At 72.3% G+C, this 57,671-nt stretch carries 49 protein-coding genes (1 of these 49 only partly in view); 16 read left to right on the top strand and 33 right to left on the bottom strand.

What is annotated here, in order from left to right:
* Positions 1-607, bottom strand: the 5' portion of a protein-coding gene (locus ACLQ3B_RS32855) for a LacI family DNA-binding transcriptional regulator (RefSeq protein WP_425784553.1). The gene continues 383 nt to the left of window position 1, outside the view; only the first 607 of its 990 coding nucleotides appear in the window; it begins with the start codon at positions 605-607; the stop codon falls past the left edge of the window.
* 145 nt (positions 608-752) lie between these two features.
* Between ACLQ3B_RS32855 and ACLQ3B_RS32850 the strand changes: the two genes are divergently transcribed.
* Positions 753-2,861, top strand: a complete 2,109-nt coding sequence (locus tag ACLQ3B_RS32850; protein ID WP_425784552.1) for a glycogen debranching N-terminal domain-containing protein — start codon at positions 753-755, stop codon at positions 2,859-2,861.
* Positions 2,862-3,106: 245 nt separating this feature from the next.
* Here ACLQ3B_RS32850 and ACLQ3B_RS32845 read toward each other — a convergent pair whose 3' ends face one another.
* The 9 genes from ACLQ3B_RS32845 to truB form a co-directional block, all read right to left on the bottom strand.
* On the bottom strand, positions 3,107-3,577 hold the full coding sequence (locus tag ACLQ3B_RS32845; RefSeq protein WP_425784551.1) for a GNAT family N-acetyltransferase: 471 nt from the start codon (positions 3,575-3,577) through the stop codon (positions 3,107-3,109).
* A gap of 54 nt (positions 3,578-3,631) precedes the next feature.
* Entirely contained in the window at positions 3,632-4,399 is a 768-nt protein-coding gene (gene dapB / locus ACLQ3B_RS32840) for a 4-hydroxy-tetrahydrodipicolinate reductase (protein ID WP_425784550.1), read from the bottom strand.
* Between the two features lie 109 nt (positions 4,400-4,508).
* Positions 4,509-9,032 (bottom strand): caspase, EACC1-associated type, encoded by a 4,524-nt coding sequence (locus tag ACLQ3B_RS32835; RefSeq protein ID WP_425784549.1) that lies wholly within the window; start codon positions 9,030-9,032, stop codon positions 4,509-4,511.
* Positions 9,025-9,471, bottom strand: a complete 447-nt coding sequence (locus tag ACLQ3B_RS32830) for an effector-associated constant component EACC1 (protein WP_425784548.1) — start codon at positions 9,469-9,471, stop codon at positions 9,025-9,027. Before ACLQ3B_RS32830 ends, ACLQ3B_RS32835 begins: the two co-directional genes overlap by 8 nt.
* A 94-nt stretch (positions 9,472-9,565) precedes the next feature.
* Positions 9,566-10,963 (bottom strand): M16 family metallopeptidase, encoded by a 1,398-nt coding sequence (locus ACLQ3B_RS32825; protein ID WP_425784547.1) that lies wholly within the window; start codon positions 10,961-10,963, stop codon positions 9,566-9,568.
* Positions 10,964-11,010: 47 nt separating this feature from the next.
* Complete coding sequence (locus ACLQ3B_RS32820; protein ID WP_425784546.1) at positions 11,011-13,401, bottom strand: polyribonucleotide nucleotidyltransferase; 2,391 nt, start codon at positions 13,399-13,401, stop codon at positions 11,011-11,013.
* 226 nt (positions 13,402-13,627) lie between these two features.
* Complete coding sequence (gene rpsO / locus ACLQ3B_RS32815; RefSeq protein ID WP_030337594.1) at positions 13,628-13,897, bottom strand: 30S ribosomal protein S15; 270 nt, start codon at positions 13,895-13,897, stop codon at positions 13,628-13,630.
* Positions 13,898-14,096: 199 nt separating this feature from the next.
* On the bottom strand, positions 14,097-15,026 hold the full coding sequence (locus tag ACLQ3B_RS32810; RefSeq protein ID WP_425784545.1) for a bifunctional riboflavin kinase/FAD synthetase: 930 nt from the start codon (positions 15,024-15,026) through the stop codon (positions 14,097-14,099).
* Positions 15,027-15,118: 92 nt separating this feature from the next.
* Positions 15,119-16,003 carry a tRNA pseudouridine(55) synthase TruB gene (gene truB / locus ACLQ3B_RS32805; protein ID WP_425784544.1) on the bottom strand — a complete coding sequence of 295 codons (885 nt, stop codon included), beginning with the start codon at positions 16,001-16,003 and terminating at the stop codon, positions 15,119-15,121.
* A 203-nt stretch (positions 16,004-16,206) separates the two neighbouring features.
* Here truB and ACLQ3B_RS32800 point away from each other — a divergent pair, with 203 nt between their 5' ends.
* Positions 16,207-16,509: a hypothetical protein gene (locus ACLQ3B_RS32800; protein WP_425784543.1), complete on the top strand. Its 303-nt coding sequence runs from the start codon at positions 16,207-16,209 to the stop codon at positions 16,507-16,509.
* Between the two features lie 262 nt (positions 16,510-16,771).
* Here ACLQ3B_RS32800 and ACLQ3B_RS32795 read toward each other — a convergent pair whose 3' ends face one another.
* A complete protein-coding gene (locus tag ACLQ3B_RS32795) occupies positions 16,772-18,097 on the bottom strand; it encodes an MATE family efflux transporter (RefSeq protein ID WP_425784542.1) in 1,326 nt (441 codons plus the stop codon).
* Between the two features lie 205 nt (positions 18,098-18,302).
* Between ACLQ3B_RS32795 and ACLQ3B_RS32790 the strand changes: the two genes are divergently transcribed.
* Positions 18,303-19,163 (top strand): hypothetical protein, encoded by an 861-nt coding sequence (locus ACLQ3B_RS32790; RefSeq protein ID WP_425784541.1) that lies wholly within the window; start codon positions 18,303-18,305, stop codon positions 19,161-19,163.
* Positions 19,164-19,608: 445 nt separating this feature from the next.
* On the opposite strand, the gene ACLQ3B_RS32785 is transcribed toward ACLQ3B_RS32790, so the two are convergent.
* From ACLQ3B_RS32785 to rimP, 9 genes are all read right to left on the bottom strand, one after another.
* Entirely contained in the window at positions 19,609-19,818 is a 210-nt protein-coding gene (locus tag ACLQ3B_RS32785) for a DUF6186 family protein (RefSeq protein WP_425784564.1), read from the bottom strand.
* Positions 19,818-20,225 (bottom strand): hypothetical protein, encoded by a 408-nt coding sequence (locus ACLQ3B_RS32780; RefSeq protein WP_196927920.1) that lies wholly within the window; start codon positions 20,223-20,225, stop codon positions 19,818-19,820. Before ACLQ3B_RS32780 ends, ACLQ3B_RS32785 begins: the two co-directional genes overlap by 1 nt.
* A gap of 103 nt (positions 20,226-20,328) precedes the next feature.
* Positions 20,329-21,378, bottom strand: a complete 1,050-nt coding sequence (locus ACLQ3B_RS32775) for a DHH family phosphoesterase (protein WP_425784540.1) — start codon at positions 21,376-21,378, stop codon at positions 20,329-20,331.
* Positions 21,375-21,866 (bottom strand): 30S ribosome-binding factor RbfA, encoded by a 492-nt coding sequence (gene rbfA, locus ACLQ3B_RS32770; protein ID WP_425784539.1) that lies wholly within the window; start codon positions 21,864-21,866, stop codon positions 21,375-21,377. Before rbfA ends, ACLQ3B_RS32775 begins: the two co-directional genes overlap by 4 nt.
* Positions 21,867-21,992: 126 nt before the next feature.
* Entirely contained in the window at positions 21,993-22,289 is a 297-nt protein-coding gene (locus ACLQ3B_RS32765; RefSeq protein ID WP_030489481.1) for a DUF503 domain-containing protein, read from the bottom strand.
* 90 nt (positions 22,290-22,379) lie between these two features.
* Positions 22,380-25,406, bottom strand: a complete 3,027-nt coding sequence (gene infB / locus ACLQ3B_RS32760) for a translation initiation factor IF-2 (RefSeq protein ID WP_425784538.1) — start codon at positions 25,404-25,406, stop codon at positions 22,380-22,382.
* Between the two features lie 93 nt (positions 25,407-25,499).
* On the bottom strand, positions 25,500-25,832 hold the full coding sequence (locus tag ACLQ3B_RS32755) for a YlxR family protein (RefSeq protein ID WP_366634957.1): 333 nt from the start codon (positions 25,830-25,832) through the stop codon (positions 25,500-25,502).
* Positions 25,833-25,848: 16 nt separating this feature from the next.
* A complete protein-coding gene (gene nusA / locus ACLQ3B_RS32750; RefSeq protein ID WP_425784537.1) occupies positions 25,849-26,892 on the bottom strand; it encodes a transcription termination factor NusA in 1,044 nt (347 codons plus the stop codon).
* Positions 26,889-27,578, bottom strand: coding sequence for a ribosome maturation factor RimP (rimP, locus tag ACLQ3B_RS32745; protein WP_425784536.1), 690 nt, complete (start codon positions 27,576-27,578; stop codon positions 26,889-26,891). The genes nusA and rimP overlap by 4 nt, the downstream gene beginning before the upstream one ends.
* A gap of 154 nt (positions 27,579-27,732) precedes the next feature.
* Here rimP and ACLQ3B_RS32740 point away from each other — a divergent pair, with 154 nt between their 5' ends.
* The 7 genes from ACLQ3B_RS32740 (at position 27,733) to ACLQ3B_RS32710 (ending at position 34,207) form a co-directional block, all read left to right on the top strand.
* On the top strand, positions 27,733-28,260 hold the full coding sequence (locus ACLQ3B_RS32740) for a hypothetical protein (RefSeq protein WP_425784535.1): 528 nt from the start codon (positions 27,733-27,735) through the stop codon (positions 28,258-28,260).
* Positions 28,257-28,694, top strand: a complete 438-nt coding sequence (locus tag ACLQ3B_RS32735; protein ID WP_425784534.1) for a ferritin-like domain-containing protein — start codon at positions 28,257-28,259, stop codon at positions 28,692-28,694. Before ACLQ3B_RS32740 ends, ACLQ3B_RS32735 begins: the two co-directional genes overlap by 4 nt.
* 52 nt (positions 28,695-28,746) lie before the next feature.
* Positions 28,747-29,349 (top strand): PadR family transcriptional regulator, encoded by a 603-nt coding sequence (locus ACLQ3B_RS32730; RefSeq protein WP_425784533.1) that lies wholly within the window; start codon positions 28,747-28,749, stop codon positions 29,347-29,349.
* Complete coding sequence (locus tag ACLQ3B_RS32725) at positions 29,346-30,080, top strand: ABC transporter ATP-binding protein (RefSeq protein WP_425784532.1); 735 nt, start codon at positions 29,346-29,348, stop codon at positions 30,078-30,080. Before ACLQ3B_RS32730 ends, ACLQ3B_RS32725 begins: the two co-directional genes overlap by 4 nt.
* Positions 30,077-32,854, top strand: coding sequence for an FtsX-like permease family protein (locus ACLQ3B_RS32720; RefSeq protein WP_425784531.1), 2,778 nt, complete (start codon positions 30,077-30,079; stop codon positions 32,852-32,854). The genes ACLQ3B_RS32725 and ACLQ3B_RS32720 overlap by 4 nt, the downstream gene beginning before the upstream one ends.
* Before the next feature lie 74 nt (positions 32,855-32,928).
* A complete protein-coding gene (locus ACLQ3B_RS32715) occupies positions 32,929-33,429 on the top strand; it encodes a nitroreductase/quinone reductase family protein (protein WP_425784530.1) in 501 nt (166 codons plus the stop codon).
* 49 nt (positions 33,430-33,478) lie between these two features.
* Complete coding sequence (locus tag ACLQ3B_RS32710; RefSeq protein ID WP_425784529.1) at positions 33,479-34,207, top strand: nucleotidyltransferase domain-containing protein; 729 nt, start codon at positions 33,479-33,481, stop codon at positions 34,205-34,207.
* A 6-nt stretch (positions 34,208-34,213) separates the two neighbouring features.
* On the opposite strand, the gene ACLQ3B_RS32705 is transcribed toward ACLQ3B_RS32710, so the two are convergent.
* Together ACLQ3B_RS32705 and map are read right to left on the bottom strand one after the other, a co-directional pair.
* Entirely contained in the window at positions 34,214-34,927 is a 714-nt protein-coding gene (locus tag ACLQ3B_RS32705; RefSeq protein ID WP_425784528.1) for a VIT1/CCC1 transporter family protein, read from the bottom strand.
* Positions 34,928-35,041: 114 nt separating this feature from the next.
* Positions 35,042-35,899, bottom strand: a complete 858-nt coding sequence (map, locus tag ACLQ3B_RS32700; RefSeq protein WP_425784527.1) for a type I methionyl aminopeptidase — start codon at positions 35,897-35,899, stop codon at positions 35,042-35,044.
* A 95-nt stretch (positions 35,900-35,994) separates the two neighbouring features.
* Between map and ACLQ3B_RS32695 the strand changes: the two genes are divergently transcribed.
* Positions 35,995-36,309: an STAS domain-containing protein gene (locus tag ACLQ3B_RS32695; RefSeq protein ID WP_425784526.1), complete on the top strand. Its 315-nt coding sequence runs from the start codon at positions 35,995-35,997 to the stop codon at positions 36,307-36,309.
* Positions 36,310-36,400: 91 nt separating this feature from the next.
* On the opposite strand, the gene ACLQ3B_RS32690 is transcribed toward ACLQ3B_RS32695, so the two are convergent.
* The 6 genes from ACLQ3B_RS32690 to ACLQ3B_RS32665 form a co-directional block, all read right to left on the bottom strand.
* Positions 36,401-40,060, bottom strand: coding sequence for a SpoIIE family protein phosphatase (locus ACLQ3B_RS32690; RefSeq protein ID WP_425784525.1), 3,660 nt, complete (start codon positions 40,058-40,060; stop codon positions 36,401-36,403).
* Positions 40,061-40,239: 179 nt separating this feature from the next.
* Positions 40,240-40,791, bottom strand: a complete 552-nt coding sequence (locus tag ACLQ3B_RS32685; protein ID WP_425784524.1) for a pyridoxamine 5'-phosphate oxidase family protein — start codon at positions 40,789-40,791, stop codon at positions 40,240-40,242.
* A 47-nt stretch (positions 40,792-40,838) separates the two neighbouring features.
* Positions 40,839-41,531 carry a gamma-glutamyl-gamma-aminobutyrate hydrolase family protein gene (locus ACLQ3B_RS32680; protein WP_425784523.1) on the bottom strand — a complete coding sequence of 231 codons (693 nt, stop codon included), beginning with the start codon at positions 41,529-41,531 and terminating at the stop codon, positions 40,839-40,841.
* Positions 41,528-42,295: a 3-oxoacyl-ACP reductase gene (locus ACLQ3B_RS32675; RefSeq protein ID WP_425784522.1), complete on the bottom strand. Its 768-nt coding sequence runs from the start codon at positions 42,293-42,295 to the stop codon at positions 41,528-41,530. The genes ACLQ3B_RS32680 and ACLQ3B_RS32675 overlap by 4 nt, the downstream gene beginning before the upstream one ends.
* A 5-nt stretch (positions 42,296-42,300) precedes the next feature.
* Positions 42,301-43,647, bottom strand: a complete 1,347-nt coding sequence (locus ACLQ3B_RS32670; RefSeq protein WP_425784563.1) for an aldehyde dehydrogenase family protein — start codon at positions 43,645-43,647, stop codon at positions 42,301-42,303.
* 125 nt (positions 43,648-43,772) lie between these two features.
* Positions 43,773-45,137, bottom strand: a complete 1,365-nt coding sequence (locus ACLQ3B_RS32665; RefSeq protein ID WP_425784521.1) for a glutamine synthetase family protein — start codon at positions 45,135-45,137, stop codon at positions 43,773-43,775.
* Positions 45,138-45,228: 91 nt separating this feature from the next.
* On the opposite strand from ACLQ3B_RS32665, the gene ACLQ3B_RS32660 reads away from it, so the two are divergent.
* Complete coding sequence (locus ACLQ3B_RS32660) at positions 45,229-46,374, top strand: PQQ-dependent sugar dehydrogenase (protein ID WP_425784520.1); 1,146 nt, start codon at positions 45,229-45,231, stop codon at positions 46,372-46,374.
* On the opposite strand, the gene ACLQ3B_RS32655 is transcribed toward ACLQ3B_RS32660, so the two are convergent.
* From ACLQ3B_RS32655 to pcaF, 5 genes are all read right to left on the bottom strand, one after another.
* Positions 46,375-47,961: an amino acid permease gene (locus tag ACLQ3B_RS32655; RefSeq protein ID WP_425784519.1), complete on the bottom strand. Its 1,587-nt coding sequence runs from the start codon at positions 47,959-47,961 to the stop codon at positions 46,375-46,377.
* A 375-nt stretch (positions 47,962-48,336) separates the two neighbouring features.
* The gene (locus ACLQ3B_RS32650; protein WP_425784518.1) at positions 48,337-48,837 is read right to left on the bottom strand and encodes a DUF456 domain-containing protein; all 501 of its coding nucleotides are present in this window, start codon (positions 48,835-48,837) and stop codon (positions 48,337-48,339) included.
* A 100-nt stretch (positions 48,838-48,937) separates the two neighbouring features.
* Positions 48,938-51,103: a putative bifunctional diguanylate cyclase/phosphodiesterase gene (locus tag ACLQ3B_RS32645; RefSeq protein WP_425784517.1), complete on the bottom strand. Its 2,166-nt coding sequence runs from the start codon at positions 51,101-51,103 to the stop codon at positions 48,938-48,940.
* A gap of 4 nt (positions 51,104-51,107) precedes the next feature.
* Positions 51,108-51,920 (bottom strand): SAM-dependent methyltransferase, encoded by an 813-nt coding sequence (locus ACLQ3B_RS32640; RefSeq protein ID WP_425784516.1) that lies wholly within the window; start codon positions 51,918-51,920, stop codon positions 51,108-51,110.
* Between the two features lie 110 nt (positions 51,921-52,030).
* A complete protein-coding gene (gene pcaF / locus ACLQ3B_RS32635) occupies positions 52,031-53,236 on the bottom strand; it encodes a 3-oxoadipyl-CoA thiolase (protein ID WP_425784515.1) in 1,206 nt (401 codons plus the stop codon).
* Between the two features lie 105 nt (positions 53,237-53,341).
* Between pcaF and ACLQ3B_RS32630 the strand changes: the two genes are divergently transcribed.
* The 4 genes from ACLQ3B_RS32630 to ACLQ3B_RS32615 all read left to right on the top strand — a co-directional run bounded on the left by ACLQ3B_RS32630 (position 53,342) and on the right by ACLQ3B_RS32615 (position 57,583).
* Positions 53,342-54,307, top strand: a complete 966-nt coding sequence (locus ACLQ3B_RS32630; protein ID WP_425784514.1) for a glutathione S-transferase family protein — start codon at positions 53,342-53,344, stop codon at positions 54,305-54,307.
* Positions 54,300-54,983: a DUF998 domain-containing protein gene (locus ACLQ3B_RS32625; protein ID WP_425784513.1), complete on the top strand. Its 684-nt coding sequence runs from the start codon at positions 54,300-54,302 to the stop codon at positions 54,981-54,983. Before ACLQ3B_RS32630 ends, ACLQ3B_RS32625 begins: the two co-directional genes overlap by 8 nt.
* Before the next feature lie 168 nt (positions 54,984-55,151).
* Positions 55,152-56,444 (top strand): dicarboxylate/amino acid:cation symporter, encoded by a 1,293-nt coding sequence (locus ACLQ3B_RS32620; protein ID WP_425784562.1) that lies wholly within the window; start codon positions 55,152-55,154, stop codon positions 56,442-56,444.
* Positions 56,445-56,512: 68 nt separating this feature from the next.
* Positions 56,513-57,583 (top strand): NADH:flavin oxidoreductase/NADH oxidase, encoded by a 1,071-nt coding sequence (locus ACLQ3B_RS32615; RefSeq protein WP_425784512.1) that lies wholly within the window; start codon positions 56,513-56,515, stop codon positions 57,581-57,583.
* Positions 57,584-57,671 lie beyond the last annotated feature (88 nt).

Below are 57,671 nucleotides of genomic sequence, written 5' to 3'. Positions count from 1 at the left end.
GCCGGTCGTCGCCGACGCCGGAGCCGACCGGCCAGCCGATGAAGGCGATCCGCCGGTGGCCGGCGTCGAGCAGACGCCGGGTGGCCAGGGTGGTGCCGGCGGCGCCGTCCACGTCCACCCAGGGGTGCGCGTCGAGCGCGTCCCACGGGCGACCGAAGGTCACGAACGGCACGTCCCGGTCGGCGAGCCATTCGGTTCGCGGGTCGCCGTACTTGGTGCCCACCAGCACGAACGCGTCCAACTCGTAGGTGCCGAGCAGGTCGCCGTAGGTGGCGATCTCCCGGTCGTCGTCGGTGGCGGTGTAGAGCAGCACCCGGTAGCCGGCGGCGTCGGCGGTCTCGGTGAGGCCGTGCAGGAAGCGGTCGAGCACGGAGCCGTTGATGCCGTCACGGGTCGGTTCGATCCGGGCGGCGATGAGGCGGGACCGGCCGGTGCGCATCTGTCGGGCGGCCTGGTTGGCCCGGTAGCCGAGCGCGTTTATCGCGTCCTCGACCCGCTGACGGGTCTCCTGCCGCACGATGTGCGGGGCGTTGAGCACGTTGGACACCGTCTGCCGGCTGACTCGGGCGTGCCGGGCCACCGTCGCGATGGTCACCTTTTCGGCCACTTAATCCCTCTCGCCATCTTGAACGATCCAATTTGGATAAGGCAGGATTGGATCGTTCAAGTTTCTGGAATGTTTCGCACTTTGCACCGCCAGCGGCGCGTTGTCAAGATGGCCGCCGCGCACCCCGAGGATCTGGAGCCGCACCGTGATCGAACGCCAGCTGCAACCCCTCCTGCACGAGTTGGTCGGGGTGGTCCTCGCCCCGACCAGCGCGCTGGGGGACGCGACCGGGCAGATCCGCCCGACCGGCGTCCAGGGCGTCTTCCACGCCGACGCCCGGGTGCTCTCCCGCGCCGAGCTGCGAGTCGACGAACGGGAGCTCGAAGGGCTGACCCGCGGCGACGAGGGCCCGCACGGCGCACACTTCGTGAGCCTGGCCCGCTGGCTCGGCGACCCCACGCCCGACCCCACCGTCCGCGTCGACCGGATCCGGCGGGCCACCCGCAACGGCCTCACCGAAGAGCTGCGGATCGTCTCCACCGCCACTGTCGGCGTACAGGCCACCGTCACCGTCGACCTCGGCTGCGACCTGGCACCCATCGAGGTCGTCAAGTCCGGTGGCGCCACCGACGCGCTGGCGGCCACTACCGGTCAGCCCGGCACGCTTACCTGGTCCGGCGCCGGGATCACCGTCACCGTCACCGCACCGGGTGCGGACGTGCTGCTCGGCGGCGAGCGGGCCACCGCACCCCGGCTGGCCTGGCCGGTCGACCTGCCCCCCGGCGGGGAGACGGTGCTGCGCTGGCAGTTGACCATCGACGACCCGCGCGCCGTCGTCGTCGGCCCGGCCGGAGAGCCCGAATGGTCCCGACCCGAGGTGACCGCCGACGACCGACGGCTGATCCGACTGCTCGACCGCAGCCTGGACGACCTGCGCGGTCTCCGACTGGCCGAGACCGACGCACCCGGCGACGTGTTCCTCGGCGCGGGGGTGCCCTGGTTCCTCACCCTGTTCGGCCGGGACAGCCTCTGGGCCGCCCGGATGATGCTGCCGCTCGGCACCGACCTGGCCGCCGGCACCCTGCGCGTACTGGCCCGTCGGCAGGGCACCCGCGTCGACCCGGCAACCGGCGAGGCCCCCGGCAAGATCCTGCACGAGCTGCGCCGCCACGAGTTCGCCCTGCCCGACGACGGACTGCGCCTTCCACCGGCGTACTACGGCACCGTCGACGCCACAATGCTCTGGGTCAACCTGCTGCACGACGCGTGGCGTTGGGGCATGCCCGCCGAGCAGATCGAGCCTCTGCTGCCGCACCTGGAGGCGGCGCTGCGCTGGCTCGGCGAGCACGCCGACCCGGACGGCGACGGCCTGGTCGAGTACGTCGACACCACCGGGCACGGGCTGTCCAACCAGGGCTGGAAGGACTCCGGTGACGCCGTCCGCTTCCGCGACGGCACCCTGGCCACCGCGCCGATCGTGCTGGCCGAGGTGCAGGGGTACGCGCACGAGGCCGCCGTGAACGGCGCCGCCCTGCTGGACGCCTTCGGCCGACCGGGCGCCGACCGCTGGCGCGAACACGCCGCCGCGCTTGTCGACCGGTTCCGCAAGAGCTTCTGGGTCGACGGCCGGCACGGACCGCAACCCGCGCTGGCCCTGGACCGCGACAAGCGCCCGGTCGACTCGCTGACCAGCAACATCGGCCACCTGCTCGGCACCGGCCTGCTCGACCGCGACGAGGAGGCCCAGGTCGCGCTCCTGCTCACCACCGACACGATGGCCGCCGGGTTCGGGCTACGCACCATGTCCAGCGACGACGCCGGGTTCAGCCCGCTGTCGTACCACTGTGGCTCGATCTGGACCCACGACACCGCGATCGTGCTCGGCGGGCTGGCCCGCGCCGGGCACCGCGACGCCGCCCTCGGTCTGGCCGACGGGCTGCTGAATGCGGCCGAGGCGTTCGACTACCGGATGCCGGAGCTGTACGGCGGCGACGACCGGGCACTGGTGAACCGTCCGGTGCCGTACCCGGCCTCGTGCCGACCGCAGGCGTGGGCGGCGGCGGGCGCGGTGCTGCTGCTCCAGGCCGCCACGGGGCTCTACCCGGACGTGCCGGGCGGGACGGTCCGGCTGGCACCCCTGGCGGGAGCGGAGTTCGGTGCCGTGGCGGTCGACGGGCTCCGCGTGGCCAACACCCCCGTGCACGTCACTGTCGACCGCACCGGCGAAGCCACAGTCACCGGCCTCCCCAGTCCCCTGACCCCAACCCCACCCGCCCCCACCCAACGCCGTCCCACAGCCCCTCTCCCCCACTAGACCGACCCAACCCCCACCCCACCCCACCCCACCCCGCCCTACCCCGCCCCGCCCCGCCCCGCCCCCCGCCCCGTCGATCATGGAGTTGTGGTGGGCAACAGCTCCATTTGTGCCCCTTATGCGAGGCACCACAACTCCATGATCGACACAGGCTGGGCCGGACGCGCCGGCGATCTTGCGGCTTCGGTTGTCCAGATGGGCCGAATGTTCTCCATGTCGCTACAGAAACTGCACGACCGCGGGGGTCAGGGGGTTAGTTCGGCGATCAGCTCGTCGTCGTCCACCGCGCCCGTCGGGTGGAAACCCAGGGAGGCGTAGAGAGCGGCGGCCGGAGTGTTGTCGGGGTGGTACGAGAGGCGGACCGGGGGGTTGCCGTCCCGGGCCGCCAGCCAGGGGGCCAACGTGCGGACGGTGGCCCGGCCGACGCCGTGGCCCTGCTCGGCGGCGTCGATCAGCATTCCACCGATCCAGTGCGAACCGTCGTCGTCCACGCCCCACATGACGTGGCCGACGACGGTTTCGTCGGCGTACACCGCGAGCGAGGTCCACACCTCGGAGCGCATGCTGAGCAGCAGGTAGCGGGCGCCCAGCGCGGCCACGAACCGGCGCTGGTCGTCGCGCGGGGCGACGTCGGCCACCGCCCGCCAGTTGTCGTCGTCGACCGGCCGCAGCGTGACTCGCCGCCCGGCGCGGTCGACATGTCCACCATTGATCATCGGGGCAGCCTAGGGGCGGCCGGTCCGCGCCGCGACCAGGTTTCGCCCGCCCGCTCAGTCGAGCAGGGCGTCCAGGCCGACGGTGAGACCGGGGCGGTTGCGCACCGCGCGGACGGCCAGCAGCACACCCGGCATGAACGACACCCGGTCGTACGAGTCGTGCCGGATCGTCAGCGTCTCGCCGGTGCCGCCGAAGAGCACCTCCTGGTGGGCGACGAGGCCGGTGGCGCGCACCGCGTGCACGCGTACCCCGTCGATCTCGGCGCCGCGCGCACCCGGCACCTCGTCCTTGGTGGCGTCCGGCACCGGGCCGAGACCGGCCTCGGCGCGGGCCTGGGCGATCTGCCGGGCGGTGTGGGTGGCGGTGCCGCTCGGAGCATCCAGCTTGCGCGGGTGGTGCTGCTCGATGATCTCGACGGACTCGAAGTGCCGGGCGGCGCGCGCGGCGAACTGCATCATCAGCACCGCGCCGATGCCGAAGTTCGGGGCGATGACCACGCCCACCTCGGGCCGGTCGGCCAGCCAGCCACGCACCTGCTCCAGCCGCTGCTCGGTGAAGCCGGTCGTGCCGACCACCGCGCTGATGCCCTGCTCGATGCACCACTGGAGGTTGTCCATGACGACGTCCGGCGTGGTGAAGTCGACGACCACCTCGGCGCCGGAGACGGCGGCGCGGCTGTCACCCTGGTCGATCGCCGCCGCCAGTTCGAGGTCGTCGGCGGTGTCGACCGCCTTGCACACCTCGATGCCCATGCGGCCGCGGGCACCCAGCACGCCGACCCGCAGCGGCCCGGCCGGGGTCTTCTCCTGCTCGTCAGTCACGGGCACAACCTATCCCAATCGGGACGTGCCCCATCCCCGGGACCGGCCCCTGCCCAGCAGCCGGGCGCCGGAGGGGTCACTGTCCCGGGCACGACGAAAAGGGGCCCGATCAGGGGCACGGGGACCGCCACGACAGGCCGGGAAAATACCGCCGCCACTCGACGTCGGACAGCGTGGTGGGCGGCGACTCGCACAGCTCCCGTTGGATCCGGTCCGGGTCCAGGTCCCACAGGGCGACCCCACCGTCGGGGGCGAAGACGCTGTGCGGTCCCGCGCCCGGCAGTTGTCCCAGCACCGACCGACCGTCCGGGGTGAATTCCGTGAAGTCGCCGGGCACCACGGCGAACCTGCTGAACAGGCCACCCGGATCCTCGCGTCGCCAGACTTCGAAGTCGCTACCGGTGTAGCTGGAGGTGGAGGTGCCGACCAGGGTCTTCCCGTCCGGGCTGACGTCCAGTTCGTGCAGACCCACGTCGCTGGCGAGGGCCGCCCCGACGACCGGGTGGTCGAGGTCGGTGATGTCCCAGGTCTGAACCGTGCCGGTTTCCGTGTCGACGACCACCGTGTTCGGGTCGGTGACCATGAGGCCGGCATCGGCGTCGTCCAGCGGGATGGTGCCGTCCCGGCGACCGGGGTGGTACGGGTCGCCCAGGTCCCACAGCCGGCTGACCACCTGGTTGTTCGTGTCGCGGTCGTCGATGAACGCCACTTTCCGGCGACGTTCGTAGAGCAGGCCGCCCGCACGGGCGGCATCGTTCAGCACACCGGCCCGCACCGGGTGGGACCTGTCGCGCACGTCCCACAGCTGGATGTCCTTGACGCCCCACGCCGCCAGCACACCGTCATCGAGGAACCACAGGTGTTGGGCGGCCTCGGCGTTGTCGAAACGGGCGGCCTCGGTCGGTGCCCGCGGGTCGCGGACATCCAGCAACCGGATCGTCCGGCTCTGGCTGTCACCCGCGGCGAGGTGGTGGCCGTCCGGGCTGGCGACCAGCGTGAACTCGCCGCTGGTGCGGGTGGGCCGGGGCAGGTCGGCGACGGGCATCGGTCGGTGCGGGTCGGAGACGTCCCAGAGTCGGAAGCCGCTGCCGTCCGCGTTTCGGCTGATCACCGTCCGGTCGTCGGGCAGGAACACGGCCGCGTTCCAACCCCCGGGCAGTTGTCCGGCCAGCGCGGGTGGCCGGACGCCGACGTCCCACAGTCGCGCCCCCGCCGGCCCGTCAGGCCCGACATTTGTCAGCACGTATCGACCGGCGAACCCGAACGCTCGGCCCGGCACCGGATCGCCCACCGCGTTGAGGTCGCCGGTGAGCACCGGCGCGGTGGGCGACCAGACCCGGATCGTGCCACCGTCGGTGCCGTTGGCGAGGCCGCGCCCGTCCGGTCGAAAGGCCACCGACCCGCTGGGATCGACACCCGGCAGGGTCGCCCACAGGTTGACGGAGCCGCTGGCGCTGCCGCGATCGATCCGCCACAGCTTTACCTCGCCGGTGGTGCTGGCGGTGGCGAACAGCGTGCCGTCGGACCGGAAGGAGAGCGAGAAGATCGAGCCGTCGTGCGCCGGGTTGCCGAGCGTCTGGTCCTGAAGCGAACGGGGATGGCGGGGATCGGCCACGTCCCACGCGTTGACCACTCCCTGGGCGCCACCGGCGGCCAGCACCGTGCCCACCGGGCTGAAGGCGACCGCGTCGGCCGTCAGCACCGGCAACTCGACCAACTGCGAGAGCCGCCGAGGATCACGGACGTCCCACAGGGACACCGTGCTGCCCCGCTCCCTGTCGTCGGTGATCAGGTGGGCGACGGCCAACGTCCGGCCATCCGGGCTGAACGCCACCCCGCGCAGCCCGGACCCACCGATCGTGCGGCTGTCGATCAGGGTCGGTCGGGTCGGATCCCTAATGTCCCAGAGTCGGAGCGTTCCGTTGTCGCCGCCGGTCGCCACCGTGTGGCCGTCCGGCGCGACCGCCACCGAGTAGGTCACCGAACGCGGGGTCGGCACGCTGGCCACCTCGACCGGACGGGCCGGATCGGTGATGTCCCAGAGGCTCAGGCTCTCCGGTGACCCCCCGACCACCAGCCGGCCGTCGGGGGTCAGCCCGATGGCTGTGCTGCCCGAACGCGGGATGACGCCCTTCGGGGCGGGGTGCCGGGGATCCGCGACGTCCCACAGCCGGATGCTCCAGTCGTGGGACGAGCTGACAAGCGTACGACCGTCCGGCGTGTAGGCCAGGTTGAAGACCTGCTTCTCGTGGCCGGTCAGCAGCTGCGGGCGTGGCTCGGCGTAGGAGGCGTACAACGCCTGTCGGGCCTCCGGTGTGGCGGCGGTGCGGTAGGCGGTCAGGCTGAGGGCGAGCGCCACCTCCGGCCTGCTCGACCGCATCGCGTTCGCCTGGGCGGCCAATCGGCGGGAGGCGATCTGCGCGTCCAGCCGCTCCACCCGGGCTCGCTGCTGCACCGCCATCACCGCCCCCGAGCCCAGCAGCAGCACCAGGACGGCGATCACCCCGACCGCGGCGCGCCGCAACCGCCGCAGGCGCAGGCTTCCGGCCAGGAAGGACCGCTCCACCGGGCTCAGCCTGTCGACCTCGTCCTTCGGCAGGAACTTGCGGGTCACCGTCAGCCGCGCCCCGGACAGCAGGTCTCCCCGGTCACGCCCGCCGGTCTGCCACAGCTGGGCGGCGTCGGAGAGTTGCTGCCGGGCCACCAACCTTGCCCGATCCTCGTTGACCCAGGAGCGCAGTCGGGGCCAGGCGTGCAGGAGCGTCTCGTGGCTGACCCGGACCACGCCGTCCGGGTCGATGCCGACCAACCGGCGAGCGGCGAGCCGCTCCAGCACCACCGGGGCGGCGGAGCCCAGCCCGTGCAGCAGTTCGGCACGCGGCACCGGCCGGGCCGTGTCCGTGCCGCCGTCCCCCACCCGGGTCAGCCGCAACAGCAGCTTGCGGGCGGCAACCTGCTCCGGCGCGTCGAGTCCGTCGTACGTGTCCTCGGCGGTCTTGGCGATCGCCCCGTTGAGCCCGCCGCTGTCCCGGTAGCCGGCGACGCTCAACCGGTTGCCGGTACGGCGCCGCCACGTTTCCCAGAGCACGTGGGACAGCAACGGCAGTGCGCCCGGCTCCGGCCCTCGGGGCCGACCGGCGCCCAGCTCGTGCAGCGCCAGCTCGGCCAGGCCGTCGCCGATCTCCAGACCGGCCTGGGCGGCCGGGCCGTCGATCGCCCGGCGCAGCTCGATACCCGTCAACGGCCCGACCACCACCCGCGCACCGGCCAGCAGCCCGGCGAAAGCCGGATCCTCGCTCGCCACACCGTAGAAGTCGGCCCGCAGAACGGCCACCACGACGGCGTGCGGGGCGCCGCCCGCGCGGGGCGCGGCCAGCGCCGCGAGGCAGCCCGCGAAGGCCGCCCGGGCCTCGTCGCCGACGTCGAGGGTGAACAACTCCTCCAGCTGGTCGACGAGGAGCAGCACCGTCCGCCGCTGGGCCATGGCCTCGACCAGGTCGACGGCGGCTTCCGGCCGCTCGGCCAACCTGCCGCCCGCATCCGGGTGTTCGTCACCGAGGGCTCGGGCAAGCGCCGCGAGCGGCCCGGAGCCCGGGGTCAGGACCGGCAGGATCACCGGCCACACCGGTGGCTCACCGTCGCCAATGGCCAGCCCGTCCCGCCGTACGCGGGCCAACAGACCCGCGTGCAGGAGTGACGTCTTGCCACTGCCCGATGGCCCGAGCACCAGCAGCGTGCCCGGGTCGGCCAGCCGCCGCGCCGCCGCATCGACAAGCGCGGCAGTCGCCGACTCCCGCCCGAAGAACACGTCGGCGTCCTTCTCCCGGAACGCATCCAGGCTCCGGTAGGGACTCGGGCCGCTGGACTGTGCGACGGGAACGCCATCGGGGTCGGTGACCGGGCGGTACGCCGGGTTGTCGGCGAGGACGAGCCGGCCGGAGTGCCCGGCCTCCTGACGCCGGGGCAGCGGTTCGCCGCGCGCCCGCAGCACGTCGAAGAGATGGTGGTACGCGTCGTCAAGGGTCAGCTGCGGCCCGGCGGACGGGTCGCCCCGGTCGAGGAACCCGATCAGTTCGCCGGTGAAGGTGGTGTGCTCGCGGTCCGGGTCGGCCGACGCGAGTTGCTCGGCGGAACTCAGTAGGTAGACGCCGTGCACCGGGGGAAGCCCGGCGAGCGGATCGGTGACCGGCGGGTCCAGGTGGGCCCGCCCGGAGAAGCAACAGTCCAACACGACGACCACGGACGGCGCCTGGCACGCCGTCAGCGCCTCGCGCAGGTCCGAGACCGGGTACGCCTGGTGCGCGGCGAGACCGGGGGTGAGTCGGTCGGTGCCGCTGGCCGCCAGGTACAGCTCACCGCCGGGCCCGCGCAGGCCGTGGCCGACGAAGTAGATCAGCAGGACGGTGGTGGCCTGCTGCGCGGCAGTGGTGACCTCCCGGGCGATGGTGACCGCGTCCGGTGGGTCGTGCACCGCCCGCAGTTGCCCTGCCGGCACCCCGCACCGGGTGCGCAGGCGCTCAACCAACGCGGTGAAGGTACGACCCACCACCGGCACCGAGGGCAGCCCATCGCCGTGGTGGGTTTCGGTGCCGATCACCAGGATCTGTACGCCCCGGCCGGTGAGGTCACCCATGCGTCGCGGGCGGCCCGTCGACGCCGGTCCGGCTGGCCGGCGGCGCGACCACGTCGGTCCCCACCGGGGCAGACGCGTCGGACGTCAGCACGGCGACCAGGTCGACCACATGGGCGCGCACCTGGGCATCGGTCAGCTCGCGGACCCGGTCCGCTTCGAGCTTCACCCGCCGACCGTCAGGCAGGTCGATCTCGATACGGACGGCGCCGCCGCGATGCCGAATCCAGGAGATCAGCGCGGTCGCCAGGGCTGTCGCCACACTGCCCGGGGCCAGCGCCAGCAGGAGCGAGTCGAGCACCGGACCCAGCGCACCGGGCGGCGGCGGCGACTCGTGCCCGGTGACCCGGCCGCGGAGCTCGCCGTCGTCGACGAGCCATTCCTGCAGTGACTCGAGGGCGGCCAGCTGGTCCTCGGCAGACACCATGATCCGTACGTCCACGCCAGCCCCCGCAGCTCGTCTCGACGCGTCGCAGCCTATCGAAGGCGAGCAACGACGTCGATGAGTCGACACGGGCGGCGGCCCGTCGGGCGGGTCAGACCGCGAAGTCTCCAGCGCCGAACGGGCCCACCACGGCCAACGACATCGGGCGGCTGAGCAGCTCGGCGGCGAGGACGTTCACGTCCTCCACGGTGACCTCGTCGACGCGGCGGAGCAACTCGTCGACAGGCATCAGGTCGCCGTAGAGCAGCTCACCCTTGGCCAGCCGGCTCATCCGAGAGCCGGTGTCCTCCAGGCCGAGCACGAAGGAGCCCTTGCTCATCCCCTTGCCCCGGGCCACCTCGGCCTCGGTCAACCCGTCGGCGGCCACCCGGGCCAGCTCGGCGCGGGTCAGGGCCAGCACCTCGTCCACCTTGCCCGGCGCACAACCGGCGTAGACGGCGAACAGGCCGCTGTCGGCGTACTGGCTGGCGTAGGAGTAGACCGAGTACGCGAGGCCGCGCTGCTCGCGGATCTCCTGGAACAGGCGGCTGGACATGCCGCCGCCGAGCACGTTGTTGAGCACCCCGAGGGCGAAGCGCCGATCGTCGAGCCGGTCGATGCCGGGGCAGCCGATGATGACGTGCGCCTGCTCGGTCTCCTTCGGCTCCACCACTGTGGTCGCCGGCTTGGTGCGTACCGCCGGGGTCGCCGCGCGGTGCGGCGCCGGGCTGGCCGGGTCGCTGTCCAGCGGGGTGCCGCGCACGGCCTGACGGACCAGCTTGACCACCGCGGCGTGGTCGAGGTTGCCGGCGGCGGCGATGACGATCTGCGGCGCGGTGTAGCGGCCCCGGTAGAAGCTCTGGATCTGCCGCCGGGTCATCGGGGTGACGGTCTCCGCGGTGCCGGAGATCAGCCGACCCAGCGGGTGATCGCCGTAGACGGCCTGGACGAAGAGGTCGTGCACCTCGTCACCCGGCTCGTCGTCGTGCATGGCGATCTCCTCCAGGATCACGCCACGCTCGGTCTCGACGTCGGCCGGCTCCAACAGCGAGTCGGCGACCAGGTCGCACATCACGTCGATCGCCAGCGGCAGGTCCTCGTCCAGCACGCGGGCGTAGTAGCAGGTGTATTCCTTCGTGGTGAAGGCGTTGGTCTCACCGCCCACCGCCTCGATCTGCGAGGAGATCTCCAGTGCGGTGCGCTTGTGGGTGCCCTTGAAGAGCAGGTGCTCCAGGAAGTGCGCCGCACCGGCCTGCGGACCGGTCTCGTCACGGGAGCCGACCGCCACCCAGATGCCGAACGAGACGCTGCGCATCGCCGGAATCGCCTCGGTGAGGACGCGCAGGCCGCTGGGCAGCACGGTACGTCGTACCGTGCCGCCCAGCGGGTCTTCGCTGAGTGTCCGGGTCACCGCGCGGGTGGTGCCGCCGGAGCGGCCCGCCCCGGTGTCCCGTGACGGGGCCACCCCCCGTCGATCCGGTGGAAACGGCGCGCTGATGGCCCGACTCACGTCTTGCTCCCGGTTCGACGAGGGGTGGGTGATGCGTGGTACGACGATCAGCTGTGCCGGGTCCGGCGGCGCGGACGCTCGCCGCCCTCGCCACCCTCGCCGCCGCCGCCGTTGCCGCCCTCGCCGCCGCGCTCCGGGCCACGCCCGCCACGGTCGCCGCCACGCTCACGGTCGCCACGGTCACGCGGAGCCCGGTCGCCCCGGTCCCGACCAGCGGGCCGGTCGCCAGCGGCGGCGTCACCGGCGGCCGGAGCCTCGGTGCCCTCCGGGCGGACCTTGTCGAGGTAGATCTTGCCGCGGGCGTCGATGTCCGCGATCTCGACCTCGACCCGGTCACCGACGTTGAGGAAGTCCTCAACGCGCTCGACCCGCTTGCCGTCGCCCACCTTGGAGATGTGCAGCAGGCCGTCACGGCCCGGCAGGAGCGAGATGAACGCGCCGAACGCGGCGGTCTTGACCACCGTGCCGAGGAACCGCTCGCCCTGCTTCGGCAGCGTCGGGTTGGCGATGCCGTTGATCCGGTCGACGGCCGCCTGGGCCGACGGGCCGTTGGTGGCGCCGACGTAGATCGTGCCGTCGTCCTCGATGGAGATCTCGGCGCCGGTCTCGTCCTGGATCGCGTTGATGGTCTGCCCCTTCGGGCCGATCACCATGCCGATCTTGTCCACCGGGATCTTGACGGTGGTGACCCGCGGCGCGTAGTCCGACATCTCGGCCGGAGCCTCGATCGCCGCCTTCATGACCCCGAGGATGATCTGCCGGGCCTCGTTCGCCTGCTGCAGCGCGGCGGCCAGCACGTCCGACGGGATGCCGTTGAGCTTGGTGTCGAGCTGGAGCGCGGTGACGAACTCCGGGGTGCCGGCGACCTTGAAGTCCATGTCACCGAACGCGTCCTCGGCACCGAGGATGTCGGTGAGCGTCACGTACTGGGTCTTGCCGTCCACCTCGTCGGAGATAAGCCCCATCGCGATGCCGGCGACCGGCGCCTTCAGCGGGACACCAGCGGAGAGCAGGCCCAGCGTCGAGGCGCAGACCGAACCCATCGAGGTGGAGCCGTTGGAGCCGAGTGCCTCCGACACCTGCCGGATGGCGTACGGGAACTCCTCGCGCGACGGCAGCACCGGGATCAGCGCACGCTCGGCGAGAGCGCCGTGGCCGATCTCGCGACGCTTCGGCGAGCCGACCCGGCCGGTCTCACCCGTCGAGTACGGCGGGAAGTTGTAGTTGTGCATGTAGCGCTTGCGGTTCTCCGGGGACAGCGTGTCCACCATCTGCTCCATCCGGAGCATGTTCAGCGTGGTGACGCCCAGGATCTGGGTCTCGCCCCGCTCGAACAACGCCGAACCGTGCACCCGGGGCAGCACGCCGACCTCGGCGGTCAGCTCCCGGATGTCGCGCGGGCCCCGGCCGTCCATGCGGACCTGCTCGCGCAGCACGCGGTTGCGCACCTCGGACTTGGTGAGCGACCGGAAGGCAGCGCTGAGCTCCTTCTCGCGACCCTCGAACCGAGCGCCCAGCTCCTCGGCGACACGGGCCTTGACCCGGTCCAGGGCCTCCTCGCGGTCGGCCTTGCCGGCGATGGTGATCGCCTCGGCGACCTCGCCGCGGGCCAGCTCGGAGACGGCGTCGTACACGTCGTCCTGGTAGTCCAGGAAGACCGGGAACTCGGTGACCGGCTTGGCGGCGACCTCGGCCAGCTCGCTCTGCGCGCGGCACAGCTCACGGATCGCCGGCTTGGCGGCCTCCAGGCCGCTGGCGACGACCTCCTCGGTCGGGGCGGTGGCGCCGGCCGAGATGAGGGCGACGGCGTTCGGGGTGGCCTCGGCCTCGACCATCATGATCGCGACGTCGCCGTCGTCGAGCGTGCGGCCGGCCACGACCATGTCGAAGGTGGCGCGAGCCAGCTCCTCCAGGGTCGGGAAGGCGACCCACTGGCCGTCGATGTGGGCGACGCGGGTCGCACCGATCGGGCCGGAGAACGGCAGGCCGGAGAGCTTGGTCGACATCGAGGCGGCGTTGATCGCCACGACGTCGTACGGGTGCTGCGGGTCGAGCGCGAGGATGGTCTCGACGACCTGGACCTCGTTGCGCAGGCCCTTGACGAAGGACGGGCGCAGCGGCCGGTCGATCAGCCGGCAGGTGAGGATCGCGTCCTCGCTGGGCCGACCCTCACGACGGAAGAACGAGCCGGGAATGCGGCCCGCGGCGTACATCCGCTCCTCGACGTCAACGGTCAGCGGGAAGAAGTCGAACTGCTCCTTCGGGTGCTTACCGGCGGTCGTGGCGGAGAGAACGACCGTCTCGCCCAGCTGGGCGATGACGGAACCGGCGGCCTGGCGAGCCAGCCGACCGGTGGAGAAGGTGATCTCGCGGGTGCCGAAGGACCCGTTGTCGATCACGGCGGTGCGGGATTCGGTGCCGAGTTTGGTCTCGGTCATGTGCTGTCGTGCTCCTTCGCGTCGTGGGCCCACGACATCGGGGAGCTGCTCAGCCGGCCGGTCTTCGATCGAAGCGCCCGGGTGGTCGGCATGATGCCGGGTTCCCGGGGGCCACTACCGGAGACCGGTACGCTGACCGGCTCCCTCTCGGGTGGTCGCGCGGCCCGTGTTTCTTCAGGTGGGACGCGGTACGGGGGAGCGGCCGTCCGGCCACTCCCCCGTCACGTCACCGGCGCAGACCGAGCCGCTCGATGAGCGACCGGTAGCGGGCAATGTCCTTCTTCTGGACGTAGTTGAGCAACCGACGGCGCCGGCCGACCAGCAGCAGCAGCCCACGGCGGCTGTGGTGGTCGTGCTTGTGCACCTTCAGGTGCTCGGTCAGCTCGGCGATCCGCTTGGTGAGGACCGCGACCTGGACCTCCGGCGAACCGGTGTCGCCCTCGGCGGTCGCGTACTCCGCGCGGATGCTGGCCTTGGCTTCCTGATCGAGCGCCATGTTCTCCCTGTTTCGATGGGTTGATCAAGTGGGTGTCCGTCGTCCCGGTGGACCGGGAACGGACCGGTACCTCGCACCCGCGGCGTCGAGCAGGCACGCGAGGCCCCACGCCGGTCACCCGACGTCCCGGCAAGACTACCAGCACTCGCCGGTAACACCCGGCGAAGGGCCTCGGTGGCGGCCCGCCACTCCCCGACGATCAGGCCAGAACGCGCCGGGTGCGCTCGACGTCCTGATTCATCTGGGCGATCAACGGCTCGATCGAGTCGTACCGGATCTGACCACGCAGGTGCGCCACGAAGTCCAGGGCGAGACGTTCGCCGTACAGGTCGCCGCTGAAGTCCAGCGCGTACGCCTCCACCCGCCGCTCCCGGCCGGAGAAGGTCGGGTTGGTGCCCACGGACACCGCCGCCAGCAGCGGCTCGTGCTGACCGCGGCGGATCAGCCGGGCCGCGTACACCCCGTCGGCGGGCACCGCCGCGTACCTGTGGCAGAGCAGGTTGGCGGTGGGGAAGCCCAGTTCCCGGCCCCGCTGGTCGCCGCGGACCACGACGCCCTCCACCCGGTGTGGGCGGCCCAGCGCGGCGGCCGCCGCGCCCACGTCGCCCGCGTCGACACAGGAACGGATGTACGTGGAGGAGAAGACGGTGCCGTCCTCGGCGACCAGCGGGTTGCCCTCCACGCCGAAGCCGAACGTCTGGCCCAGCCGTTCCAGCAACGCCACGTCGCCGGCGGCCCGGTGCCCGAAGCGGAAGTTGCGGCCGACCACCACCAACGCCGCGTGCAGGTGCTCGACCAGGACGTCGTGCACGAACTGTTCGGCCGGCAGCCGGGAGAACTCCGGGGTGAACGGCACCACGCAGAGCACGTCCACGCCGAGCGCCTCGATCAGCTCGGCCTTACGGGCCGGCTCGGTGAGCACCGCCGGGTGCGAACCGGGGCGGACCACCTCGGCCGGGTGCGGGTCGAAGGTGACCACCACCGACTGCACACCCAACTCGCGGGCCCGGGCCACGGCGTGCCCGATCGTCGCCTGGTGCCCCCTGTGCACGCCGTCGAAGACGCCGATGGTGACCACCGAGCGTCCCCACCCGCCGGGCGCCGCGTCGTAGCCCCGCCACCGCTGCATGCCGTTCCTCTCTGCTGTCCCGCCGACTCTGCTGTCCCGCCGGCCGGCGGGTCGACACCGCCGGCTTGCGGGCCGGCGGACCTGCCCCGCCGTCAGGCCGGGGCGAGCACGATCTCTGCCCGAGCCCGTCCGTCCCGCTCGCTGACGATAGCGATCAGGCCGCCGGCCGGCCCGAAGACGGCGTACGGCCCGGTGAGACCGGCCGGGTCCAGTGGTCCGCCGTGGGCGAGCACCCGGGCCTCGTCGGGCGTGGCCTCCCGGCGGGCGAAGAAGCGGGCGGCCGCCGCGTCCAGGGGCAGGTTCACCACGTCCGGCGCGCGCTGCTCCAACTCGTCGAGGGTCGCCGCCTCGGCGAGGGTGAAGCCACCCACCGCGGTGCGCCGCAGCGCCGTGAGGTGCCCGCCGACGCCGAGCGCCAGGCCGGCGTCCCGGGCGATGGCCCGAATGTACGTGCCGGAGGAGCAGGTCACGTCCACGTCCACGTCCACCACGTCCGGCTCGGTGCGGCGGATCGCCAGCACGTCCAGGCGGGAGATGGTGACCCGCCGCGCCGGCAGTGCGACGCTCTCCCCGTCGCGGACCCGCTTGTACGCCCGCTGTCCGTCGATCTTGATGGCGCTGACCGCGCTCGGCACCTGGTCGACCTCGCCGCTCAGCCCGGCCAGCGCCGACCGGATCGCGTCGTCGGTGACCTGGCCGGCCGGCGCGGTGGCGGTCACGTCGCCCTCGGCGTCGTCGGTGACCGTGGTCTGGCCGAGCCGGATGGTGCCGGTGTAGCTCTTGCCGGCGCCGATCACGTAGGTCAGCAGTCGGGTGGCCCGGCCGACACCGATCACCAGCACGCCGGTCGCCATCGGGTCGAGGGTGCCGCCGTGCCCGACCCGTCGGGTCTTCGCCAGTCGGCGGATCCGCGCCACCACGTCGTGCGACGTCATGCCGCCGGGCTTGTCGACCACGATCAGACCATCGGTGCTCACGTCGGCCAAGCCTGCCAGATGGCCACCACCCGGCACTGTGTGGGCACGCCCGGCGTGACCCCAGCCTCCCGCACCGAGGGCTGAGCCGGTTTGTCGGGACGAGGCGTCCATCCGGCGGTTTGTCAGGTAGGGGCAGCCGGACGACCTCCCCGGATGCGAAGATCATCCGCCCGATGCCGCCACCCCGAGATCAGGACCGCCGAATGACCACTGACCGACCGCCGGGCCACGAGCACCGCGCTCGGGTCGACCTCCCGGACTGGATGCGGCATCCGACGCCGAAGCGGCGGACCCCGGCACGCTACGTCGACGAGCTGATCGAGGGATGGCCGGCGCTACGGGCCGTCCGCCGGGCGGTGTGGCACTGGCGCGGCCGGAGCAGATGGAGCGAGTCGCATCCGCACCTCGTCGCCGTGCTGTCGTTCGTGGTGGCCGCCGTCCTCGGGACCGCCTTGATGACCGGCGCCTACTATCTGCTCGCGCTGGCCACCAGCGGCGAATACTGACGGAGACAGAACACGGAACACACGTCCCCGGAGCCGGTCGACCCACCACCACCGCCGCCCGTCGCGGTCGCGGAGGTCAACCCGGTGCCGCTACCGGCCTGGCTGCGGGCATCGCAGACCGAGCACCAGCCCACCGGATGGGACCGGGTCCGCTTCTTCTCGGCCCGGCACAACGGGGCCCTGCTGCTCGGCTTCGGCCTGGTGCTGACCCTGCTGATGGTCGTCGGCGGGGTGGTGTTGGTCGGCCGGTCCGGCAAGCCGGTCAGCGGACCGCGCCGGTCACCGCCCAGCCGCCGTCGCGCAGTCGCAGCAGCAGGGCGACCAGCCGGATCACCACGAACAGGGTCAGCCCGGCCCAGATGCCGCCCAGGCCGAGATCGAGCACGTACGCCAGCCAGATGGCCGGCAGGAAGCCGCCGAGTGCCGCCACGATGGTGAGGTTGCGCAGGTAACGCACGTCGCCGGCGCCGATCAGCACGCCGTCGAGGGCGAACACCACCCCGGCCAGCGGCAGCATGACGACGAACCACGGCCAGGCCACCATGGCCTGCTCGCGTACCCCCGCATCGGAGCTGAACCACGACGGCACGACGCCGGCGCCGGCGGCGATGAGCAGCGCGAAGCCGACGCCGCAGACGCCGCCGAGCAGCCCGACCCGGCGGGCGAGCGCCCGGGCGCCCGCGTCGTCGCCGGCGCCGAGCGCGGCACCGACCAGGGACTGCGCGGCGATGGCCAGCGCGTCGAGCACCAGCGCGGTGAAGAACCAGAGTTGCAGGGCGATCTGGTGGGCGCCCACAGCGGCGGCGCCGAAGCGGGCGGCGACGGCGGTGGCGGACAGGAAGCTGGCCTGGAACGCCAGCCCCCGGATCAGCAGGTCCCGGCTGAGCACCAGTTGCTGGCGGATCACGCGGGGCCGGGGCCGCAGCGACACCCGCTCACCGACCAGGGCGGCGGCGAAGAGCACCCCGCAGAGCGTCTGCGCGACGACGTTCGCCACCGCCGAACCGACCAGGCCCAGCCCGGCGGGGTAGACCAGCAGCGGGCAGAGCAGCGCGGAGATCAGGTTGGGGCCGAGCACGAAGAACAACGGGCGGCGAGTGTCCTGCACACCGCGCAGCCAGCCGTTGCCGGCGGCGGCGAGCAGCAGGCCAGGAGCGCCGAGGGCCGCGATCCGCAGCCACTGCGCGGCGGCGTCGGCCACCTCGCCACCACCGCCGGCGAGGGTACGCGCGAGCGCGCCGCCGCCGACCTGCATGCCGATCGCGATCAGCAGACCGACACCGAAGGCCAACCAGGACGACTGGACGCCCTCGGCGACCGCGGCTGCCCGGTCACCCGCTCCGAATCGGCGGGCCGCGCGCCCGGTGGTGCCGTAGGCGACCACGGTGCCCACCCAGGCGGTGAGCGTCATGACCGTGCCACCGACGGCGAGCGCGGCGAGCGGCACCCGGCCGAGGTGACCGACCACGGCGGTGTCGACAAGCACGTAGAGCGGCTCGGCGGCGAGCACCACGAGGGCCGGCAGGGCGAGCCCGGCGATCCGACGCGGAGAGGCGGAGAGGCTGGCGGTGGCGGCGGTCTGGCTCATCGCCGCCGATCCTGGCACGAGCGCGGTAAGGAGCACAAGGCCACTGATAACTTACGAGCCGACCTCTCGGCCGGTTCGGCGGGCGTCGACCGAGGATCGAGGCCCTGACGCGCTCCCTGTCGCCGGCATCCCGGTTTGCGGCACTCACTACCCTGTCCGAGGCCTCCCACGCGGGGGCACCACGACAGCGATAGGCCTAATTACTGTGAGCGACAATTACCCTCCGTACGGAGAGCAGCAGCCCGACCCGAACGTCGCCCCCTGGAGCGGCCCGCCGGCCCCACCGCAGCAGGGCGGCTACCTGCCGTACGGACAGCCACCTCCCCCGCCGCACTACGGCACACCACTGCCACCGGCGCCGAACAAGTCGAACAAGGGCCTGATCATCGGGCTGGTCGCTGGCGCGGTGGTCGTCATCCTCGCCATCTGCGGCGCCGGAATCGGCATCCTGCTCGCTTACGATGACGACGAGCCCGCGCGGGGCACGTCCTCCACCCCCACGCTGGGCACCGGCAGCACGCCGGGCACGGGGACGGTCCCCACGCCCGGGCAGGCGGACTCACCGAACAACAACAACTCGATGACCGCCCGTTACTCCAGCGACCTGTCGAACGTCTGCGAAGGCAGCCCGATCCTGAACGCGGCGCCCTACAACGGCCCGGCCGGCGCCAAGGCGTACACGTTCTCGAACAACCCCGACCGGCCGACCTACTGGTCGTCGAAGTACGTCCCCTCGGACAAGTCCTACTACGCCAAGGGCTCGGACTACGAGAAGGTGTCGGTGGTCGGCTGCCTGAGGTTCGACGAGGGCAGCCAGGGCGCCCCGAAGAAGTGTCAGTACAAGGACAAGGACGAGAAGCAGGTCACCATCGACTACGTCTCGTCGCGCTACACCCTGACCCTCTACGCGGCAAAGACCGCCGAGAAGATCGGCGACGGCGGCACCGTGACCGCCCCGACGAACCGGTGCCCGAGTTTCATCTCGTACGACAAGACCACCATGAGGGCGTACGCGGCGCCGGACTCCGGCACCATCGAGGCGGCCCTGGACAAGTTCCTGTCCTGAACGACTCGACTCCCACTGGTGGCCGGACGGTGACGCCGTCGGCGCGGCGCGTCGGCGGCGTCACCATCGGACGGATCGGATCACTGCCGGGTGTCCATCGACGTCTGCAGCGCGCGGCGGGCCTGCTCGCGGGCGTCGTCGGTGGTGGTCTCGGGCTTGGGCTTGTTCGGCATGGTGGCGCTCCTCTTCCCAGGGCGCGAGCCGCCGGCACGCGGCGGCCCTCACGGGCGGTCGTGCTGAGCGCCCCACGGCGGTCCGGGGTTACCGGAGCAGCCGACTGGGCAGCGTGAGCCCGGGTCGATCCGACCCTGGAGGGAGGCGGCACGGGGTGTGGCACCACCGCCCATGACCTGCACCGCTAGGCGGCGCCGGCCTTCTCCCAAGTTATCGTTCAGGTCCACATACTGCTTACGGTTCCCGCCATCTGGACACTCGACAACCCTGCTCAGCGGGCCAGGAAGTGCCAGCCCAGCCACCACCAGAACCCGAACAGACCGATCCGGCCCACCGGCACCGAGCCGACCTCGTAGCGCATGACGTAGGCGCAGACCTCGCCCAGGGTGGGGATCCGGGAACCGTCCCGCCGGGCCATCCACTCGACCACCGCGAAGAGGACCAGCGCGGTGAGGAACCCGCCGATCGCGAGTGCTCGCATCATCGCCGCACCAGCCCCCAGAAGGCGGCCAACCAGGCGAACCAGACCGCCGACCGGGTCAGGTGATCCTCCAGGAGAGGGTCGGCCAGCCGGGAGAAGGTGGGAAAGTCGTCGCCGACGGCCAGCACGAAGGTCACGCCCTCGAAGACCCCGAAGACCACCACCGGCACCGCCCACCAGGCCGCCCCCGCGCCCAGCCGGCGCGGCGCCGGCCGGCGGGGCACCCGGTTGCTCAGACCGAGCCAGATCAGCACCCCACCGGTGCCGAGGGTGAACAAATTCGCCTCCGTGGAAAAGGACGCGAACCGGCCACCGACGAGCGAGAGGCAGACGAGGACGGGAACGGAGACGGCGGGCCGGTCCCAGGCGCGGGGGGCCTCCACGGTGAGGTCGTGCGGCTGCTCCATCCCGCGATTCTTCCCGCTATCACGGAGCGCGGGAAGACCAACACTCCCCGGAGCTGACCCTGATCTTCCCGGCCGCGCGAGCCATGGCAGGCGTCGGAGGGCGTCAGCCGATCAACGCCGCGTCCAGCTGACGGCGGATCGACTCGACCACCTGCTCGACAGTGCCCCGACCGGTGAACCCGGCCGCGAACGTGTGGCCACCACCGCCCAGCGCGACCGCGACCCGGCTGACGTCCACCGCGCCCTTGCTGCGCATCGACACCGCCCACTCGGCAGGCCCGGTCTGCTTCACCACACAGGCCACATCGGCCTCGGCGGTGCAGCGCACCGAGTCGATGAGCGCCTCCAGCACGTACGGCCGCTGGTCGTGCCGGGCCAGGTCGTCCAGCGTGGCGAAGGTCCAGACCAGCCCCCGCCCCCCGGCGGCGGCCGGCTCGAGCCGGGCCCGGCCGAGCACCTCACCGAAGAGGCGGACCGCACCGAAGGGCCGAGTGTCGAAGACCCGCCGGGAGATGTCACCGGGCGAGATGCCGGTCGCCAGCAACCGGGCGGCCATCTGGTGCACCGCCGGAGTGGTCGCCTCGAACCGGAACGAGCCAGTATCCGTCGTCAACGCCACGTAGAGGCACTCGGCGATGGCCGGATCCACCACCACTCCGAGCCGGGCCAGCAGCTGCTCGGCCACGACCGACGTGGCCGCCGCACTCGGGTCGACCAGGTTGACCGTGCCGAAACCAGGGTTGGAGGCATGGTGGTCCAGCACCAGCGCCGCACCCGCCGACGACAACCGCCCGGCCAACTCGCCGAGCCGCGACACGCTCGCCGCGTCGAAACAGATCACCAGGTCGGGCGCCGGATCGGCGGCGTCCGCCGGAACCAGCAGATCCAGGCCAGGGAGCCCACGGAACGGCTCCGGCACCTCCGGCGGCCCGGGGAAGGCCGCCTGCACCTCGCGTACGCCGAACTGCCGCAGGCCCAGACCAAAGCCCAGCATGCTGCCCAGCGCGTCGCCGTCCGGGTTGACGTGGCAGATCAGCAGCACCCGGCCGGTCGGCGGAAGAGCCCGCACCAACGCCTCGGCCGCGGCCCACGCCGCCTCGGCGGGGCCGAGCCCGGCTGCCCCGGCGAGCGGGGCGCTGGCGGTGCTGGTCACCGCGTTTCCCCACCCCGCGGGGCGTCCTTGACGTCGGTGACCTCGTCGGCCTCGTCCGTCTCGTCGTCCTCGTCATCCACCCGGTACGGCTGGGCCTCGCCCGCGTACTTCGCCTGGGCGGCGAGCCGCTGCACCTCGGCGTCGGCGTTGCGGGCGGCGGCGAGCAGGTCGTCGATGTGCTTGACCTGATCCTGCACGTCGTCGAGGACGAACGTGAGGGTCGGCGAGTGGCGCAACCCGAGCGCCTTGCCGACCGTGCTGCGCAGCAGCCCCTTGGCGCTCTCCAGCGCCGCCGCGGTGTCCGCCTGGGCCACCGAGTCACCGAGCACCGTGTAGAAGACCGTCGCGTCACGCAGGTCAGCGGTAATCCGGGCGTCGGTGATGGTGATCATCCCGAGCCGCGGGTCCTTGATCTGGCTCCGCACCACCGACGCGACCAGCTCACGCACCCGTTCCGCGTGCCGGCGTACCTTGGCCGGATCAGACATCTCGCCACCTCCACGGCGTCCTGCTCCCGGTCGAGCCGGCGGCCCGCAGGCCGCCGGCCGACCGGCCAACATCTCGAACATTACCTTCGCAGCCGCTCCGGTCGCCCGGCGCAGCCGGCACCATGGTCAGTCGTCGTCCACGCCGTATAGCCGGCGCCGGACCGACAGCAACTCGACCTCGGGGCGACCGGCCACCAGGCGCTCACAGGAGTCGAGCACCTCGCGGACGTGCGCCGTCTCGGCGGCCACCACGGCCACCGCGAGCTGCGCTCGACCATGCAGGTCGAGCGCACCCACCTCGGCGGCCGACACCTCGAAGCGGCGCAGCGCCGCCACGATCGGCCGTACATATGATCTCTTGGCTTTGAGCGACCGGGAGTCGCCCGGCAGCAGCAGGTCGAAGACCGCGGTTCCGGTGAACATCGCCCCGGACGATACCGCCAACCCGCCCCGCATGATCAAGGGGTTTACGCCGGTCGGCGTAAACCCCTTGATCAGCGTGTCACTGCCGGATCAGGCGCGAACCTTCTCCCGCATCTCGAAGGTCTCGATGATGTCGCCGACCTGGACGTTGTTGTAACCACCCAGGGTCAGACCACACTCGAAGCCCTCGCGGACCTCGGTGGCGTCGTCCTTGAACCGCTTCAACGAGCTGATCGTGAGGTTGTCCGCCACGACCGCCCCGTCTCGCAGCAGGCGCGCCTTGGCGTTGCGCCGAAGGACACCCGACCGGACGATGCAACCGGAGATGTTGCCGATCTTGGACGAGCGGAAGACATCGCGGATCTCCGCGGTGCCCAGCTCGGCCTCCTCGTACTCCGGCTTGAGCAGGCCCTTGAGCGCTGCCTCGATCTCCTCGATGGCCTGGTAGATGACGGTGTAGTACCGGATCTCCACGCCCTCGCGGTCGGCCATCTCACGGACCTTGTTCGAGGCCCGCACGTTGAAGCCGATGATCGTGACCGGCTCGGACGAGGCGCTCGCGAGCATGACGTTGCTCTCGGTGATCGCGCCGACGCCCCGGTCGAGGACCTTGAGCTGGACCTCCTCGGGGATGTCCAGGTTGAACAGCGCGTCCTCCAGGGCCTCCACCGAACCGGAGACATCGCCCTTGAGGATGAGGTTGAGCGAGGTCTTCTCGCCCTCCTTGAGCTGCTCCATGAGCGTCTCGAGGGTGGCCCGACCACGGGAGTTGGCGAAGGACGCCGCCCGCCGCCGTGCCTGCCGCTGCTCGGCGATCTGCCGCACCGTGCGGTCGTCCGCCGCGGCGAGGAACGTGTCACCCGCGCCGGGCGGCGCGGTCAGACCCAGCACCATGACCGGACGGGCCGGCCCAGCCTCGGTGAGCTGGTTGCCGTTCTCGTCGAGCATGGCCCGGACCCGCCCGTGCGCCCCACCGGCGACGATCGAGTCGCCCGCCCGCAGGGTGCCCTTCTGCACCAGCACCGTCGCCACCGCACCGCGGCCCTTGTCCAGGTGCGCCTCGATGGCCACACCCTGCGCCGGCCCGTCGATCGGAGCCGTCAGCTCCAGCGACGCGTCGGCGGTCAGCAGGACAGCCTCGAGCAGCTCCTCGATGCCGATGCCCGGCTTGGCTGCCACGTTGACGAACATGGTCTCGCCGCCGTACTCCTCGGCGACCAGGCCGTACTCGGTCAGCTGCTGGCGGACCTTGTCCGGGTTGGCGTCCGGCTTGTCGACCTTGTTGACCGCGACCACGATCGGCACGTCGGCCGCCTTGGCGTGGTTCAACGCCTCGATGGTCTGCGGCATCACACCGTCGTCGGCCGCGACGACCAGGATCACGATGTCCGTGACCTGGGCGCCACGAGCACGCATGGCGGTGAACGCCTCGTGACCCGGGGTGTCGATGAAGGTGACCGCCCGGTCCTCGCCCTCGTGCGGGACGTGGACCTGGTAGGCACCGATGTGCTGGGTGATGCCACCCGCCTCACCGGCCACGACGTTCGCCTTGCGGATCGCGTCGAGCAGCTTGGTCTTACCGTGGTCGACGTGACCCATGACGGTCACCACCGGCGCACGGCTGACCAGACGCTCCTCGGCCACCTCCGCGTCGAGGTCGATGTTGAACTGCGCGAGCAGCTCGCGGTCCTCGTCCTCCGGGCTGACGATCTGGATGTCGAAGCCCAGGTGCTCACCCAGCAGGTGCAGGGTGTCGTCAGAACAGGACTGGGTCGCGGTGACCATCTCGCCCAGGTTGAACATCTCCTGGACCAGCGAACCCGGGTTGGCGTTGATCTTGTCCGCGAAGTCGGACAGCGAGGCGCCACGGGAGAGCCTGACGACCTGACCCTGACCCCGGGGAGCACCCGAGCTCATGGTCGGAGCCGACAGGTTGTCGAACTCCTGTCTGCGCTGCTTCTTGGACTTGCGACCGCGCGTCGGCCGGCCACCCGGACGCCCGAAGGCACCCGCGGCGCCGCCGCCACGGCCACGACCACCCGCACCCGGGCGACCGCCACCGCCGGACGGAGCACCCGGACGGAAACCGCCACCGGGAGCACCGCCACCGCCGCCGGGACCGCCACGGTAGCCACCGCCACCGCCGGCACCCGCGCCGCCACCAGGGCCGCCTCGGTAACCGCCACCGCCACCGGCGCCACCGCCGGGACCGCCACGGAAGCCACCGCCACCGCCACCGGGACGACCAGCGCCACCGCCACCGGGGCGACCAGCGCCACCGGGACCGGGGCGACCGGCAGCCGGGCGCTGACTCGGCATGGACGCCGGGCTGGGCCGCGGCGGCATCGAGTTCGGGCTCGGCCGCGGCGGCATGCCCGCCGGGCTGTTGGGCCGGGGGCCACCCGCACCCGCGGCCGGGGGCCGCTGCTGCTGGCCACCCTGGATGCCGAACGGGTTGTTACCGGCGCCACGCGCCGGCGGGCGACCACCAGGTCGGGCACCCGGACCCGGAGCCGGCGTGCTCGGACGAGCTGCCGGTGAACCGGGACGAGGGGGCATCGCGGCCGGACCCGGCCGAGGGCCGGGACGGTTGCCGCCGTCGGCCGGAGGCTCCCGGCGAACGGGGTTGTCCCGCTGCTGCTGGCGGGCGGCCTGTGCGGCCTTGACCGCGGCCTCCTGCTCAGCCTTCAACGCGGAGGCACGCGCCTCCGCGGCCGCCACCTCGATGTCGTGCGCACTCGCCGGCTTGGCGACCGGAGCCGCGGGCTGCGGTGCACCAGGCACCGGACCCTTCGACTTCGGGCCGGGAGCCGGCGCGGCCGGCCGCCGAGGCGGCATCGGCTTGGCCGAGACCCGGGGCGCGCCCGGGCTCGGGGACGTCGTCGGGGTCGGGGTCGGGGCCGAAGCCGGCGTCGACGCGGGCGCCGACGGGGCGGCCGGAGCCGGAGCTCCGGTGGACGCGACGAATGCGTTACGCAGCCGCCGGGCGACGGGCGCCTCGACGGTGCTGGACGCGGACTTCACGAACTCGCCCATTTCCTTCAGCTTGGCGAGAACGGTCTTACTCTCGACCCCGAGCTCTTTTGCAAGCTCGTGTACGCGGGCCTTGCCTGCCACTGCACTCCTCACTCCGAGGTCGTGCGGGCAGCACCCGCAGCGACCTCACTCGTGCACTTGAAGCCTGGTCATTTCAGGGACTTCATCGTGTGCTCATGTCGGTCGTCCTACCCTGCTAGCGACCCTCGCCCGGTCGGGCTGACCGGACGTAGTGGTTGGCGCATCGACGTGCTCCGCCAGCACACCGTGGTCGAGGACCTCGGTGCTGCGCAGCGCACGCCCGAAGGCGCGGCGCCGCACCGCCAGCGCGAAGCAGGCCGGATCCGGGTGCATGTTCGCTCCCCGACCCGGCAGCCTGCGGAGCGGATCAGGCCGGAGGCTGTGACCAGCCTCGTCCCTGACCGCGACGATCCGCAGCAATTCGCTGGCCGGCGCACGTTGCCGGCAACCCACACAGGTGCGCTCCGGTTGAGTGCGTCGTACCACTGGAGGAAGTCTACCCCTAGGTGCCCGAGATCGCGCCGCCCGGCTCCCGCACGTGATCAGTTACCCCACGCGCTGCCGGCGCGGTCTGCTCCGCATCGGAGCGGATGTCGATCCGCCAACCGGTCAATCGGGCCGCGAGTCGGGCATTCTGCCCCTCCCGACCGATCGCGAGCGAGAGCTGGAAGTCAGGAACGGTAACCCGGGCGGCCCGACCGGCCAGGTCGACCACCTCGACCCGCAGCGCCTTGGCCGGCGACAACGCGTTGCCGACGAAGGTGGCCGGGTCGTCCGACCAGTCGATAATGTCGATCTTCTCACCGTGCAGCTCGCTCATCACGGCGCGCACCCGCTGACCCATCGGGCCGATGCAGGCGCCCTTGGCGTTCACCCCGGGGGTGGTGGAGCGGACGGCGATCTTCGTGCGATGCCCCGCCTCACGGGCGATCGCGCCGATCTCCACGGTGCCGTCGGCGATCTCCGGCACCTCCAGGGCGAACAGCTTCTTGACCAGAGCCGGGTGCGACCGGGACAGGGTGATCTGCGGCCCGCGCATGCCCTTGGCCACGTGCACCACGACACAGCGGACCCGCTCGCCGTGCGCGTACCGCTCACCGGGCACCTGCTCGGACTGCGGCAGCACGCCCTCCAGCTTGCCCAGGTCGACGCTGACGATGCCCTTCTCGGTACGCGTCTCGTGCGCCTGCACCACGCCGGTGACCAGGTCACCCTCGCGGCCCACGTACTCGCCGAAGTGCACCTCGTCGGTGGCCTCCCGCAACCGCTGGAGGATCACCTGCTTGGCGGTCATGGCGGCGATCCGGCCGAAGTCGTGCGGGGTGTCGTCCCACTCCCGCACCAGGCTGCCGTCGGCGTCCATCTCCTGCGCGTACACCAGGGCGGCGCCCGACTTACGGTCGATCTCCACCCGGGCGTGCGGTTCGGCACCGTCGGTGTGCCGGTAGGCGGTCAGCAACGCGGTCTCGATCGCCGCGAGGATCGTGTCGAACGGGATCTCCCGCTCGCGCTCGAGTGCGCGCAGCGCCGCGAGGTCGATGTTCACCTCTCCTCGTCCTCCACATCATCTTCGTCGTCGATGTCGTCTGAATCGTCGATCTCGTCGGAATCATCCGCGTCGTCGACCTCGTCGTCCGGCTCACCGAGCTCGGCGAGCCGGGTGAACTCGACCTGCACGCGGCCGGGGCCCAGCTGGGCGTACGCCCAGGCGGCACGGCCGTCGTCGGTCTCCAGGTGCACGCCCTCGTCGTCGGCCGCGACCACCCGGCCGGTCAGCTGACGGTCACCGGCGGGCTGCTCGCCACGCTGGCCGGGCAGCGTGGCCGCGCCCCGGACGGTGACCTTGACCAGTCGGCCCACGTTGCGCCGCCAGTGGCGGGGCAGGGTGAGCGGCCGGTCGACGCCGGGCGAGCTGACCTCCAGCTGGTACTCGCCGGCGACGATGTCGCCACCGGCCTCCTCCGCGGCGTCGAGCGCGGCCGAGACCGCGCGGGAGACGTCCGCGACGGCGTCCAGGTCGATCCCGCCGTCGGTGTCCACCATCACCCGCACCACGTGCCGGCGGCCGGCCCGGGAGACCGACAGGTCCTCCAGGTCGTAGCCGGCGTCGTTGACCACCGGCTCGATCACGGCCCGCAGTCGGGCCCGCCGCGCGGCGAGGTCACCGCCGCGGGGCCCCGCGGCATCGCGGGGTCGACCCGTCGGCCTGGTGGCACGGCCACGCTGCGTCATCTCCGCACCCTCTCCCTGGTCGACGGCGCCGGTCGTCCCGCCATGCCGGCACGCCACCGGAGTGGACACGCCGGTGGTTGCGCAGAGCGTAACGCGCCTGCCCGGCGGTGGACCGGGCGGCGCACCGACGCCGGTGACCCCCGGACCGGCGCGCATGGTGTTGACTTGGCCGGTGGGGAACGGCAGAACGACGCAGCGCGACCAATCATCCGGACATTCCCGGCGAAAGCTCCTAGGTGCCGGGGCGCTGCTGGTGCTCGGCGGCGCCGTGACGCCGCTGACCGGCTGTGATCTTTTCGACCGCGACGATCAACCGGCCCCGCCGCCCGACTCGCTGCGACCGCTGGTGGACGAGTCACTCGCGCTGGCCGCCGCCTACCGGGCGAGCGCGACCGCGCATCCCGATCTCGCCGACCGGCTCAACCCGATCGCCGAGACGCACACCGCGCACGCCACCGAGTTGGCCCGGGTGATCGGCGTGACCCTGCCGTCGGCGGCCTCCGCCGCACCGACCGCCGCCCCGGCGGCCGATCCGAACGCCGCGCGCGCCGCCCTGCGGGCGCTGGAGAAGACCGCCCAGCAGTCCGCCACCGCCGCCTGCGCCGCGGCGCCCGCGGAACGGGCGGCACTGCTCGGGTCGATCGTCGCCGCCCGGGCCACCCACCAGGAGGCACTGAAGTGAGGCAGCCCTCCGCCGGGGAGGCGCTCGCCTCCGCCCTGTCCGCCGAGTACGCGGCCATCTACGCCTACGGACGGATCGGCGTCCGGCTTAGCGGAGCGGCACGGGACGCCGCACGCCAGGCGGAGGCCGCGCATCGACGCCGGCGCGACGCGCTGGTGGTGCAGCTCACCACGGCCGGTGGCGTCGTCCCGCCCGACCGCGCCGGGTACGCGCTGCCGTTCCCGGTCACCGACCGGGTTAGCGCCCTGCGGCTCGCCGCCGAGGTGGAGGAGCGCACGGCCGCGCACTGGCGGGCCGCACTGGCGTCCACCAACGGCGCCGACCGGGACCAGGCGTTGGCCGCCCTGGTCGACTACGCCGTGCGGGCCACCCGGTGGCGGAAGACGGCCGGCGTGACCCCGCTGACGGTCCCGTTTCCCGGTCGACCGACCTGAGCAGGCCCGCTCCGGTTGCGGTACGCATACCAGGTATGCATACTCCGTTGCCATGTCCATCCGTCACGGGTTGCTCGCCCTGCTCGAACGCGGTCAGATGTACGGCTACCAGCTGCGCGCCGCGTTCGAGGAGTCGACCGGCTCGACCTGGCCGCTGAACATCGGGCAGGTCTACACCACGTTGTCCCGGCTGGAACGGGACGGTCTGGTGCGCCCGCTGCCGGAGAGCGAGGCCGGGCAGCGCCCGTACGAGATCACCGACGCCGGTCGGGCGGACCTGGCGCTGTGGTTCGCCACCCCGATCAGCCGTACCGACCGACCCCGCGACGAGCTGGCGATCAAGCTGGCGCTGGCGCTGACCACCCCCGGGGTCGACGTCCGGGCGGTGGTGCAGGCCCAACGCAGCGCGACGATGCGGGCCCTGCAGGAGCTGACCCGGTTGAAGTACGGCAGCGAGCGGCCCGAGGACCTCCCCTGGCGTCTCGTGCTGGACTCGATGGTGTTCCAGGCCGAGGCCGAGGTGCGTTGGCTGGACCACTGCGAGACCAGTCTGGTGCGGCACCGGCCCAGCGGTCCGGCCCCTCCCCCATCCCGACCGGGTGACGCCGACGCGCGGGACGCGGCTCGGTGGGCCGGCGAGGAGGCACGACGGTGAGCGGGGCGGACGACGCGGTGCTGGAGCTACGCGCCGTCCACCGCACCCACGGTGCCGGGCCGGCGGCGGTGCACGCGCTGCGGGGCGTCAGCCTGGTCGTCCGACCCGGCGAGTTGGTCGCCGTGATGGGGCCATCCGGCTCCGGAAAATCGACACTGCTGGCTCTCGCCGGCGGGTTGGACCGCCCGACCGGTGGCGAGGTCCAGGTCGAGGGCCAACCGCTGGGGGAACTGGACCGCCGCGGGTTGGCCCAGCTGCGCCGCCGCCGGATCGGCTACATCTTCCAGCAACTCAACCTGCTGGGCAGTCTGAGCGCAGTGGAGAACGTGGCGCTCCCGTTGGAACTCGACGGGACCAGCGGACGTCGGGCCCGCGCGCTGGCGATGGCCGCGCTCACCGAGGTGGGCCTGCCCGCGTTGGGTGACCGCTTCCCGGACCAGCTCTCCGGCGGGCAGCAGCAGCGGGTGGCCATCGCCCGGGCGCTGGTGGGCGAACGCCGGCTGGTGCTCGCCGACGAGCCCACCGGGGCGTTGGACTCCCAGACCGGTGAGGCGGTGCTGCACCTGCTGCGCCGCCGGATCGACGCGGGCGCCGCCGGAGTGCTGGTCACCCACGAGGCGCGGCACGCCGGCTGGGCCGACCGGGTGGTGTTCCTCCGCGACGGCGTCCTGGTCGACACGACGGCACCGCTGGGCAGTGTCGAGCAGTTGCTGTCCGGCAGCGACAGGTGAGCGTCCGCCGGCAGACGCGGGCCCCCGCTCGGGCCGACACCGCGACGCCGCGGCCGGTCGCGCCGCCCGCCCCGATCGGCCGGCGGCGGTTCGCCGAGCTGACCGGCTCCTGGCGGGCGGCGCTGCGGATCGCCCGGCGGGAGTCACGCCGGTCCCGCCGGCGGACCGTCCTGGTGCTCGCGATGATCGCCATGCCGGTGGCGGTGCTGGCCTTCCTGGCCGCGAGCTACGACATGGCGGAGCTGACCCCACAGGAACGCGCCGACCGCCGGCTCGGCGTGGCCGACGCGCAGCTGCAGTGGATCGCCAACGCCCCGGTGGAGCAGGACGAGTGGGGCGAGGGCTGGTACACCCGCGAGGGCGAGCTGCCGGGGAACATCACCACGGCTCAGGTGAGCGCGCTGCTCGGGCCGGGTAGCCGGGTCACCGAGGTGCGTCTGGACGTCCCGCTGACACTGCGCGGCCCGCGCCGCGACGAGGTCGTGAAGGGCCGGGTGTTGGACCTCACCGACCCGCTGGCTCGCGGGCTGGTGCGGTTCCGGGCCGGCCGGGCGCCGCAGCAGCCCGGCGAGGTCGCGGTCAGTCCGGCGGCGCTGCGTCGCCTGGACCTGCGCCTCGGACACGCCGTGGCCGCCGCCGACGGGAGCAGGGCGTACACCGTGGTGGGGGTGGTCGAGTTCCCCGACGACCTCGGGCCGGTCGTGGCGCTGCACCCGGGGGCCGCGCCAGCGACCAGCCCGGATCCGGACGGTGTCTGGTTGGCGGACGTGCCGGGCACCGTCGACGAGGCGCTGGTGTCCCGACTCAACGACCATGGGTTGTTGGTCGCCGCCCGACAGCCGGTCGGCCCGGCGACCACGGTGGACCCGACGTGGTTCGGGTCGATCAGGCAGAGCAGCCCCAACGATCTGAGCACCGGCGTCCTGATCGCCGGCCTCGGGCTGCTGGAGGTCGTCCTGCTGGTCGGGCCGGCCTTCGCCGTCGGCGTCCGCCGCCGCCGCCGGGATCTGGCGCTGGTCGCGGTGGCCGGCGGGGACGCCGCCCAGCTTCGCCGGGTGGTACTGGCCGACGGTGTGGTGCTGGGCGTGCTGGGGGCCGCGGCCGGCCTGCTGGTCGGCGTCGGCGCGGCGTTCGCCGGCCGCCCGCTGATGGAGCAGTACGTGTTCAACGCCCGCTTCGGCGGCTACCGCTGCTGGCCGACCGCGCTGGTGCTGCTCGGTGGCGTCGCGGTGCTGGCCGGGGTGCTCGCCGCGCTGGCACCGGCCTGGACCGCCGCCCGGCAGGATGTCAGCGCCGGGCTCGCCGGGCGACGCACCCCGGCAAGATCCCCGGGCCGGTGGTTGACTCTCGGACTGGCGCTGGCGGCCGGCGGGGCGGGACTGGCGGCGTTCGGGGCCACCCGGACTTCCCAGGCGGTGATCCTCACCGGGCTGATCCTCGGCGAGTTGGGCCTGGTCTGCTGCACGCCCACGCTGCTCGGGGCGCTCGCCCGCCTCGGCCGGGTGTTGCCGTTGGCACCACGGATCGCGCTCCGCGACGCCAGCCGCAACCGAGCCGCCGCGGCACCGGCCATCTGCGCCGTGATGGCCGCCGTCGCCAGCAGCGTCGCCCTCGGCGGATACCTGGCCAGCGACGGTGCCCGCGACGCGCGCGCGTACCGGCCGGCGCTGCCGACCGGCCACGTGCTGGTCAACCCGACCGGATCGACCGGGCAGCCCACGCTGGCCCAGATCACCGATGCGGCCCGGAACCAGTTAGGGGTCGGCGCGGTCGCCCCGGTGCAGACGCCGAGTTGCGGGGCGGATCGCACCAGCTACTGCGACATCGCACCGGTGCTCCCGCTGGCCCGGGCCTGCCCCTGGCAGCCCGGCGGTCAGCTCCCCGCGGCCCAGCGCCAGCAGGCCCGCGCCGACCCCCGCTGCCAGAGCCGCGACCCGGAATACCTGGACGACTACGTGGAGGCCGGAGTCGACGACGGGAGCGCACTCCCCCTGCTCACCGGCGTGGACCCGGCGACGACCGCCGCCGCCACGGCCGTGCTGCGCGCCGGTGGCGTGGTGGTGACCGACCCGCGTTACCTGCACGACGGTGTGGTGACCGTCCGGGTCAGCGAGGTGGAGGCCGGCCTGGACCGGCCGACCGTCGTCCGCGACCTTCCGGGGTACGCGCTGCCCCGGTCGACCGGCAAGTCCCGCCTCCTGCTGTCCACCACCGCGGCCCGGCAACTCGGCCTGAACTGGGCCCCGATCGGCTGGGTGATCGGCACCACGACCCCGCCCGACGACGACCAGCAGGCGCGGTTCACCGCCGCCCTGCGGCCGTTCGGGGCGATCTCGCTGGGCGTGGAGTACGGCGGCGCCCCACGCGACCTCTCACCGCTGCTGCTGTTGCTCGCGGCGGCGGCCGGGCTGATCACGGTGGGGGCGGCCGGGATCGCCACCGCGCTCGCCGCCGCCGAGGGACGCGCCGAGCTGACCACCCTCGCGGCCGTCGGCGCGGCCCCGGCGGTGCGCCGGCTGCTGGCGATCTGCCAGGCCGGGGTCATCGCCGGTCTCGGTTCGGTGCTCGGCATCGTGGCCGGCCTCGGCACCGCCGCGATCGTGCTGGTCTCGGTGAACCGGCAGTACGCCAGCAACTGGCCGGTGCCCGATCCGTACCCCTTCCTGGTGCCGTGGCCCGCGCTCGGGGTCCTGGTGCTGGTGCCGATGGTGGCGATGCTCGGGGCGGGCCTGTTCACCCGGGCCCGGCTGCCGATCGAACGGCGGTTGGACTGACCGCTCTGCCGGGCGACCGAAAGGGAGCCGCCCAGGGGTGCCGCCGGGGCCGGGCAGCCGGCACACTGATCGGCGTGTCAGTGCTGGGAAGAGTCACCCGTCGGCTCGGTCATCATCGTTGGTTCGGCGCGGCGGCACGTCTGTTGGTCCCCGCCGACCGGGTGGTCGGTCGTCTCACCCGAGGGCGGGTGGTCGCGCTCGGCCTGATCCCGTCCCTGGTGATCACCACTACCGGCCGTCGCTCCGGCAAGCCCCGCAGCAATCCGGTGGTCTACGTGCCCGACGGCGACGCGTACGTGGTGATCGGCTCCAACTGGGGGCAGACCCACCATCCCTCCTGGGCGCTGAACCTGCTCGCCGACCCGGCTGCCCAGGTGGACGTGAAGGGCCGGCGGATCGCGGTGCGGGCCGAGCACGCGTCCGGCGCCGAACGGGAGCGGTTGTGGCAGTTGCTGGTCACCGAGTGGCCCGCGTACCGCACGTACGTGCAGCGGGCCGGCGGCCGGGAGATCCACATCTTCCGGCTGACTCCGACCGGGCGCGGCGCGCCCGAGGGTCCGTCGTCGGCTGGCTAGGCTGACGCCCGGTAGCCCGAGCCCCGCAGCCGCGAACAGAGGTGGTCCCGTGGGTGAGCAGGCCGGTGTCGACCGGGGCGTCGACGATCGACGGTGGACGGTCGCGGAGCGGGTCGCCGAGGCGGTCCGGCGGCGGTTCCCGGCCGACGCGCTCGCGATCGCGGTGCACGGGCCCCTGGCGCACGGTGACGACGACGGCGGCGGGGACCGCGAGGCGGGAATGCTGGTGGTCACCTATCGACCCGGGACCGGGCCGCCGCCGGCGACCAGGCGGGTGGACGGGGTGCTCGTCGATCTGACCGTGGCCGCCGCCGAGGACTACCTGGCCCAGGCCCGGGTGCTCTCGCCGCTCTGGCCGCTGACCGCCGACCGGTACGTCACCACACAGGCGTTGCACGACCCGACGGGCTGGTTGCGGACGCTGCGCGACGAGCATCTGGGTCGGCTGGCCCGGGCCCGACCGGCGGAGTTCAGCACCGCGGCCCGGCAGGCGTGGTACAGGGGCAGCGCGGCCCATTCCCGGGCTGCCCGGCTCGCCGAGTGGTACGAGACCGATCAGGCTCTGCTGATGCTCGGTGAGGCCCGGCTGGCGGCGGCCACGGTGACCGGCCTGCTGAGCCGCACCTACTTCCGTGATCCGGGGGACGCGGTGCGGCGCACCGGGTTGGCCGGCGCGGACATGACCGAGGTGGGTGTGGTGCTGGCCCGGCAGGCCGAGGAGTTGGCCGCCCGTGGTCGTGCGGTCGACGGCACCGTCGACGAGCTGCTCACCACCTGAGGCGCGTCACACGCCGCCCGGCACCCCGATCAGCGAGCCGATCAGGTAGGTGGCACCGGCCGCCGCGGCGCCCAGCAGCAGCTGGCGCAGCCCGCTGGTCCACCAGGGACGGTTGGTGAAGCCGGCCACCACGGCACCGGCGGCGAACAGCCCGAGCCCGCCGACGGCGAGCGCCAGCCACAGTTCGGTGGCGCCGAGCAGGTACGGCAGGAGCGGCACCAGCGCGCCGACCGAGAAGAACAGGAACGACGAGATCGCCGCGGCCCAGGGGCTGGGTTGGTCGTCGGGGTCGACGCCCAACTCCTCCCGGACGTGTACCCGCAGCGCCTCCTCCGGGTCGCGCCGCACCGCCTCGGCGACCTGGGTCGCGAGGTCCCGGGGCAGGCCCCGGGCCACCCACGCGTCGGCCAACTCCCGGGCCTCCGCCTCGGGGTGCCGTTCCAGTTCCCGTCGCTCCTTGGCCACCTCGGCGGCGACCTGCTCGTTGGCGGACCGCACGCTCGTGTACTCGCCGAGCCCCATCGAGATCGCACCGGCCACCAGGCCGGCGCTGCCGGTGAGCACGATGTTGCGGGGCGACACTCCGCCGCCGCCGACGCCGGCGATCAGGGCGATGTTGGTGACCAGGCCGTCCATCGCGCCGAAGACGGCCGGGCGCAGCCAGCCGCCGGAGACGTCCGCGTGGTGCGCCTCGCGCAGCGCCGCTGGGGTGTCGGTCACGGCGCCTGCCCTTCGTTCGCGACTGCGGGACTCCGCTTCGCTGCGTTCCTCGCGCTCACGGCGCCTGCCCTTCGTTCGCGACTGCGGGACTCCGCTTCGCTGCGTTCCTCGCGCTCACGGAAGGGTCAGGATTTCGTGGCCATCGTCAGTCACCACGATGGTGTGCTCGAACTGCGCCGTCCACTTCCGGTCCTTGGTGACCACGGTCCACCCGTCGTCCCACATGTCGTACTGGTAGGTGCCGAGGGTGATCATCGGCTCGATGGTGAACGTCATGCCCGGCTCCATGATGTCCGTGGGGCGCGGGCTGTCGTAGTGCGGCACGTAGAGACCGCTGTGGAAGGCCTCGCCGATGCCGTGGCCGGTGAAGTCGCGGACCACGCCGTAGCCGAACCGCTTGGCGTACGACTCGATGACTCGGCCGACGACGTTGATCTGGCGACCGGGGGCGACCGCGCGGATGCCGCGCATCATGGCCTCGTGGGTCCGCTCGACCAGCAGCCGGGCCTCTTCGCTGACCTCGCCGACGCAGAAGGTGGCATCGGTGTCACCGTGCACCCCACCGATGTACGCGGTGACGTCGACGTTGATGATGTCGCCGTCCTGCAGGACCGTGGTGTCCGGGATGCCGTGACAGATGACCTCGTTGAGGCTGGTGCAGCAGGACTTCGGGAAGCCCTTGTAGCCCAGCGTCGACGGGTACGCCCCGTGGTCGCAGAGGAACTCGTGCACCACCTTGTCGATCTCGTCGGTGGTCACGCCGGGCTTGCAGTGCTCGCCGGCGAGCTGGGTCGCCTGGGCGGCGAGCCGGCTGGCGATCCGCATCTTCTCGATGGTCTCCGGCGTCTGCACGTGCGAGCCACGCCACTCCTGCGGGCGCTGCTTGCCCACGTACTCCGGTCGGGCGATCTGGGATGGCACCTGTCGCATCGGGGAGAGCGTGCCTGGTGTCAGCGGCGGACGGACGGTCATGCCGCAAGCCTATCGCCGGGGCCGCTGGTGACCCGCGCCACGGCCGCCCGGTGGAGGTTGTTGCCCAGCCAGGGCGGCTGTGCCATGGTGTCAGCGTGGATCAAGGGGGAGCACCGCCCATCTTCTCCGCCAGCGCCGAGATCGACGGTGACCACCTCCACGTGGTGGTGGCCGGTGAGGTCGACATGGCGACCGCGGACACGATGCTCCAGACGGCGCTGCGCGAGCCCGCCGGGAAGATCACTCTCGATCTGAGCGCGGTCACCTTCTTCGACTCGGCCGCCATCCACGCCCTGGTCCGGCTCGCCCAGCAGTTCTCGGGAAGGCTCACCGTTCGTCCGTCCCGGCAGGTCCGCCGCGTGCTGGAGATCTCCGGCCTCGGCGAGCAGAGCTGGCTCGACCCGGCCTAGGGCCTAGCGACGGCGGCCGGGCGCCGCCGCCCGCCACACAGTCGAGCCGGGCGGGGGCCAGGCCCGACGGCACCCGCCGCCGGACGCGCGGTCAGTCCTGAAGCTGCCGGCGCAGCGTCACCTCGGTGCCCTCATCGGTACGCCGCACCGACAGCTCGCCCAGCGCCCTGATCAGGGCCAGGCCGCGGCCCCGGAAGCCGGAGTCGGTCGACTCCCGCCACTGCCCGCTGTCGCGCACCGTGGCCGTCACCGTCCGACCCTCGATGGCCACCTCCACACTGATCATGGCCTCGGCGGGGTGGACCGGGTGCTCGATGGCGTTGGCGGCGGCCTCGGAGACGGCGACGGTCAGGTCGAACAGGTCGGTCTCGCCGACGGAGTGCGCGACCAGGAAGTCCTCCAGCCGCTTGCGCAGCACGCTGAGCCGGGTCGGGTCCGCCGGTAGCCGCAGTGCGAAGCGGTTCAGCTCCGCCGCCTCCAGGGCGAGGACCGCCACGTCGTCGCGGCGCGGCCGGCCGGTGACCCGCTCGACCACCGCGTCGATCAGATCCACCACGTGCTCGCTCGGGGTGCCGGCGTCGATGCGGAGCTGGGCCAGCGCGGCGTCGATGCCGAGCTGACGGTCCTCGATCAGCCCGTCGGTGTAGAGCAGCAGTCGACTGCCGGCCGGCAACTCGGCCTCGACCGACTGGTACGTCGCGCCGGGGAGGGCGCCGACCGGCGGACCGAGCGCCCGGTCGTGCAGGAACGCCACGTCGCCTCCGGTGATCACGAGTGGGGACGGGTGACCGGCGCTCGCGTACCGCAGTCGACCGGTGCGAGGGCTGAACAACAGGCAGACCACTGTCGCGAAGGATCGGCCCTCGGTGGAGCCGACCAGCCGGTTGAGCCGGGTCAGCGACTCACCCGGGTCGAAACCCTCCAGCACGTACGCCCGCAGCGCGTTGCGCAGTTGCCCCATCGCCGCGGCGGCCCGGACGCCCTTACCGACCACGTCCCCGATGACCAGCACCAGTTCGTCGCCGTTCAGCGCGATCGCGTCGTACCAGTCGCCGCCGACCTCCACGTCGGCGCTGCCGGGCAGGTAGCGGCTGGCCACCACCGAGCCGGGCAGTTGGGGCAGCGACCGGGGCAGCAGGCTGTGCTGCAGGGTGGTGGCGATGCGGTGTTCGGCTTCGTAGAGCTGGGCGTTCTCCAGTCGCACCCCGACGAGCCGGGCCAGCTGGGTCAGCGCGGCGTCGTCGGTCTGCGCCTCGTCGCCGTCCGCCCGCCAGACCTGCAACTCACCGAGTCGCTTGCCGGTGGTGCCGGTCAGCTCGGCCACGAAGGACGGGTCGGCGGCGGTGGTGCCACCGCCGTCGGCCTCGAAGCGCGCCTCGGTCGCGGTGACCACCACCCGAGCCGCCTCGGCGAGGCTCAACGCGTGCCGGGCGGCGACCTGGAGCACGTCGGCGGTGGATCGGGCGGTGTTCACCGCCACCGCCGCGTCGGCGAGCGCCCGAAGTCGGCGGATGATCTGCCCGCGCAGCTGGCCCAGTTCCACATTGGCCCGCACCCGGGCGATCAGCTCCTGCGCCGAGAACGGCTTGGTGAGGTAGTCGTCGGCGCCGACGGCGAGACCGGCGACGGCCTCCGCGGAGCCGGCGCGGGCAGAGAGCAGCACGATCGGCACATGCCGGGTACGCGGGTCCGCGCGCAGCGCGCTCACCAGCCCGAACCCGTCCAGCCGGGGCATCATCACGTCGGTGAGCACCAGGTCGAACCCGCCCTCGCGGGCCAACGGCAGGGCATCGAGCCCGTCGTTCGCGGTGACCACGTCCCAGGTCCCGGAGAGCAGCCGGCTGACGTGCTCCTGCAGGTCGGCGTTGTCGTCGACGACCAGGATCCGACCAGCCGGGGCGCCCTTCCCACCCTGAGGGTCGGCCTGGGGTGTCGGCGCGACACCGGCCCACAACGCGGTCTCCGCCACGAAGAGCCGGGCCTGCTCGGGCTCACCCACGGGCAGCGGGTCGAACGCCACCACCCGGTCCGCCGGCAGGTGCGTCGAGCCGAACGGAACTGTCACCGTGAAGGTGCTGCCCCCGTCGACCTGGCTGGTCAACCCGACCGCACCGCCGTGCATCTCGACCAGCTCCCGGACCAGCGCGAGGCCGATGCCGGTGCCTTCGTGGGTGCGTGCCCGCACTCCCGGCACCCGGTGGAACCGTTCGAAGACGTGCGGCAGTTCGTCCGGCACGATGCCGACACCGGTGTCGGTCACCTCCAGCCGGGCGGCGCCCTCCGCGGCCCGGATCCGCACCCGGATCTCGCCGTCGAAGGTGAACTTGACGGCGTTCGACACCAGGTTGAGGACGATCTTCTCCCACATGTCCCGGTCGACGAAGACAGGCGTCGGCAGCGGCGGACAGTCCACCACCAGTCGCAACCCGGCCCGCTCCGTGGCGGAGCGGAAGGTGCTGGCCAGCCGTGCGGTGTAATCGGCGAGGTCGGTGGGCTGGTAGCGGGCGGCGAGCCGACCGGACTCCAGCCGGGAGAAGTCCAGCACGGTGTTGACCAGCTTGAGCAGCCGTAACGCGTTGCGGTGCATCATGGTGAGCCGGTCGGTTTCGGTGGCGGGCAACTCCGGGTCGGCCAGCATGTCCTCCAGCGGGCCGAGCACAAGCGTCAGTGGGGTGCGGAACTCGTGACTGACGTTGGCGAAGAAGTTGGTCTTCGCCCGGTCCAGCGCGGCCAGCTCGGCGGCGCGGGCCCGTTCCTGCTCGTACGCCCGCTGGGTGCCGACCGCCCGGGAGATCTGGGCGGCGACCAGGTCGAGGAAGTCGCGGTAGTCGTCGCCGAGCGGCAACTGACGGGCCACGCCGACGATCAGCGCGCCGACCGTCTGGTTGGTCGCCGTGAGCGGCAGCACGAGGGCCTGGTCGGCGGCGTCGACAGGCAACACGTCGAGCAGACCGGCCACCTCGACCGTGACGGGCATGCCATCGGCGGTCACCCGGGCCAGCAGCTGCGACGTGACATCGGTGGCGGGCGGGGTGGTGCCTGTGCAACCGGCCAGGGTGAGCTGGTCGCTGTCGTCGGCCAGATAGATCAGGGCGAACGGCACGTCCGCCCGGTGCCGGCCGAGCACCCCGGCGGCGGTGCGACCCAGCTCCGCGGCGGTGCCGATGTCGTTCAGCTCGGCGCCCAGCTCGGACAGCGCCCGCAGCCGGCGCTCGCCGAGCACCCGCCCGGTGGTCTCGCTGACGATGCAGTAGACGCCACTGACCGAGCCGTCGTCACCCCGGATCGGGTCGTACGAGACGTTGAAGTAGGTCTGCTCGACGAAGCCGTGCCGGTCCAGCAGAAAGGGGTGGTCCTCGCCGCGATAGGAGCGTCCGGTGCTCCGGACGCTGTCGAGCAGCGGACCGAGCACCGCCCAGGTCTCCGACCAGAACGGTCGAGCCGGCTGACCGATCACGTCCGGGTGTTTGTCACCGATGGTCGGCCGGTAGGCGTCGTTGTAGAAGGCCAACTGCTCGTCGCCCCAGAACATGACGATCGGCGCGCTGGAGGCGAGCATCATCCCGACCGCGTGGGAGAGCGCCGTGGGCCACTGACCGGGCTCCCCCAGCCGGCCGGAGGACCAGTCGAAGGAGGCCAACCGGGCGCCCATCTCGCCGCCGGCCGCGAACGCGGCCGCCAGCATCGGAGGGATCTCGCGGCCGGACAGGGCGGGGTGCCCGATGTCCGCGCCCCCCTGAGCCGAGCTCATGCAGCCTCCCGCTCCGGCCGTACCCCTCGACCGTTGATCTTCACCCGCCGTGCTCCGACTTGTACCCCAGCGGACCAGCAACGTAACGCATCACGACAGATGGACGCTGTTTACGTACGCCTGAGCCGTCGGGCACCGGACAGTGACGTCGAACGGCTGTGGTCGGAGGCCCCGACGAGTCAGAAGACCGGCAGCCCGTCGATGCTCGCCGCGTTCTTGTTGGCCCGGTAGGCGACCAGATCCTCGGCGCTACGGCGGGAGTGTGAGGTGAGTAACAGATCACGCTCGGCGCGGAAGTCCATCAGGGGCACCGCGTATCCACAGGAGTCACTGACCCGCTCCACCTCGACCGTGATGACCGCCCGGACGGCGTGCACGTCGGGCGGCGCGGGAAACTCGGCGAGCCGGTCGGCGAAGGCGTCGTCGGTCACCGCGACGCTGCTGCCCCGGCCGTGCAACCGGACGATCTTCGGCGGGCCGTCGAAGGCACAGAACATCAGTGTGATCCGGCCGTTGTCCCGCAGGTGGGCGATGGTTTCCGCGCCACTGCCGTGATAGTCGAGGTAGGCCACCCGGTGCGGGCCAAGAATCACGAACGTGCCCCGCATGCCCTTCGGTGACACGTTGACGTGCCCCTCGACACCGGACGGGGCGGTCGCCACGAAGAAGAGCGGCTGGGCCCCGATGAAGTCACGCAGTCGACAGTCGATCTCCGGATAGACCTTGCCCATGCGCCGATCCTCCCACCGACGCCATCGACAGGCGGGGGCGATCTCAGTCACACCCGCCGGCCAGCGGCCCGCACCAGCGCCGTGATCGGGCGAGGGTCCGACTCGTTCTCCGGATGCCACTGGACCCCGAGCACGAACGGCCGGGCCGGGTCCTCCACCGCCTCGACCACGCCGTCGCTCGCCCAACCGGTCACCGTGAGCCGGCCCGGATCGGCGACCGCCTGGTGGTGGTACGAGTTGACCTGGTCGACCCCCGCCAACACCGAGGCGGCCAGGCTCCCCGGCGCGAACCGCACCGCGTGGGCCCCGTACACGCCGGGCGCGGGACGGTGCGCCTCGTGGCCCACCACGTCGGGCAGGTGCTGGTGCAGGACGCCGCCGTACGCGACCGCGAGCAACTGCATCCCCCGACACACGCCCAGCACCGGCACGTCAGCGGCGAGCGCGGCGGCCAACAGGGTCAGCTCGCCGGCGTCCCGGTCCGGCCGATCCTCGGTACGCGGGTCGGGCGGTTGGCCGTACCGCCCCGGGCCGACGTCCGCGCCACCGGCCAACAGCAACCCGTCCAGGACCGCCACCACGTCCGCGTCGACGTCGTCCGGCGGCAGGACCACCGCCCGGCCGCCCGCCGCGGTCACCGCCCTCGTGTACGCCTCCGGCACCAGCACCGCACGCACACCCCGCCAGGTGGCCCAGTCGGCGGGTTCGACGTACGCGCTGACCCCGATCAGCGGCCTCATATTGGCGTGACGTAGGCGCCGGTGATGCCGCCGTCGACCACGAACTGCGCGGCGGTCATGAACGAGGCGTCGTCGCTGGCCAGGAACGCCACCGCGGCGGCGATCTCCTCCGGTTGCCCGAAGCGGCCCATCGGCACGTGCACCAGCCGACGGGCGGCCCGCTCCGGGTCGGCGGCGAAGAGTTCCAGCAGCAACGGGGTGGCCACCGGGCCGGGACAGAGCGCGTTGACCCGGATGCCCTCGCGGGCGAACTGCACACCCAACTCCCGGGTCATCGCCAGCACTCCGCCCTTGCTCGCGGTGTACGCGATCTGTGACGTCGCCGCACCCATCAACGCCACGAACGAGGCCGTGTTGATGATCGACCCCTTGCCCTGCCGACGCATGTGCGGAATGGCGTACTTGCAGCACAGGTAGACGCTCGTGGTGTTGACCCGCAACACCCGCTCCCACGCGTCCAGGCCAGTGTCCAGGATGGAGTCGTCGTCCGGCGGTGAGATGCCTGCGTTGTTGAACGCGATGTCCACCCGGCCGTGCCGGTCGGCCACCCCGTCGAACAGGTCGCGAACCGCCGACTCGTCGGCCACGTCGGTGGCCACGAACTCGCCGCCGCACTCCTCGGCGGCCTTCGTACCCGCCTCGGCGTCGATGTCCACGCAGACCACCCGGGCCCCCTCGGCGGCGAACCGCCGCACGGTGGCCAACCCGATGCCGCTGCCCGCTCCGGTGACCACGGCCACCCGGTCCCGCAACCGACCCTGCACTGGCGTCACTCCTCTGTCGAGACGAACACGTTTTTGACGTCGGTGAAGGAGTGCAACGCGTCCGGGCCCAGCTCACGGCCGAGCCCGGATCGTTTCATCCCGCCGAACGGGGTCCAGTAGCGCACCGAGGAGTGCGAGTTGACGCTGAGGTTGCCCGCGTCGACGGCGCGCGCCAGGCGCAGGGCCCGCCCCACGTCCCGCGTCCAGATCGAGCCGGAGAGGCCGTACTCGGTGTCGTTGGCGAGCCGGACCGCGTCCGCCTCGTCGTCGAACGGGAGCACCGAGACCACCGGGCCGAAGATCTCCTCCCGCCAGTGCCGGTCGGCCGGCGAATCGGCCAGCAGCACCGTGGGCGCGTGCCAGAACCCGGGGCCGTCAGGGCAGGAGCCGGTGAAGGCCACTGTCGCCCCGGTCAGGTAGCCGGCGACCCGGTCCCGCTGGGCCTCGGAGATCAGCGGGCCCATGTCGGCGGTGTCGCGGGACGGGTCCTCGACGCGTACCGCGCGTACCGCCGGTTCGAGCAGTTCCAGGAACCGGTCGTACACCGAACGCTGGACCAGGATCCGCGACCGTGCGCAGCAGTCCTGGCCGGCGTTGTCGAAGACCGCGCCCGGCGCGGTAGCGGCGGCGCGTTCCAGGTCGGCGTCGGCGAACACGATGTTCGCGCTCTTGCCGCCCAACTCCAGGGTGAGTCGCTTCACCTGGGCGGCGCAGCCGGCCATGATCCGGGTGCCGACCTCGGTGGAGCCGGTGAAGCAGATCTTGCGGACCGCCGGGTGGCTGACGAACCGCTCCCCCACCACCGAGCCCTGGCCGGGGACGACTGTGAAGACGCCGTCGGGCAGGCCCGCCTCGCGGGCCAGCTCGGCCAGGCGCAGCGCGGTGAGCGGGGTCAGTTCGGCGGGCTTGAGCACCACCGTGTTGCCGGCGGCGAGCGCCGGGACGAAGCCCCAGCCGGCGATCGGCATCGGGAAGTTCCAGGGCACGATCACGCCGACCACACCGAGTGGCTCGTGGAAGGTGACGTCCAACCCGCCCGGCACCGGGATCTGTCGCCCGGTCAACCGCTCGGGCGCACCGGCGTAGTAGTCCAGGACGTCGCGGACGTTGCCGGCCTCCCACCGGGCGTTACCGATGGTGTGCCCGGAGTTGCGCACCTCCAGCAGGGCCAGCTCCTCCAGGTGCGCGTCGACAACGGCGGCGAACCGCCGCAGCAGCCGAGCCCGATCCCCCGCCCCCACCAGACGCCAGGTCTCGAAGGTGGCGGCTGCCCGCGAGATGGCCGCGTCCACGTCCTCAATCGAGGCCCCGGCAACCTCCCGAAACCCCACCCCGGAAGCCGGATCCACCAAAACCGTCACAGGCCCCGCCCCTCGATATCCCAGTCGATCATGGAGTTGTGCTGCCCCACAAAAGCCGCCTCACCCGACTTTCCGCCCACCACAAGCCCATGATCGACCCGGCGAGGGGTGGGGGGTTAGAGGCGTTCGAAGCCACGGGTCAGCTCCCAGTCCGTTACCGCGGCATCGAAGGCCGCCAGCTCGACCTTTGCCTGGTTGGCGTAGTGGGCCACCACTTCGGGGCCGAACGCCTCCTGGGCTGCCGTGGACCCCTCCCAGAGGGCCAGGGCGTCGCGCAGGGTGCCCGGAACCCGCTCGGCCTCCGGGTCGTCGTACGCGTTGCCGGTGCACTCGTCGCCCAACTCCAACTCACCGTCGATGCCGTGCAGGGCACCTGCGACCAGCCCGGCGATCGCCAGGTACGGGTTGACGTCGGCCCCGGGCACCCGGTTCTCCACCCGCATGCCCTGCCCGTGCCCGACCACCCGCAGTGCGCAGGTGCGGTTGTCCACACCCCAGCGCAGCGCGGTCGGGGCGAACGATCCCGGCTGGTACCGCTTGTAGGAGTTGATGTTCGGGGCGAAGAGCAGACTGAACTCCCGCATGGTGGCCAGCAACCCGGCGAGCACCCGCTGCCCGGTCGACGACAGGTGCGCCGGCCCGTCGCCGAGCATGGCCGACGAGCCCGACCGGTCCCGCAGCGAGAAGTGGATGTGGCAGGAGTTGCCCTCACGCTCGTTCGGCTTGGCCATGAAGGTGATCGCCATCCCCTCCTGGGCGGCGATCTCCTTCGCGCCGTTCTTGTAGATCACGTGGTGATCCGCGCAGGCCACCGCCTCGTCGTACCGGAACGCGATCTCGTGCTGGCCGAGGTTGCACTCGCCCTTGGCGCTCTCCGGGGTGAGGCCGGCGCCGGCCATCTCGGTGCGGATCCGGCGCAGCAGGGGCTCCACCCGGGCGGTGCCGAGCAGCGAGTAGTCGACGTTGTACTGGTTGGCCGGGGTGAGGTCACGGTAGCCGCGCCGCCAGGCATCCTCGTACGAGTCGCGGAACAGCACGAACTCCAACTCGGTGCCGGCGTACGCGGTCAGCCCGTGCTCGGCCAGCCGGTCCAGTTGCCGGCGCAGGATCTGCCGGGGCGAGGCGACCACGTCACCGGAGCCGTCGAGCCACGCCAGGTCGGCCAGCAGTAACGCGGAGCCGGGCTGCCAGGGCATCCGGCGCAGCGTGGCGAGGTCCGGCACCATCGCGAAGTCGCCGTAGCCGCGTTCCCAACTCGACATCGCGTACCCGTCGACGGTGTTCATGTCGACGTCCACGGCGAGCAGGTAGTTGCAACCCTCACTGCCGTGCTCGGCCACCTGATCGAGGAAGAACGGCGCGTGGAACCGTTTGCCCTGCAAGCGGCCCTGCATGTCGACGAGGGCCAGCACCACGGTGTCGATCTCACCGGCTTGGACGGCGACCCGCAACTCTTCCAGCGAAAACGGCGTTCTGCTCATCAGAGGGCCTCCATCACCAAGGTCTACTGGCAATCCGGATCACCGTCAATGCCCTCGACCCGGTCGGCGGCAAACCACGCGAGGAGCTGTCATGCGCCTTCGAGCAATCCTGGCTGTCGCCGTCCTCGTCACCGGGCTGGGCACGACGGTGCACGCCGAGGCGGAGGTGCGGCCCACGCCCGCTCCGGTCATCGCATCGGGCACCGAGGGTTTCCAGTTCGCCGACCCGGAGATCGTCGCGACGGGGCTCGACGTCCCCTGGGGGCTCGACTTCCTCCCCGACGGCAGCGCCCTCGTGGCGCAGCGCGACCAGGGCTCGGTGGTGCGGGTACGACCAGGTCGGCCGCCCGTGCCTGTCGCCCGGATCCCCGGGGTGGTCGCCGATGGTGAGGGGGGCCTGCTCGGCCTGGCCGTCTCCCCCCGTTATCCGCGGGACCGGTGGGTGTACGTCTGCTTCACCACCGCCTCCGACATCCGGATCACGCGCTTCCGGCTCAGCGCGCCGCAGACCCAGCAGGTGATCCTCAGCGGGCTCACCCGGGCGTCGATACACAACGGTGGCCGGATCGCCTTCGGCCCGGACGGGCTGCTCTACGCCGGTATCGGTGACGCCGCTGTCCCCGCCAACGCGCAGAGCCTGGCCAGCCGCAACGGCAAGATCCTGCGGATCCGGCCGAACGGTGGCATCCCGGCGGACAACCCGTTCCCCGGCTCGCCGATCTACAGCTACGGGCACCGCAACGTCCAGGGGCTGGCCTGGGACCCGCGGGGTCGCCTCTTCGCCACCGAGTTCGGCCAGGCCATGTGGGACGAGGTAAACGTCATCGTCCGGGGCGGCAACTACGGCTGGCCGATCGTGGAGGGCCCGAGCAACGACCCGAGGTTCCGTGCTCCGGTGGTCGTCTGGCCCCCGGCGCAGGCGTCGCCGAGTGGTGCCGCCTTCGCCAACGGCACCCTGTTCGTCGCCGCTCTGCGGGGGGCACGACTGTGGGCCGTGCCGGTGAGCGCCGCCGGCACGGTCGGCACTCCGTCCGCCGAGTTGACGGGCGTGTACGGCCGGCTTCGTACCGTGGAGTTGGCCCCGGACGGCTCCCTCTGGGTGACCACAAGCAATCGCGACGACAACGGCACACCGACACCCGTCGACGACCGCATCCTGCGGTTCACGACCGGCGAGCGGCAACCACCGCCCGCCGGTCGTTCCGGATCCCACGCCGCCGACTCCGGGCAACCCTGATCAGTCCGGTCCGTCGACCGCCGCCGGCCGTGGTTCGCCCGCCTGCTCCTCGACGGTACGAACCGGGCCGGTGAACCACCTGCGCGCCGAGGCGTACCACCAGACGGCGACCACCAGCAGCACCCCACCCACGGCGAGCGGCGCGTAATTCACCGCCGACCAGGTGAACCCGTCGTTGCCGGGCACCCCGGCGGGCACGATCGGCAGCACGAAGTAGACGGCGATGACCGCGATCTCGATCACCGCGATCCAGCCGAACAGCTTGTACTTGCGCCCGAGCGTCCACGGCCCCGGGACGAACCGGTCGCCCATCCGCAGCCGGAGCGCGATCGGGATGAGGAACGACAGGTAGAGCCCGAGCACCGCGACGGAGACGACCGCGTAGAAGGCGATCGGGATGCCGGCCGAGCTCTCGTAGAGGGCTGGCAGGGTCAGCACCAGGCCGGCCAGGGTGGCGCCGATGATCGCGTTGACCGGGGTGCCGTTGCGGTCGACCCTCGACCACAGCCGCCATCCGGGTACGGCCCGGTCACGGCTGAACGCGTACGCCATGCGGCTCATCGAGGTCACGCAGCTCATGCCGCAGAAGAACTGGCCGATGGTGGAGATGATGATGACGATCTTGAAGAAGACCGGGGTCAGCGCCGACTCGAAGATCGCGCCGGAGAAGCCGCCCGCGGCGTTGACGGCCTCGACGTCGGTGGCCGCGAAGAGGAACGCCAGCAGCAGGATCCAACCACCGACCGCCGAGTAGAAGATCGACTGCCAGAGCCCCCGCGCGGCGGCCTGCGACGCTCCCCTGGTCTCCTCCGAGACGTGCGCGCAGGCGTCGAAGCCGGTGATCGTGTACTGGGTCAGCAGGAAGCCCAGCGGCAGCACGTAGAACCAGAACGTCAGCCCGCCGATGTCACCGTCGCCGAAGCCGGAGTTGTTGAACCGCTCGGTGAACACGAACTGGAAGCTCTGGTGGTTGTCCGGCACGAACACCAGGATGGCCACCACGACGGCCGCGCCGGCCACGTGCCACCAGACCGAGACGTTCTGGAGTACGTCGATGATCCGGTGCCCGAAGATGTTGATCAGCCCGTGCAGCACCAGGATGATCACGAAGAGGACGAACGCCTGACGCAGCGTCCCGGCCCAGCCGTCGAAGAGCGCCGACAGGGTGAGGTTGAGAAACGTCGCGCAGCCGTAGTCGACCGAGGCGGTGACCGCCACCAGACCGATCAGGTTCAGCCAGCCGGTGAACCAGCCGTGCACCGGGCGGCCCATGGTGGCCGCCCACCAGTAGATCCCGCCCGCGGTGGGGTACGCCGACACCAGCTCCGCCATGCAGAAGCCGATGATCAGGATGAACAGCGAGATCAGTGGCCAGCCCCAGGAGATGGCGACCGGCCCGCCGTTGTTCCACGCCTGGCCGAAGGTGGTGAAGCAGCCGGCCAGGATCGAGATGATCGAGAAGGAGATGGCGAAGTTGGAGAAGCCACTCCACTTGCGGTGCAGCTCCTGTTTGTAGCCGAGTTCAGCGAGCCGTCGGGCGTCGTCGTCCATCGGTTGCTCGGCGGTCGGCACGGGCGTCGTGGCCACTGCACACCTCCCTGAGGTGGTTCCGCGTGCGAGTGCGCAAAGTGTCGACCCGGCCGATCAAGGCGGTCAATACGTAGGCGGTGGGAATCTCACCGCCTACGGGCTAATTGCGTTGCCGTCCGGCCACCCCGGCCCGCATCCTGGACCGGTGACCAGGCCCGATCAGGGCCCACCCCGGGCGCTCGGACCGCCCGACCAAGGCGGCGCGGGGCACGCCTCTCTCTCACAAACGGCCCTACCGCCGTACCCAAAGTGCCCCGCGCCCCCGCACCCCCACTCCCCCCACGCCCCTCCCCCGGTGATCAAGAGGTTTGCGTCAGATTTTCGGCCCCGGCTGACCGAAAGCTCTTGATCAACGCGGAAGGAGGGCGTGGGTCAGGTGAGGAGGAGGCCGGTTACCCAGAGGGCTGCGACCAGGAGGCCGGCCAGGAACTCCACGAGCATCGACAGGCCGGCCGCCTTCAGCGCCTGCACGGTGGACGGCCACGCCAGTTGGTTGCTGCCCAGGCGCAGCCGTTCCGCCGCCCACACGCCTGCCACGAAACCGAGCACCAACCCGACGACCGGCACCACGAAGAACCCGATGATGCCGAGCACCCCGCCGGCGAGCAGCGTGGACGTGGGCACGCCGGTGCGCTTCAGGTTCCGGCCCGGCCACGCGTACTTGATCACGGTGCCACCCGCGGTGACCAGGGTGGCGGCGGCGAACACCGCCCAGCCACCCAGGCCGGCGCCCCCGAAGATCGCCCAGACCAGCACGCCACCCCAGCACAGCGGCAGTGCCGGCAGACCGGGAACCACCACACCGGCCAACCCGGCCAGGATGGCCAGCCCGGCCACCACTGTCACCACCGCCTGCGAGTCGGTCAGGTCCACGCCGTCACCTTCCGTCGCCACCAGCCGGACCTGAGCGGTCCCCGCCCACGCCGCTTCGCCGCCACGCTGCCGTGCCTGCTGGTTTACTCACTGTGCTCGCTCACGCCGCCACCCCGTCCCCGCGTAGCCGGGCGGTGATCGCGTCGGCCGGGGCCGGCGCCCCGAAGTACAGGCCCTGCCCGGTGTCGCAGCGCAGCGCCCGCAGCCGTTCCGCCTGCACGTCGGTCTCCACCGCCTCGGCCGTGACCCACAACTCCAACGCGTGCGCCAACCGGACCAACGCGTCGACGATCCGTTCGTCGCGGTGGTCGGCCGCCACGTCGGCGCCGTCCGCGCGGATGCCCTCGACGAACGGACCGGCGAGCTTCAGGCAGTGGATCGGCAGTCGGCGCAGGTACGCCAGGTTGGAGTACCCGGTGCCGAAGTCGTCCACGGCCAGCCGGACGCCGAGCGCGGCGAGCCGGTGCAGGCTGCGCAGGGGCTCACCGGCGCTGCCCATCACGGCGCTCTCGGTCAGCTCCAGTTGGAGCAGCTCCGCGGGCAGCCCGCTGGTCCGCAGCGCGTCGGCGACAGTGTCCACGATGGCCGGTTCGTCGGCCTGCCGCGCGGCCAGGTTGACGCTGACCACCAGCCGGGCGTGCGGGAACTCCCGCCACCAGCGTTCGGCGTCCGCGCAGGCCTGCCGCAGCACCCACTCGCCGAGCCGGACGATCAGGCCGGTCTCCTCGGCCAAGCCGATGAACCGGTCCGGCCCGATCAGGCCCAACTCCGGGTGCTCCCAACGGACCAGCGCCTCCACCGCGAGCATGGTGCCCTCCAGCAGCGACACGATCGGCTGGTAGTGCAGCACGAACTCGCCCCGGTCCAGTGCGGCGGGCAGCCCGGCGACCAGCGCCGAGCGGGCGATGTCCCGGGCGCCACGCTCGGCGTCGTAGACCGCCCACCGGCCCCGGCCCGCCGCCTTGGCCCAGTAGAGCGTGGTGTCCGCGGCCTTCATCAGCTCGGACGCGCTGGTCTCCGAGACGGGGCACTGCACGATGCCCACACTGGCCGAGACGGCCAGCTGGTGCTCACCGACGTGGACCGGGGCCGCGACGGCGGCCAACGCGGCCTCCGCGACGGAGACAGCGTCGTCGGTGTCGTTCCCTCCGTCGACGAGGATCACGAACTCGTCGCCCCCCATCCGGGCGACCAGGTGGCCGTGGTCGGCCACACACGCGGCCAGCCTCCGGCCGATCATCACCAGCAGCCGGTCACCGAGGTCGTGGCCGAGACTGTCGTTGATCGCCTTGAAGCCGTCCAGGTCGAGGAAGCACACCCCGACCCGCTGCCCGACGGTCGCGGTGTCGAGCACCCGTCCCAACGTCTCGAAGAACAGCGTCCGGTTGGGCAGCCCGGTCAGCGGGTCGTGCAGCGCCTGGAAGCGCAGCCGCTGCTGGAGTTCGTACCGCTCGGTGATGTCCTCGATCATCGCGACGGTGAAGCGGGGCCGGCCCTCGTGTCGGATCAGCGAGACGGCCAGATCCGTCCAGACCACTGTGCCGTCCTTGCGGTAGTAGCGCTTCTCCACCCGGGCCACGTCGCGCTTGCCCTCGATCAGCTCCTGGTAGAGCTCCCACATCCCGGCGGCATCGTCGGCGTGGAACAGCGTCGCCACGTTGATCTCGCGCAACTCCTCGATCGAGTAGCCGAGCATGTCGGCGAACGCCTGGTTGACATCGATGATCCGGCCGTCGACGCCGGCGATCCCGATCCCGATCGCGGCGCCGGTGAACACCGCCCGGAACCGTGCCTCGCTCTCGCGCAGCGCCTGCTCGACCTCGTCGCGCGCCTGCCAGGCCGACCGGGCGATCCGTTCCTGCTGACTGAAGGTGCGGTCGCGCAACGCGCGGGCGAACCCGGAGGCCAGGCCGCCTTGCACCGCCGCGATCCGGTCGGCGAGGTCGGCCGGCCGGTCACCGTCGCCCAGAACCCGCCGCGCGAAGGTCGCACCGAGCGCCTGCAGTGTCCACTCCAGGGCCTGCGGCTCGGTGAGGTGCCCCTCCACCAGGGCCCGCCCGACCTCTTCGGCCGGGCGGGCGCTGAACGGCTCCGCGCGTACCGCCTGGGCCAGCCGGATCGTGTGCACCAGCAGCAGCCGCTCGGTCTCGGCCGCGCTGAGCGGCACGAAACCAAGACGGCGCACCGCGCGGGCCCAGTCGGCGGCGTACCCCTGAGCGTCGGCCCGACCGGCATTCACCCCGGCGGGGTCCGGGACGGCGGCCACGGGATCAGCCGGCGGGCTGGTCGTACCGGGCGACGCCCCCGAAGGCGCCGAACCGCTCCGGGTGCTCGTCCACGTCGGACGGCGCGTCGGGACGCCAGAGCGGCATGTGCACCACGCCTGGTTCCAGGACGGTCCAGTCGCCGAAGAAGCCGGTGACCTGTGCGCGGGAGCGCAGGGTGATCTCGGTGGCGGTGCGGGCGGAGAGTCGCTGGGCGTCCAGCATCTCCTGCGGTTGGTCCTCGAAGGTGGAGTGCGAGATGACCAGGAAGCTGCCCGGCGCGGCGACGTCCCGCAGGGTGGCCAGGATCGCTTCGGGTCGGTCGGCGTCCGGGACGAAGTGCACCACCCCGGCCAACAGGATGCCCATCGGTCGACTGAAGTCGATCAGCCCGAGCTGTCGGGTCTCGGCGAGGATCCGCTCCGGCTCACGCAGGTCGGCGTGGATGACCCCGGTCAGCTCGTTGCCGGCGAGCAACTCCCGGCTGTGCGCGACGGCCACCGGGTCGATGTCGACGTACACCACGCGGGCCTTGGGGTTCACCGCCTGCGCCACCTCGTGCACGTTGCCCACGGTGGGAATTCCGGAGCCGATGTCGAGGAACTGGTCGATGCCGGCGTCGAGCAGCACCCGGACGGCCCGGCGCAGGAAGTCGCGGCCGGAACGCATGGTGGCGGCGAGATTCGGGGTCATGCTGGCGATCTGCTCGGCCAACTGCCGGTCGACCTCGAAGTTGTGCGCCCCACCCAGAAAGTAGTCGTACACCCGGGCCGCACTCGGCCTGGTCAGATCGATCTCGGTCGGCAGTCCGTCCGGCATCAGTGCGCTCCCCAGTTTCTCGCCGCGGCGCGGGACGGCGCCGACGCACGGACGTGCCGCGGGCACGCGCGAGCACCGGTCGACCCGCGGGTCGTGTGGTGTGGACCACTCTAGGCGGCTGACTCCAGCAACAGCGAGATGCCTTGACCAACGCCGATGCACATGGTGGCCAGAGCCCGGCGGCCGCCGCGACGGCGCAGCTCCAAGGCGGCGGTCAGCGCCAGCCGGGCGCCGCTGGCGCCGAGCGGGTGCCCCAGCGCGATGGCCCCACCGTTCGGGTTGACGTGGTCGGCGTCCACCGACAGCCCCAGCTCACGCAGCACCGCCACGGACTGCGCGGCGAACGCCTCGTTCAGCTCCACCACGTCCACCGCGCCCAGGTCGACGCCGACCCGGTCGAGCAGTTTGCGGGTTGCCGGCACCGGGCCGATCCCCATGATCCGGGGCGGCACACCGGCCGCCGCCGCACCGACGATCCGGGCCAGCGGGGTCAGGCCGTACCGGGAAACCGCCGCCTCGCTGGCCACCAGCAGCGCGACCGCGCCATCGTTGACGCCCGAGGAGTTGCCGGCGGTCACCGTGCCGCCGTCGCGGAACGGGGTGGGCAGCGCGGCCAGCTTCGCAAGCGTGGTCTCCCGGGGGTGCTCGTCGACCTCGACCAGCCGGGTCTCCCGACGACCGGCCGGCACGGACACCGCCACGATCTCCTCGGCGAACCGCCCGTCGGCCTGCGCCTTGGCCGCACGCTGCTGCGAGCGGTACGCGAAGGCGTCCTGCTCGGCCCGGCTGACGCCGTACTCGGCGGCCACGTTCTCCGCCGTCTCCGGCATCGAGTCGACCCCCCACCCGTCGCGCATCAACGGGTTCACCAACCGCCAGCCCAGCGTGGTGTCGTACACCTCGGCCGAGCGGGAGTACGCCGACGTCGCCTTCGGCATGACGAACGGCGCCCGGCTCATGCTCTCCACGCCGCCGGCGATCACCAGCTCGGCGTCCCCGGCAACGATGGATCGGGCGGCGGTGGCGAGCGCGTCCAGGCCCGAGCCGCAGAGCCGGTTGACGGTGCTGCCCGGCACCTCCTCGGGGAGGCCGGCGAGCAGCGCCGCCATCCGGGCCACGTTGCGGTTGTCCTCGCCGGCCTGGTTGGCGCAGCCGAGCACGACATCGTCGACCCGCGCCCAGTCCACCGACGGGTGGCGGGCGACCAGCTCACGGATCACGTGGGCGGCGAGGTCGTCGGGGCGGACACCGGCCAGCGCGCCCGCGTACCGGCCGATCGGGGTGCGGACACCGGCCACCAGGTATGCCACGGTCATCGCGAGTCCTTAGGGGTGCAGACGGCGGGGGTGGGGCACGCCCAACGGGTCGCGAGGGCTGCCGGCCGCCAGGATATCCGCGCCGGCAGCGGATAGGTTGACGGCATGGCTCGGGCCCAGTTCAGCGCAGAGACCAGCGGCGGTGGCGCGTTCGTCCGCCAGCCGAACCGGTTCACCGGTCGGGTCACCGCCGACTCGACCTCCCCGCCCGGCGGCGGCCCGGACGAGCAGGACCGCTGGCCGCTGGAGGCCGGCCGTTACCGGCTGATCTGGTGCCGGGCCTGCCCGTGGGCGCACCGGGCGAGGATCGTGCGCGGCCTACTCGGGCTGGACGACGCGATCTCGTTGGGCACCGTCGACCCGATCCGGGACGAGCGGGGTTGGGCGTTCGCCCTCGACCCGGACGGCTTCGACCCGGTCCTCGGCGTGAGTTTCCTCTCCGAGGCGTACCTGGCCACCGACCCCGACTACACCGGCCGGGTGACCGTGCCGGCGCTCGTCGACACCCTGACCGGTCGGGTGGTCACCAACGACTATCCGCAGCTCACCCTCGACTTCTCCACGCAGTGGCGGCCGCTGCACCGTGCGGGGGCACCGGACCTCTACCCGGAGGCACTGCGCCCCGAGATGGACGCGCTGATGGCGGAGATCCACGCCGACGTGAACAACGGCGTCTACCGGTGTGGGTTCGCCACCTCCCAGGAGGCGTACGACGAGGCGTTCCGGGCGCTCTTCGCTCGGCTGGACGTGCTCTCCGAGCGGTTGGCCGGGCAGCGCTACCTGATGGGTGACGCGATCACCGAGGCCGACGTACGGCTGTTCACCACGTTGGTCCGCTTCGACGTCGCGTACCACGGGCACTTCAAGTGCAACCGCAACAAACTGACCGAGATGCCGGTGCTCTGGGCGTACGCCCGGGACCTGTTCCAGACGCCGGGTTTCGGCGAGACGGTGGACTTCGACCACATCAAGCGGCACTACTACGGCACGCACCGGGAGATCAATCCCAGCGGCATCGTGCCACTCGGGCCGGACGAGTCCGGCTGGCGCACGCCGCACGGGCGTGGCTGAGCCGGGTCGGTCCGCCGCCCCGACCGTGTCGAGAGCCCGCGGCGACGCCGCCCGCCGGGCCGCCGGGTCCGCCGCGGCCGGCTGCACCCTGGGCGGGGCGGTGGCGGTGACGCTCGCCGTGGTCGCCGGTCCCGGTCCAGGGCTCACCGGGTACGTCAGCGAGGCGGGCATCGCCGGCAGCGCCCACGCGGCGGCGTACCGGATCGGGATCCTGGCCCTTGCCGGCGCGTTGCTGCTGATCGGGGCGGCGCTGCCCCCCGGGGTGTGGGCGGCGGCCCCGGCGCTGCTCACCATCGGGGCCGTGTTCACCGCCGTGTCCGGGGCGGTGACCTGCTCCGACGGCTGCCCGTTGCCGCCGTTCGAGCGCGCGACGACGGCGGACCTTGTGCACGGCGGCGCAAGCGTAGCGGCGACCGCGGCGGTGGTCTTCGCCATGATCACGCTTGCCGTCTCCGGGCCGGTCGGCCCGACGGTGCGTCGGCTGGCCGGCGGGGCCGCCGCGCTGGCCCTGCCGCTCTGCGCCACGGTGGGGCTGGCGATGCTCGTGGTCGGCCGGGGCCCGCTTGTGGGTGTGCTGGAACGGCTGATCCTCGCCCTCGCGGCGCTCTGGGGCCTGAGCACCGCCACCGCCCTGGCCCTCTGTAAGGAGCCTCACGCCGCCCGGTCCTTCCATTGAGCGGGAATCGGCGTAGCGTCGGCCAACGATGACCAACGTCTGGGGCCTCACTGTCCGCCTGTATGTCGATCTCCGACTGCAGGCCAGTGGCATCTGTCCGGGCTAGCCGCGTTCCTACGCCTGCCCCGATCGGACCGGACAATTGGATACCTCCCCATGCCCTTCAGCCTGCGCAAAATTCCCTTCTCCGTGCAGATCCTGCTCGGCCTCGTGCTCGGCGTCGCGCTCGGCTTCCTGGCCCGCGCCAACGACGTGAGCTGGCTGACCACCACCCTGCACACCGTCGGCAGCCTCTTCGTCCAGCTGCTCAAGCTGGCCGTGCCGCCGCTGGTCTTCACCGCCATCGTGGTCAGCGTGGTCAGCCTGCGCGGCGTCGCCAACGCCGCCCGGCTCGCCCTCAAGACCCTGATGTGGTTCGGCATCACCGCGCTGATCGCGGTGAGCATCGGCATCGGCCTCGGCCTGCTCACCAACCCGGGCAGGGGCGTGACCCTCGACCTGGGTGGCGCCGCACCGCCGAAGAACACCGGCTCCTGGACCGACTTCCTCACCGGCATCGTGCCCACCAACCCGGTCGGCGCGTTCGTCGAGGGCAACGTCCTCCAGATCGTCTTCCTCGCCGTGGTCATCGGTGCCGCGGCCCTGCTGGTCGGCGACGCCGCCGAACCGTTCGTGGCGCTGAACCGCTCCCTGCTGGAGATCGTCCAGAAGGCGCTCTGGTGGGTCATCCGGCTCGCCCCGATCGGCACCCTCGGCCTCATCGGCAACGCCGTCGCCTCGTACGGCTGGGACCTGCTGGCCCCCCTCGCGAAGTTCACCACAGCCGTCTACGTCGGCTGCGCCATCGTGCTGTTCGTGGTCTACCCGCTGGTGCTGGTCCTCGCCGGCCGGCTCAACCCGCTGCGCTTCTTCGCCGGCGCCTGGCCGGCCATCCAGCTGGGCTTCGTGTCCCGCTCGTCGGTCGGCACCATGCCGGTGACCCAGCGCTCCGTCGAGCGACTCGGCGTGCCCCGCGAGTACGCCTCGTTCGCCGTGCCCTTCGGCGCCACCACGAAGATGGACGGTTGCGCCGCCATCTACCCGGCCCTCGCCGCGATCTTCGTGGCCCAGGTGTTCGGCGTGCACCTCGGCATCGGCGACTACCTGCTGATCGCCTTCGTCTCGGTGGTCGGCTCGGCGGCCACCGCCGGCCTGACCGGCGCGATCGTGATGCTCACCCTGACCCTCAGCACGCTGGGCCTGCCGCTGGCCGGCGCCGGCCTGCTGCTGGCCATCGACCCGATCCTGGACATGATCCGCACCGCCACCAACGTCGCGGGTCAGGCCCTGGTGCCGACAGTGGTCGCCGCCCGCGAGGGCACGCTCGACCGCGCCGCGTACGAGTCCGCCGGCCGGCGTGACCTGACCGAGCCGGAGCCGGTCGTCGACACCCGGCCGGAGCTCAGCCCCGTTCCTGCCTGATCGGTTCACCAGTACGGCGACGGGCCCTCTCCCCGAGGGCCCGTCGCCGTGTCGGAGAGGATGACCCCATGAGTTCCCTGTTCACTCCCCTGGCCCTGCGCGCGGTCACAGTGCCCAACCGGATCGCCATGGCACCGATGTGCCAGTACTCTGCCGGCCCCGACGGTCTGCCCACCGACTGGCACCTCATCCACCTCGGCAGTCGCGCGGTCGGCGGCGCCGGCCTGGTGCTGACCGAGGCGACCGCCGTACTCCCCGAGGGGCGGATCAGCCCGCAGGACACCGGCCTCTGGTCCGGTGCGCACGTCGACGCCTGGCGCCCGGTGACCGCGTTCGTCGCCGCCCACGGCGCGGTGCCGGCCGTGCAACTCGCGCACGCCGGCTTCAAGGCCTCCACCTACCGGCCGTGGGCGCCGGAGAGCGGTGGCGTGCCGGACGCCGAGGGCGGCTGGACGCCCGTCGCCCCCGGCTCGGAGCCGTTCACCGCCAACTACCGGACCCCGACCAGCCTCGACGAGGCCGGCATCGCCGGAGTGGTCGAGGCGTTCGCGGCCGGCGCCGAACGCGCGCTGGACGCCGGCTTCGCCGCCGTGGAGATCCACGCCGCCCACGGCTACCTGCTCAACGAGTTCCTCTCGCCGTTGACCAACCACCGCACCGACTCGTACGGCGGCGACCGGGCCGCCCGGATGCGACTCACCCTGGAGGTGGCCCGCGCGGTGCGTGCGGCGGTCGGCGAGGACGTGCCGGTGTTGACCCGGATCTCCGCCACCGACTGGGTCGAGGGCGGCTGGACGATCGACGACAGCGTGGTGCTCGCCGGCGAGCTGGCCGGCGTCGGTGTCGACCTGGTCGACGCGTCCTCCGGTGGGGTGAGTGTGGACCAGCGCATCCCGCTCCTCGGCCCCGGCTACCAGGTGCCCCTGGCCGCCCAGATCCGCCGGGAGGCCGGCGTGCCGACCGGCGCGGTGGGCCTCATCGTGGAGCCCGAGCACGCCGAGCAGATCATCGCCGGCGGCGAGGCGGACCTGGTGCTGTTGGGGCGGGAGTTGCTGCGTGACCCGTACTGGCCGCGCCGGGCCGCCGCGAAGCTCGGCGTCGCGTACTCGGGGCCCGCCCAGTACGCCCGCGCCGCCTGATCCCGGGCCGGGCGGGGGGCGCCCCCGCCGGCCGCCGCCCCCCCCCCCGGCCCGCCCCCCCGCGGGCCCCCCGCCCCCCCCACCCCCA

The organism is Micromonospora sp. DT53 (assembly GCF_049841535.1).
Lineage (GTDB): Bacteria > Actinomycetota > Actinomycetes > Mycobacteriales > Micromonosporaceae > Micromonospora.
The sequence above is the reverse complement of the archived record's forward strand: the minus strand, read 5'-3'. Positions and strand labels throughout refer to the sequence as shown.

Excerpts from the sequence above, each read along its gene's own strand:
- ACLQ3B_RS32845 (WP_425784551.1), bottom strand. The coding sequence starts at position 3,577 with ATGATCAATGGTGGACATGTCGACCGCGCCGGGCGGCGAGTCACGCTG.
- ACLQ3B_RS32835 (WP_425784549.1), bottom strand. The coding sequence starts at position 9,032 with ATGGGTGACCTCACCGGCCGGGGCGTACAGATCCTGGTGATCGGCACC.
- ACLQ3B_RS32795 (WP_425784542.1), bottom strand. The coding sequence starts at position 18,097 with ATGAGCCAGACCGCCGCCACCGCCAGCCTCTCCGCCTCTCCGCGTCGG.
- rpsO (WP_030337594.1), bottom strand. The coding sequence starts at position 13,897 with ATGGCGCTCGATCAGGAAGCCAAGGCCAGCATCCGCGCGGAGTACGCG.
- ACLQ3B_RS32680 (WP_425784523.1), bottom strand. The coding sequence starts at position 41,531 with ATGAGGCCGCTGATCGGGGTCAGCGCGTACGTCGAACCCGCCGACTGG.
- rimP (WP_425784536.1), bottom strand. The coding sequence starts at position 27,578 with ATGACGCAGCGTGGCCGTGCCACCAGGCCGACGGGTCGACCCCGCGAT.
- ACLQ3B_RS32660 (WP_425784520.1), top strand. The coding sequence starts at position 45,229 with ATGCGCCTTCGAGCAATCCTGGCTGTCGCCGTCCTCGTCACCGGGCTG.
- ACLQ3B_RS32690 (WP_425784525.1), bottom strand. The coding sequence starts at position 40,060 with ATGAGCTCGGCTCAGGGGGGCGCGGACATCGGGCACCCCGCCCTGTCC.
- map (WP_425784527.1), bottom strand. The coding sequence starts at position 35,899 with ATGACCGTCCGTCCGCCGCTGACACCAGGCACGCTCTCCCCGATGCGA.
- ACLQ3B_RS32665 (WP_425784521.1), bottom strand. The coding sequence starts at position 45,137 with ATGAGCAGAACGCCGTTTTCGCTGGAAGAGTTGCGGGTCGCCGTCCAA.
- ACLQ3B_RS32765 (WP_030489481.1), bottom strand. The coding sequence starts at position 22,289 with ATGTTCACCGGAACCGCGGTCTTCGACCTGCTGCTGCCGGGCGACTCC.
- ACLQ3B_RS32810 (WP_425784545.1), bottom strand. The coding sequence starts at position 15,026 with ATGCAGCGGTGGCGGGGCTACGACGCGGCGCCCGGCGGGTGGGGACGC.
- rbfA (WP_425784539.1), bottom strand. The coding sequence starts at position 21,866 with ATGTCTGATCCGGCCAAGGTACGCCGGCACGCGGAACGGGTGCGTGAG.
- ACLQ3B_RS32685 (WP_425784524.1), bottom strand. The coding sequence starts at position 40,791 with ATGGGCAAGGTCTATCCGGAGATCGACTGTCGACTGCGTGACTTCATC.
- pcaF (WP_425784515.1), bottom strand. The coding sequence starts at position 53,236 with ATGACCGTGGCATACCTGGTGGCCGGTGTCCGCACCCCGATCGGCCGG.
- ACLQ3B_RS32820 (WP_425784546.1), bottom strand. The coding sequence starts at position 13,401 with ATGACCGAGACCAAACTCGGCACCGAATCCCGCACCGCCGTGATCGAC.
- ACLQ3B_RS32615 (WP_425784512.1), top strand. The coding sequence starts at position 56,513 with ATGAGTTCCCTGTTCACTCCCCTGGCCCTGCGCGCGGTCACAGTGCCC.
- ACLQ3B_RS32730 (WP_425784533.1), top strand. The coding sequence starts at position 28,747 with ATGTCCATCCGTCACGGGTTGCTCGCCCTGCTCGAACGCGGTCAGATG.
- ACLQ3B_RS32640 (WP_425784516.1), bottom strand. The coding sequence starts at position 51,920 with ATGCCGGACGGACTGCCGACCGAGATCGATCTGACCAGGCCGAGTGCG.
- ACLQ3B_RS32785 (WP_425784564.1), bottom strand. The coding sequence starts at position 19,818 with ATGCGAGCACTCGCGATCGGCGGGTTCCTCACCGCGCTGGTCCTCTTC.
- ACLQ3B_RS32630 (WP_425784514.1), top strand. The coding sequence starts at position 53,342 with ATGGCTCGGGCCCAGTTCAGCGCAGAGACCAGCGGCGGTGGCGCGTTC.
- ACLQ3B_RS32740 (WP_425784535.1), top strand. The coding sequence starts at position 27,733 with ATGGTGTTGACTTGGCCGGTGGGGAACGGCAGAACGACGCAGCGCGAC.
- ACLQ3B_RS32780 (WP_196927920.1), bottom strand. The coding sequence starts at position 20,225 with ATGGAGCAGCCGCACGACCTCACCGTGGAGGCCCCCCGCGCCTGGGAC.
- ACLQ3B_RS32800 (WP_425784543.1), top strand. The coding sequence starts at position 16,207 with ATGACCACTGACCGACCGCCGGGCCACGAGCACCGCGCTCGGGTCGAC.